This window comes from Anaerostipes sp. CAG:276 (assembly GCF_000432215.1).
In the GTDB taxonomy this organism is placed as follows: Bacteria; Bacillota; Clostridia; order Lachnospirales; family Lachnospiraceae; genus Anaerostipes; species Anaerostipes caccae.
In genome coordinates this window covers 98231-155690 of record NZ_FR889195.1, presented here as the reverse complement: position 1 = coordinate 155690, position 57460 = coordinate 98231, and the positions used below count along the sequence as shown (strand labels likewise).

The window sequence follows — 57460 nt, the reverse complement described above, 5'->3', positions numbered from 1 at the left end:
AAGAGTCTTAATCCTGACTTGAAAATTGAAGGTGCAGTGTTTACTATGTATGATGCCAGAACAAATTTATCGCTGCAAGTTGTAGAAAATGTAAAATCATATTTGAACCAAAATATTTATAAGACAATTATTCCGAGAAACGTGCGTTTGGCAGAGGCACCGAGCCATGGACTTCCGATTAATTTGTATGATCCTAAGTCAGTTGGTGCAGAGAGCTATCAAATGCTCGCAGAAGAAGTCATTGCAAACGGAGGAAAAGAGGAATGACGACGAAAAAGAAAACAGGATTAGGACGGGGACTGAACACATTGATACCAAGTGCTCCGGTTAAGGACACCGAATCAGAAAAGATTTTAAAAAAAGAAGAGCAAATAAAATCGGAGATTATGGTACCGATATTGAAAGTAGAACCAAATCCGAATCAGCCCAGAAGACAGTTCGATGATGATTCTCTTCAAGAGCTGGCGGATTCGGTCAAGCAGTATGGAATTCTTCAGCCGCTGATTGTAAAAAAACATGATAAATTTTATGAGATCATCGCGGGAGAGCGCAGATGGAGAGCAGCTAAATTAGCGGGCTTAAAAGAAGTGCCGGTGCTGATTAGAGATTATGCAGAAAATGAAATAGTAGAAATTGCATTGATCGAAAATATTCAAAGAGAAGATTTAAATCCCATTGAAGAAGCACTGGCTTACAAAAGGCTTATGGAGGAATTTTCACTGAAGCAGGACCAGGTGGCGGCAAAAGTTTCGAAGAGCCGTGCTGCCATCACGAATTCACTGAGACTTTTGAAACTGGATCAGAGGGTCCAAAATTTGTTGTCGGAAGAAATGATCACTACGGGGCATGCCCGCGCACTTCTGGCGATTGAAGATCCCGATCAGCAATATGAGACTGCGATGAAAGTTTTCGATGAGAAACTCAGTGTCAGAGAAATTGAGAAGCTTGTAAAACAGATGTCAAAGAAAAAGAAGGAAACTCCGAAAGAGGAGAATAAAGTTCAGGAATTTCTGTTTGCCAATATAGAAGAATCCTTGAAACAGGCACTCGGCAGCAAAGTGAATATAAAGAATCGAAATAACAAAGGAAAGATTGAGATAGAGTACTACTCAAAAGAAGAGCTGGATCGTTTAGTTGATATGCTGAGAACGTTATAGGAGGAATGAAATGACAACAGACATTACAATTTTTGGAATTGACTTATTTTATATTTTATGCGGCTTAGCCGGTGTATGTACCCTGGCACTGCTTTTAATTGTAGTATTGCTGGTGAAGACCAGCAGGTTAAAAAAGAAGTACCGCATGTTTATGAAGGGGGAAAATGGAAAGTCCCTTGAAAAGACTTTTGTAAAACATTTTGATGAATTGGAAAGAATTGAAGAAAATCATAAAATACTTGATGAAGAAATGGGAAGACTGAAAGATAAGCTTCAATTATCATATTCCAAAATGCAGGTTTTAAAATATAATGCATTTAAAGAAATGGGCGGAGAGACGAGTTTTGCGATTGCACTTTTGGATCACAGGAACAATGGAATTGTATTGAATGCCATGAGCAACCGTTATGGAAGTTATATGTATGCAAAAGAAATTAAAGATGGCCGTTCAGAGGTAGCACTTTCTAAAGAAGAGCAGATTGTGTTGGAAGATTGTATGAATAAATAAACATATCAGGAGGAAATCATGTTAGACATTAAATTTGTGAGAGAAAACCCGGAAGCAGTAAAACAGAACATTAAAAATAAGTTCCAGGACCGCAAACTGCCGCTGGTAGATGAAGTCTTAGAATTAGATGAAAAAAACAGAGAGATCAAACAGGAAGTTCAGTCTCTGAGAGCCAACAGGAATAAGATTTCCAAACAAATTGGCGGATTGATGGCACAGGGAAAAAAAGAAGAAGCCGAGCAGCTGAAACAGGAAGTGTCAAACCAGGCCGGCAGGATTGAGGAACTGACAGAGGAAGAAAAAAAAGTAGAAGAAAAAATCTTAAAAATCATGATGACCATTCCGAATATCATTGATCCGTCAGTGCCGATTGGAAAAGATGACAGTGAAAATGTAGAGATCGAGAAATTCGGTGAACCGATTGTCCCTGACTTTGAGATTCCTTATCACACGGAAATTATGGAAAACTTCAGCGGTATTGATCTGGACAGTGCAAGAAAAGTGGCAGGCCAGGGATTTTATTATTTGATGGGAGATATTGCGAGGCTTCATTCGGCAGTCATCTCTTATGCCCGCGATTTTATGATCAACAGAGGATTTACTTACTGTGTGCCGCCGTTTATGATCAGAAGTAATGTTGTGACCGGCGTCATGAGTTTTGACGAGATGGATGCCATGATGTATAAGATAGAAGGGGAAGATCTCTATTTGATCGGAACGAGTGAACACTCTATGATCGGTAAATTTATCGATACGATGATTCAGGAAGAAGAACTTCCGAAGACCCTGACAAGCTATTCCCCATGTTTCCGGAAGGAAAAAGGAGCTCATGGACTGGAGGAGAGGGGAGTTTACAGAATCCATCAATTTGAAAAACAGGAAATGATCGTTGTATGTAAACCGGAAGAAAGTATGGACTGGTATGAAAAACTGTGGAAAAATACCGTAGATCTGTTCCGTTCTCTGGATATTCCGGTCCGGACATTGGAGTGCTGTTCCGGAGACCTGGCTGATCTCAAAGTAAAATCAGTAGATGTAGAGGCATGGTCTCCGCGTCAGAAAAAATACTTTGAGGTAGGAAGCTGTTCTAATCTTGGAGATGCACAGGCACGGAGATTAAAGATCCGTGTGAATGGAGAAGACGGCAAGTACTACGCCCATACATTGAACAACACGGTCGTTGCACCGCCTCGAATGCTGATCGCATTTTTGGAAAATAATCTTCAGGCAGACGGGAGTGTGAAGATACCGGAGGCACTTCAGCCTTATATGGGCGGAATGAACGTCATTCAGTAAAGGATTTTATATGGAAAAAGCAAAGATTATTTTAGTGGAAGATAATCAGAAGATTCAGAAAGAACTCTGTGAGTTTCTGAGCAGATATGATTATGAGACAAAAGCACTCAATAACTTTGAAAATATAGTGGAGGATATCCTGAAGGAAAGGGCTGATCTGGTCCTTCTGGACATCAACCTTCCCGTGTACGACGGATATTATATATGCCGTGCGGTCAGAGAAAAATCGGATGTCCCGATCATCGTCGTCACAAGCAGAGACAGCGAGATGGATGAGCTGATGAGCATGAATCTGGGAGCCGATGATTTTATTTCTAAGCCGTATAACACACAGATTCTTGTGGCACGGATATCTTCTCTGCTCAAACGTACAAAACATGTGAAAGAAGACTGGCAGATGACTCATAAGGGACTTTTGATCAATCTGTCAAACAGTACGGCATGCCACGGAAAAGAGCAGATAGAACTGAGCAAAAATGAAGTGAAGATTCTGTCTGTGCTTGTGAAGCATAAAGAGAAGATCGTTTCCAGAGATAATCTGATGGAAGAACTGTGGCAGTCCAATGAATTTGTAGATGACAATACACTGACGGTAAATATCAACAGGCTCAGAAAAAAACTGGATTCCATTGGGCTTGCCGATTATATTGTCACAAAGAGAGGGCAGGGGTATCTTGTATGAGCTTCAGGGCATATTTAAGAGATAAGTCATTATTTTTTGGACTTCAGATATTTTATCTGGCTTTTCTCGTATGGATGCTGAATCTGTTCCACGCCACAACCTTTGCTATTATATATCTGCTGTGTCTGTACTTTATTCTTATGATTCTTGCACTGGGAAATGAATATTTTAAGAGAAAACGTTTTTATGAGACGGCGCTGGAAAGTATGGATTCCTTAGATAAAAAATTTATGCTCCCGGAGCTTCTTGACAGGCCTGATTTTACAGAGGGAAAAATATTTTATGACTGTCTGTCACAGACCAATAAGTCTATGAGCGATGAAGTGGCAGTGTATAAGATCTCTGCCCAGGATTACAGAGAGTATGTAGAAATGTGGATTCACGAGGTGAAGACGCCCATTGCCGCTTCCAGGCTCATGATAGAAAATAATCCGTCTGAGGTGACAAAAAATATCAGCGAAGAACTGGAAGAAGTGGAATACTATCTTGAGCAGGCGCTGTATTATTCCAGAAGCAACGGAGTAGAGAAGGACTATATTGTAAAACGTATGAATCTGAATTCCATGGTTCAGGAACTGATCCGCAGTAATTCCAAGATTTTGATCCAGTCGAAGGTAAAGGTAAGCCTTGAAAATCTGGATTATGATGTTTATACGGATGAAAAATGGATGTCATTTATTCTAAAGCAGGTATTGATCAATGCAGTAAAGTATCGCAAAGATCATCCTGAAATCCGGTTTACGGCAGCAGATGAAAAGGAACAGGTACAGCTTTATATAGAGGATAACGGCATCGGAATATCAGGAAAAGATCTTCCAAGAGTTATGGAAAAGGGTTATACGGGGACTACAGGAAGGAAGTATGCCAAATCCACGGGAATGGGATTGTATCTTTGCAGAAAGCTCTCAGATAAGCTTGGAATTGGATTTGCTGTCCGGTCAAAAGAAGGAGAAGGCACACAGATTAAAATCACATTTCCAAAAAATTCATTTGTGTATATGTAGATAAAAACCGCTGGACATAAGAATGTCAGCGGTTTTGTGTTATTTTGGATCATGTTCATCTGCATTTGGGCAGTCTTTGATATTTATTACCGGAGGACGGAAGGGATATAACTCCTCATAGGATTCCATCGCTGCCTCAGACTCTGGATTGGCAGGAATTAGTCCGGTACAGTCAGTCGTGGAACAGGTAGAACACATATCAAAAATGTTTTCATCGATTTCTTCATTGGTCAGTTCTTTTTTCTTTTTCATGATATCAACCTCCTTGTTGAGATACAATTAGTATGGTTGGTCCATGAAAAAAATATCATTCAAGAAGATTTTTCTAAAATTTTATTTGTCTAATAATATTAAGGCGATGATTTCCAGGTCTGTGTCACCGATATTTTCAATGCCGTGACCGCATCCGCTCATAGTATATGTAGTATCCCCTGCATTCACTTCATATTCGGTACCATTGTCATTGTACATGCCTTTTCCGGCTAAAATATGATAGGCTTCTCCTTCCTTTTCGTGGACATGATAGCCGAAGGAGCATCCCGGCGGGATGATGATTTTGCCGAACAGACGGCTGCTTTCTTTCATCTCTTCCTTTGTCAGAAAAGAAGTCTTCCGGATCGTTCCTTTGCCTCCCCGTGCATTTTCTACACTCTCAAACTTTACATCTTCATTTTTTAAATACATAGCTTTACCTCCATTTTTCTTGGTTATAGTATCAGTATAGAGGATAGCTTTTTAAATTACAATCCAAATAGAAAGTGACAAAAGTGTAAGTTTGCTGTAAGGCAGTTCGATGGATAGAGTAAACAGACAGTGATATAGTAAGGATAACATAAAGAAAGCAAAGGAGAATTGGGATATGAAAACAGTATTGCAAGTTCAAAATATGGAAAAATATTATGGAAACAAAGGAAATGTGACAAAGGCTGTGGACGGCATCAGCTTTGACGTGGAAAAGGGTGAATACATCGGTATTATGGGAGCGTCCGGAAGCGGAAAAACTACGCTGCTTAACTGTATTTCCACGATTGACCGTGTGACCTCGGGCCACATCTTTATAGACGGAATGGATGTGACAAAACTAAAAGGGAAACATCTTTCCAAGTTCCGGAGGGAACAGCTGGGATTTATCTTTCAGGATTTCAACCTGCTGGATACACTGACTGCCTATGAAAATATAGCGCTGGCTCTGACCATTATGAAAACTCCGGCAAAGGAAATTGATGACAGGGTAAAATCAATCGCGGAAAAATTAATGATAACAAAAGAACTGTCCAAGTATCCGTATCAGCTTTCCGGAGGACAGAAGCAGAGAGTGGCAAGCGCAAGGGCTATGGTAACCGACCCGTCCCTGATTCTGGCCGATGAGCCAACCGGAGCACTGGACAGCAAGTCTGCAAGAATGCTTTTAGACAGTATGGAAACTATGAACGCGGAACTGCATGCCACAATTCTTATGGTGACTCACGATGCGTTTACGGCAAGCTACTGTAAGCGGATTCTGTTTATCAAAGACGGTAAGATTTTTAATGAACTTGTGAGAGGCAGGGATTCCAGAAAAGAGTTTTTTGACCGCATCATTGAAGTGGTGACATTGCTTGGAGGTGACAGTACAAATGTATTCTAAATTAGCGTTTGGAAATGTAAAAAAGAGCATAAAAGATTTTACGGTATATTTTTTGACGCTGACATTCGGTGTCTGCCTGTTTTATGTATTTAACTCTATCGGCAGTCAGGAAGCGATGCTTAAAATTAATGAGTCACAGAAAAGTATCATTGAAATGCTTCAGATGGCAATCAGTTCGTTGTCTGTGTTTATTGCAGTAATTCTTGGGTTTCTTGTGATCTATGCCAACAGGTTTTTGATCAAAAGGCGGAAGAAAGAGCTTGGACTTTACCTGTGCCTGGGAATGGATAAACGGCAGGTTTCTAAAGTACTGATCATCGAAACCTTGTTTATTGGGGTGTTTGCACTGGCAGCAGGACTTCTGGCCGGAGTATTTTTATCTCAGGGGCTGTCTGCGGTAACTGCAAAAATGTTTATGGTAGAGATGAAGGAATTTACTTTTGTATTTTCCGGAGAAGCATTTATAAAGACGATCATTTACTTTGCGGTTATTTTCCTGATCGTTATGATCTTTAATACGTTCAGTATATCCAAGGTAAAGGTCATTGACCTTTTAACAGCAAATAAAAAGAATGAAGATTTAAAAGTTAAGAAACTGGGAGTTTCTGTTGTATTGTTTTTGATTTCTGTGGCCTGCATCGGATTTGCCTATCACTGTATCCGGGAAAACGGCATGATGCAGGTAGACGGTCAGTTCTGGATGAGTATTATTTTTGGTACGATTGGTACGTTTTTGTTTTTCCTGTCTCTCTCCGGATTCTTTTTAAGAATTTTGAAAACAAACAAGAAGTTTTATTACCGGAAGCTTAATATGTTTATTTTAAGGCAGATCAATTCAAAGATTACTACAACTTTCGTGTCTATGACACTGCTCTGTTTGATGCTCTTAGTGGCAATCGGTGTATTTTCTACTGGAGCCGGACTGGCGACGACAATGGGCGGAGATATGAAGAAGGCGACACCGTATGATGTATCCTATATTAAATACTTGCCGGAAGAGGAAAAGAACTATAAAGTACAAGCAGATATGAGAAAAGAATTTGAGTCAAAAGGAATCGATATGAACAAATTTGTCGATAAATCATGTATGATCTCTACGAGACTCTATGGAAAACTCAAGTTTAAAGTATTTTTAAATGGCCGTGATAGATTTGTGGATTATCCTAAGGGTGTTAAAGCATCAATGGGAAAATCATCGCCTGAGATTATAGGTTTATCAGACTACAATGAAGCCATGAGAAAACAGGGGAAACAGACGATCAGCCTAAAGTCGAATGAATATGCAGTAAATTGTAATTTTGACAATATGAAGAAGCTGTGGGAAGATGTATGTAAAGACAGGGTAGAGATTAAAATGGACGGCAGAACTCTGACTGCAAAGAGCTCTATGATCGACAGTACCTATTATTCTGCATCTTCTCTGCCGATGGACATGGGAACTTTGATCGTTCCTGACGATGTTGCAGAAAAAATTCCTGTGCATACAGTTGTATACAACTGTCAGTTAAAAGGTGATGCAGAAGAAAATACCCATAAACTAAGTAAACTGATGGAAAGTGTGTATCCCAACAAAACAATGGAGGAAAGAAATAAAGCGCCGTATCACACAGCGGTCTATAGGGTAGAAATGATCGAACAGAGCGCGGGACTGAGCACTGTGATTACCTACATTGCTATTTATATAGGAGCAGTCTTCCTGATTACATGTGCTGCCGTTCTGGCACTGCAGCAGCTCAGTGAAAATTCAGATAACGTGGAAAGATATAATTTGCTGAGAAAAATAGGAGCGGATGAGCGAATGATCAATCACGCTATGCTGGCACAGATTATTATTTATTTTATGGTTCCGCTGAGCCTCGCTCTGGTGCACTCCTATATCGGTGTGAAGGTTGCCAGTAACGTGATCGCAACATTGGGAAATGTAAATGCACTCAACGGCATACTGGCTTCGGGAGGCGCTATCCTCGTGATTTATGGGGGATATATGTTGGCAACATATCTTGGAAGCAAGGCTGTCATCAAGGATAAAAACAGATAATCAGATGATAAAACCATATAAAAAACAGCGGATTTTCGAATATCTGCTGTTTTTTATTTCTTAAAAGGATCTTGTCATGCAGGTTTTTAAGGAATTTTAATGATTGAAAATGCATGATATTGATTGACTTTGAATGAAATGGTGTTATAATAAAAGAAAAAGAGGTGATTTTATGCTGCCGGATGAACGGTTTCGGAGGATTTTAGAGATAATACGGAAAAAACAGTCGGTCACAGTGCAGGAACTGGTAAAACAGATCGGGATATCTGAGTCAACAGTCCGCAGAGACCTGGCGGCTCTGGACAAAAAAGGTCTGCTGCATAAGGTTCACGGAGGAGCCACTTCTATTGATGCGGGATTTGGTGCAGAAGAAACAGTCGCGAAGAAATCTCTGAAAAATGTGGATGAAAAACGCCGGATCGCACAATACTGTGCAGAGATCATCAGGCCGGACGATTTTATTTATCTGGATGCCGGAACGACCACAGAGATGATGATTGATTTTCTGACAGAGAAAAAAGCCTCTTATGTCACCAATGGAATCATGCATGCAAAAAAACTCATGGATTATGGTTTTAGGGTATATTTGATCGGAGGAGAACTGCGTGCAGTAACTGAGGCGGTAGTCGGGGAGGAAGCCCTGGAAAGTCTCAGAAAGTATAACTTTACAAAAGGATTTTTTGGGATCAACGGGATTTCGAAAAAAAGCGGTTTTACAACACCGGATGTAAACGAAGCACTGGTAAAGAAGACAGCTCTTAGTCAATGTCTGGATGCTTATATCTTAGCCGATGCATCTAAATTCGGCAGGATTTCAGCAGTCTGCGTGGCCGGGCTGGATCAGGCAGTCATAGTTACAGGGAAACTTAAGGAACCAAGCTTTTTAAAATATACAGCGATCAAGGAGGTATCAGAATGATTTACACAGTAACATTTAATCCGGCGATTGATTACGTCATCAAGGTGGATGACCTGACTCTTGGGAAGGTAAATCGGACCAAAAGGGAAGATATGTACTGCGGCGGCAAGGGGATTAATGTATCGAATGTACTTGCCAATTTGGGGATCGACAGTGTGGGATTTGGATTTATTGCAGGTTTTACGGGAGATGCCATTGAGACAGGGGCAAAACAGCTGGGATTTAAGCCGGACTTTATCCGTCTCAGAGAAGGCATGACAAGAATCAATGTCAAGATCAAATCAAATGAAGAGAGCGAAATCAACGGACAGGGACCGGATATCCATGAGGATGAACTGGAAATGATGTATCAGAAGCTGGATACATTAAAAGACGGAGATATATTGGTCCTGGCCGGAAGTATTCCGAACACTCTCCCTGAAGATGTATATGAAAAAATTATGGAAAGGCTTCAGGATCGTAAGATTCAGATCGTCGTGGATGCTACGAAAGATTTGTTATTAAACGTTCTGAAGTATCATCCGTTCCTTATCAAGCCGAACAATCATGAATTGGGAGAAATGTTTGGGGTTGAACTGAAAAATAATGAAGAAATCATTGAGTATGGAAAGAAGCTTCAGGAAAAAGGTGCAAGGAATGTTCTCATTTCCATGGCAGGAGATGGAGCAATCCTGATCACAGAGGAAGGGGATGTACACATTTCTCCTTGTCCAAAAGGTGAAGTTAAAAACTCTGTGGGAGCAGGCGATTCTATGGTCGCAGGTTTCCTGACCGGATATCTCAAAGCTGGAGACTATAAAGAAGCATTAAAAATGGGAATTGCCACGGGAAGCGCCAGTGCATTTTCTGAGGATCTTGCAACGAAAGATAAGATTATGGAATTGTATGAGCAGCTTTAGAATAATTTAAATGTCAAGGCAGGAAAAAAGAGAAGTTTTTATGGCTTCTCTTTTTTTTGCACTTATTTGTGAAAAGAAATGTAACGGTGACATTTCTTTTCACAAAAGATGAAAAACCTCAAACTGTTTTTTACAGAGTGCGGATGATATACTCAAACCATAGATGAGGTGATAAATATGAACAAGAGATCTCGGGAAATCTTATCTACTCTGATTCAGAAAAAAGAATATGGGCAGGCGGCACAAATGAAGGAGCTTGCAGAGCAGTTCGGAGTTTCCGTAAGGACCATCCGGAATGACTTGGAGCAGATTAATGAATTTCTCAGCAAAAATGAATTGTCCGGCGTGAGTCTCGGAAAACAAGGCGTCATTGAGACGGGAAAAGATATAAATATGGCAAGGCAGTATCTTTTCCGGGATAATTTTTATTCCTATAAGCTGGAGAAAAACGAGAGAAAGATATTTATGGCGACATTGCTGATCTGTGAAAATGATTACCGGACCCTTTCGGATCTGGCGGACTGCATGTATGTGAGCCGGTCCACAGTGATTCAGGATTTGGAAAGCCTTAAACAGTTTTTCAGGAAGCACAGACTTTATGTTGTCTCCCATTCCAATAAAGGATTGATGTTAGAAGGTGAGGAAAAAAACAAGAGATTATTGTTATTCTCCATGGTAAAAAGCAGTGAATCCGTATACCGGGAGGCACCGGTTTTTGAGAGACTGATCGGTTCTCTGAAAGAGGAGTGCCGGGTAGATATGGAAGATCTGAAGACTATGGAAAAGGTTATCAATCTGGCGGAACATTTTTCGGGAAGGTTTCTCACAGACACTTCCTTCACTGACCTTAAATATTTTCTTCTCTTAAGCCTGTACCGCATGCGGCTTAAAATTTATGCAGAGCAGGACGGCAAGAAAAACAGCAAATATGAAATGGCGGGGTATATATTAAAGCAGCTCAGTGACTTTGCTGGCATTGAGGTTGTGGAGGACGAAGTTAAATTTCTCGGAAGAATATTAAATGAGATGCGTTATATCAAAAAGACGACCAGCAACCAGGAAATTGTTAAGATGCAGGTGATCACAAGAACCTTTATTGAGCATGTTTCTATTGACATCGATTTGAATTTGCAGGGAGATTATATCTTCTATGAAAATCTCATTAATCATCTGGAATCTATGTTTTCATCAGCCATACGGGACAACACGGTGAGTTCAGTGGTGACAGAAGTCCTGGAGCGCTATCCGAAGATACAGAAAGCTGTACAAAACAATGTATTTGTCCTGGAAGATTACATAGGGCGGAAGCTTAATGAGGTAGAAATCTCATATATTGTGGTGCATATCTGTGCCGCAATTGAAAGAAACAGAAACTCCGCGGAGCGTTATTCGGTAATTCTGGTATGCAACGGAGGAATCGGAACATCCCAGCTTCTTCTGGCCAGGCTTAAAAAGTATTTCAATTTTCATGTAGCAGATATCATACCGGCTCATGATCTTAAGAATGTGGCTGTTGACGAGGCTGATGTGATTCTCTCTACAGTAGCTCTGGACACCGATTTAGAGTATATCCAGGTGGACCCTCTGCTGAATGACGGAGACTGCATCAATGTAGGGAAAAAACTTTCGAGGCTGAAAGGAAACCGGAGCACCGGTAAAAAACAGACGAAGAAAGAAAAGCCTGAGGCGGTTCATATGAAGCGGATCAAGGAAATCCTTACTTCAGATACGGACCCGGAAAAAATGATATTTAAAATAGAAGAGGTCGTCAATGAGTTCTTTCACAAAGAGGTGAGCCTGCCTCTGGCTGAAATGCTTCCAAAGCAGGCCATAAGGCTGAATGTGAGCTGTAAAACCTGGCAGGAAGCCGTCAGACAATCGGCTCAGTATCTGCTTGAAAATGATTGTATCGAGGAAAGATATATAAGTTCCATGATAAAGAATGTGGAGCAGAACGGCCCTTATATTCTCGTGGCACCGGGGTTCGCACTGCCCCATGAAGCTTTAAATGCCGGTGCAAAAAAGGTGGGTATGAGCCTGATCAGACTGGATGAGCCGGTAGTATTCGGTAAACCGGAGTTTGATCCTGTGGAGTGGGTCTGCTGTTTAAGCGCAATTAACAAAGAAACACATTTAAAGGCTATGTTCCATCTCGTGAATCTGTTTCACAATGAGAAGTTTCGAGATAAAATACGGCCGGCCCAAAGCAGAGATGAAGTCTATAACGCAATCAAACGATATGAATATGAAATGAGGTAATGCAGCATGATTTGGGAAGATTTAAAAGAGGAACTGGTGCTTACGGATCTCGATGCCGAAAGCTCCGGGGAAGTCTTTGAACGTCTGGGAAAGACACTGATAGAGGAAGGTTACTGCAGGGATTCCTATATTGACGCCTTAAAGACAAGGGAAAAGGATTTTCCTACAGGGGTCAACATGGGAGGAGTAGGAATCGCCATTCCGCATACAGATAAAAGCCATGTGTACAAAGGCGCGGTAGCCATCGGAATCTTAAAAAAACCTGTGAAGTTTTATCAGATGGGGACAACAGATGAAGTGGTCATGGCAAGACTGGTATTTATGCTCGCCGTGGACGATCCGGAAGAACATCTGGTATTTTTACAAAGGATTCTGCAGGTGCTGCAGGATTCAAACACACTGAAACAATTGACGGAGTGTACGAAAAAACAGGACGTCATCCGCATTATAAAAGAAAAAGAACAGTCACTTTCCTGAACAGGAAAAATGAAAGGAGATTTATTATGTCAGCAGTCAATATTTTATCCGTTTGCGGGTCTGGAACCGTAACATCATCTATGGTAGCGGCAAAATTGAAGGAAAAATTAGGAGAACGGGGATATTCTGTCTCCACTACGGAAGCCAGACCGACAGAGGCATTAAATCTTGCCCAGTCAGGGAGATTTGATGTTCTTGCACATACCAGCCCGCTCCCGGACGGGGATTACGGCATTCCGATGGTTAATGCTTTTGCGTGCATTACAGGTATGGGAGAAGATGAATTTTTTAATCAGATTGTGGAAGCACTGAGGTCTGTCGGAAAATAAAGAGAGAGTAAAACGGAGGAAATACATATGGAAGCAATTCTTGCAACACTGAAAGCAATCATCGACAACTTCGGATCGGCAATCATCGTACCATTTATTATTTTCATTATAGCATTGATTTTTAAAGTCAAAGTACAGAAAGCATTTTTATCCGCGCTTTATGCAGGAGTATCCCTGATGGGATTTACTCTGATTCTCGGAGCGTTTACACCGATCATCACACCGATGGTCAAGAATATGTCCCAGGTCATGGCAGGCGTCACAGGGGTAAATTTAAATACGTTTGACGTGGGATGGCAGGCGACCTCCGTCGTTGCCTTTGCTACCAGCGCGGGAATGATCTATCTGGGTCTGGGGATTCTTTTACAGACGATCCTGTTTCTTGTAAAGTGGACGAATATTTTTCAGCCGTCGGATCTCTGGAATAACTATTCCTATATTGTCTGGGGCGCCATGGTTATTTTCAAGACCCACAATTTTATTTTGGGAATCGCATGTATGATTCTTTTGAATCTGTACAGTCTGCTCATATCAGAGCTGGTTGCAAAGAGGTGGTCTAAATACTATAACTATCCCAACTGTACCATTATTGCCATGCACAATGTAGAACCCGCGATTTTTGCAATTTTGTTTGATCCGATCTTAAATAAGCTTGGATTCAACAAATTAAAACTGAATCCAAAATCGATAGAAAAGAAAATCGGATTTCTCGGGGAGCCCATGACTCTTGGATTTTTCCTCGGAATGTTTATCGGGATACTGGGAAGCATCAATAAACTTGGAACCATCGCCGGATGGGGTGATATTTTAGAAGCTGCGATAGCTACCAGTGCGGTCATGGCGATCTTTCCTAAAATAGCAAGTATGTTTGCCCAGGCGTTTGCGCCGATCACGGAGGCCGCAAGAAAATTCATGGGCAAAGCAGGTGACAGGGAATGGTATATTGCCGTCAACGATGCGGTCGGCTATGGAGAACCTGCTACTCTTACAAGCGGACTTCTGCTGATCCCTATTATGATCGTGGTTTCTACGATCCTCCCGGGCAATCAGGTGCTGCCGGTAGTAGATCTTCTGGCTATCCCATATATGGTACAGGGCCTGGTAGCGGTCTATAAAGGAAATATGTCAAAGATTCTTGTAGCCGGAACAATCTGGTTCAGCTTAGGGCTTCTCATGTGTACTTATACAGCTCCGCTGTTTACGCAGGTGGCAATCTCCGCGGGGTTTGCGATCCCGGCGGGAGCAGCCATGATTACGAGCTTTAATATTCTCGGAAAACCAATGCTTGGGTTCGTATTCCTTGCATTCCTTTCCGGAAATCCTGTCTTCATCGCGATTGCAGTGATTGTCTACGCAGTCATGTTTGCAGTCTTTAAACTGAAAAACAAGGAGATCGTAGCTTACTTAGACCGTCAGGCGGAAAAAAATGAATCAGCGGAAGAAGCAGGGGTGTAAAGTATGAAGGTAGATGTGAATAAATTTTTAAAGCCGTGCAGCTGCGGCAGAAAACATGAAATCATTGTGGACGATATAATTATAGAAAGCGGGGCAGTCAGCAGACTTCCCGAGATCCTTGCAAGGGACGCATATAAGAATTTTCAAAATATTGTAATGATCTGTGATGAAAATACTTATGAGGCAGCGGGAAAGACGGTGGAACGCCTTGTGCCGGGTCTGAAAAAGGCAGTCCTTGATCCGGAAAACCTCCATGCCAATGAACATGGCGTGGAGGCGGCACAAAAGTATCTTGACCAGATGGGCGAGCTGGATCTGATGATCGCTGTTGGGTCCGGGACCATCCATGACATCTCAAGGTATCACGCCTACGAGAAAAAAATTCCTTTCTTCTCCGTACCGACGGCGGCCAGTGTGGACGGTTTTGTATCCACAGTAGCAGCTATGACATGGCACGGATTTAAAAAGAGCTTTACTGCCGTATCGCCGATCGTTGTCATTGCGGACACGGATATTTTCAGTAGGGCACCGATGCGGCTGACGGCTTCCGGTGCTGCAGATTTGCTCGGGAAATATACGGCTCTTGCAGACTGGAAGATCACACATATCCTGACGGGAGAATATATTTGTGAAGAAATCTGTGAGATGGAGTATCAGGCACTGGATGCGCTGAAGGCCAGTCTTCCGGGACTGGCAGCCGGCGATGCGAAGGCTTATGAAGAGCTGATGTATGGACTCCTGCTTTCCGGTCTTGCCATGCAGATGACCGGCAACTCAAGACCCGCATCCGGGGCGGAGCATCATATGTCCCATTTGTGGGAAATGGAAGTGCTGAATGATTACATTGACTTTTACCACGGGGAAAAGGTTGGCGTAGGGCTGATCCTGGCTTCAAAAATCTACCACAAAGCGGCAGAGAAAATGCGCGGTGAAGCATTTACAGTGAAAGAATCTATGCCTGTAGAAGAAGAACTGATCAGAGTGAATTTTACTAAGCTTGGAATGTATGAGTCTATCATAGAAGAAAACACACCGAACCTGCTGGAAGAAGTTGACTCACAGAAGCTTTTGGAAAGGAAAGATGAGATCGCGGCGGTGATCGATGAGATCCCTTCAGCCGGAGAGCTTACCGATATGCTCAAAGAAGTGAATGGGGTCAGAACCCTTGAGGATCTTGGCTTTGATGAAAGCTTTCAGGAAAAAACTGCAAGATTATCTCCTTATGTGAGAGCAAGAATTACCTTCATGAGACTGCTCAAGTTTTATAGTTTTTATGAAGAAGTGATCAACGGTTAGGGGGAAGGAAGATATGCTGGAAGAATTAAAAGAGCAGGTGTATGAGGCAAATATGGAGCTCCCGGCAAAAGGGCTCGTCACATATACTTGGGGAAATGTAAGCGGAATCGACCGCAGAAAGGGAATGTTTGTTATCAAGCCGAGCGGAATCGCCTACGAGGAACTCAGACCTTCCGATATGGTGGTTATGGATCTTGACGGAAATAAGGTGGAAGGGGATTATCATCCTTCCTCCGATACCCCGACCCATCTGGAACTATATAAGGCATTCGGACAGATCGGCGGTATTGTACACACACATTCTGCCTGGGCAACTTCCTGGGCCCAGGCGGGAAGGCCGGTTCCATGTTATGGGACCACTCACGCAGATTATTTTTACGGGGAGATCCCGTGTGCCAGAAGTCTGAGACCGGAAGAGATTGAAACGGAATATGAGAAAAATACAGGGCTTGTCATTGTCGAGACATTTCAGGGAATGAATCCAGCCTATGTTCCGGGAGTTCTCTGCACAAACCACGGACCGTTTGCCTGGGGAAAGGATGCAGAGGAGGCAGTACACAATGCTGTCGTGATGGAAGAGGTGGCAAAAATGGCTGCCAGGACAGAACAGCTGAAGACAGAAGTGGGTGAGGCGCCCAAGACCATTCAGGATAAGCATTTTTTCCGGAAACACGGCCCCAATGCCTACTACGGAAACGCCGGAAAGTGAGGGGCTATGTTAGAAAATATCAAAGCTTTTGTCCTGGATATGGACGGAACGATTTATCTTGGAAATGAACTGTTTCCGTTTACGAAGGACTTTCTTTCCAGAGTGGAGGAGACGGGCAGAAAATTTTACTTCTTCACAAATAACTCTTCCAAGAGCCAGCAAGCCTATATTGAAAAGCTTTCCAATATGGGCATTTCTATCACCAAAGAGCAGATGATGATCTCCAGCCATGTGATGATACGGTTTCTTTTGGAGAAGCATCCTGGAAAAAGTGTTTATGTCGTGGGAACACCTTCTCTGCTAAACGAATTCAGAAGCTTTGGGATACCTCTTGTGGAAAAAGATCCAGATATTGTTGTTCTGGGATTTGACACGACTCTGACCTATGAAAAGCTGTCCAGGGCCTGCCATTCTATCCGGAACAGCTGCATCTATTACGGAATCAATCCCGATTTAAACTGTCCCATGGAGAGAGGTACGTTTATCCCGGACTGCGGTTCCATGGCAAGGCTTGTGGAGGCTTCCACCGGACGGTACCCGGAGTTTTTCGGAAAACCTTCAGAGCATACATTAAATTATATGATTCAGGAGACGGGATACCGCCCGGATGAGATCGCCATTGTAGGCGACCGGCTGTATACAGACATTGCCGTGGCCGATCAAAGCGAAGTGACCTCCATTCTTGTGTTAAGCGGTGAGAGTACCCTGAAAGATGTGGAGAATGGTGATGTAAAACCAGATGTCATTGTGAAAGATTTAAGTGAGATAACGAGAGAACTGTAAAAAGAAAAACACATTGGATGTTATGTACGGAGATCCAATGTGTTTTTCTATTAAACCCAAAGATGTTTGTGAAAAAGTTCCTGGAGGATTTTGATTTTGAACGTCTGGAAAAGACTTTTCCATATCTGCATGAAGACGAACATAAACTGCCGCTTCCATTGATCGTAACGAACACCCTGTCTGAAAGGTTAATGTCTACTGGACTTTTAGAGGATACAATGAAGAACAAAGTAAAGCTTACTGTTGCGATTTCCTGTATCACTGAGCCGTTTATACAGATGAGAGAGGAAGCGGATTTAATCTGTGAGATCGCAGGTGAGGTGATCTCAAATATGTTTTAGTACCGGTCTGTATGGCTGGATAGAAAGATGATGGACTTGTCCACTTTGTTTTCATATGCTATCCTTTTTGGTAAAGAAAGGTCAGACAGAGGTGTGGAGGATAATGAAAAAAAAACAGTATATCCGTCAACAGATCAAACAAAAAACAGAGAAGTTATCCACAAGATATCTTCGGGATTCGGAAGAAGAGATTCAGAAACAGATCCTTATGCTGCCGGAATTTAAGAGGGCGGAGACTGTTTTCTGTTACATATCCGTGGGAAAGGAAGTATCCACAGAATTGATTTTAACAGAATGCTTCCGACAGGGAAAACGGGTGGGAGTGCCCTTGTGCACAGCTCCCGGAATCATGGAAGTAAGGCAGATCACCTGTATGGACCAGTTAGAACACGGCATCTACGGACTCATGGAGCCAAAAAGAAATACTCCCATTGTGGAGAAACGAGAGATTGACCTGGGGATTATTCCTTGTATCAGCGCAGACTTCTGTGGAAAACGTCTCGGACATGGAGCCGGGTATTATGACCGGTATCTAAGCGATACAGAATTTTTGAAGGTGGTTTTATGCAGAAAAGAGCTTCTGTGGGAGGAGATTCCTACAGACAGCTATGATGTGCCAATGGACCTTGTGGTCACGGAGAAGGGGTGAAACTTTGATTCGATTTGATATTAACCAGAATTTAAAAGAAGTTTTTGAGGACGGACAGCTGCCAGCCATGGTATACATATCCAGACAGGAGAGCACCCCGGAGAAAATAAGTCGTCCGCTGCACAGCCATGAATCTATCTGTGAACTTTTGCTTGTATATAAGGGGACCGGAACCTATCAGGTGGGCACCAGTATTTATCCCATAGAAGAAGGCTGTGTGGCTTATTATAACCAGGGAGACCTTCATGAGATCGCAACGGCTGAGAAGACCAACATCGGCCATTATTGTATCGGTATTACAAACCTTCGCTTAAAGGGACTTAAGAAAAACCAGATGGTGCCAGAGGGCGGGCCCTATATCTGCCATACAGGATCCCTGTTTTCGTTTTTAAAGACGATGTGTGACCAGATTTACATGATGGAAGAGCTGAATCCGGTAGGCCAGCTGGCATCGCAGCTTTTCTGCGCCTCCATGGTGGTCATTGCCAGCCAGCTGGATACATTTCCGCAGGCTATGGCCGCGGAGACGAAGGAGGAAGAGTTTATCTCAAGGATCCTGGATTATTTGAATGAACACTTTACAGAGGAATTAAATCTGGATAAGATCGCTGAGGACATGCACTGCTCTGCCACTTATGTCTCCCACGGCCTGAAAAAAGCCACGGGTATGACTCCCATCAATTATATTATCCGCAGGCGGATCGGCCTTGCCCAGACAATGCTGATCTCTACCGATTTCACGGCGACCCAGATTGCCACTATGGTGGGATACGATAATACCAATTACTTCAGTACACTGTTTACAAAGACCGTTGGTATGACGCCGATCCGGTACCGGAACATGTATCTGGAAAAGCTGAGGGGCAGGAGGGATCAGTCATGAGAGTGAAAAGAGCAGGAATACATACAAGAGGGCATAATTTTAGAATACTTCTGATAGATTCTAATTTTAAAAAGGTAGTAGGACAGATAGCAATCAAATAATTCTAAACTTAGAGTTACATGGTTTTTTCTTGAGATAATATTGTAATGCTTCCCCTATAAACTTTGAAACTCCTTTACAGTACTGCTGATCCATAGCCTCGATCAGCTTTGGATTGTAGGGATATCCGTCAATCAGCTTATCATAGTAGTTCTCGCCCAGATCCATTGTAGGCTGGTCTTCTTCATCCAGCAGATTCAACATCTGGCCGATGATATTCTGTATCTCGTCAGATTTGACATCCCTTGAAACGTTACTTGTCAGCTGCTCTATCAAGTCTTTATTCTTTTCTACACACCCTTTTTCTTTGATCTTCTGCATCTTCTCCATATTCTCCATATTCTCAGAGAAATGGCTTAGGCTCTCTTTCATGGCATCCGTGTATTTTTCAACACTGCCGTAATATTCCACCGCCGTTTGAGCGATGCTGGACTCATGATCCCTTGCCACTTTTATAAATTCATCAAAGGCTGCGGTGCTTCCCCAGTATTTCATAATCTCCTCTGTATTCTCTTTTTTAAACTTCTCCAGTGCCTGGATATATTCACTTAAATCAAATTCTTTAAAACTCATATAGGTTTCTCCTTGTTCCAGCCTGCCGATCAGGTCTAGCAGTCTGTTCAGCCTGTCCCGTTTTGCCTTTAGCAGTGTTTTTTGCCTGCTCAAAGCCTCCTTTTTATTAAAATTGGGATTTTCCATGATCCTTTTAATATCCTTCAGAGGAAATTCCAACTCCTTAAAAAGTAATATCTGCTGTAGAGTGTTTATGGATTCTTCATCGTATAGTCTATAACCGGCGCCGGTGACCTTTGCAGGTTTTAATAATCCGATTTCGTCATAATACTGTAAGGTCCGCACGCTGACGCCTGAAAGTACTGCAACTTCTTTTATGGTTCTCAAGACATCATCTCCAATCTGCTGTGTATCTTTGATTCTATCTTACATTATCACGTTATGTGAGGGTCAATGGTTTTTGATTTCTTAGGAAAGACCTTGTCACGCTAATGCGTGAAAGCTTTTCCTAAGAAATCAAAAACGCTCCGCGGGGATGCACACAAATGCGTAAGGAAATTATTTGACTTTGTCAAATTGCATTTGGCGCTCAAAGTTGCCAAGCCCCTCATGAATGAGGGGATGGGGAGCTGAGGTGGGCTTGCCCACTTTGTTCTATCTTTTTAAAGTTATTACATGAGTAATTTATGAGTATCTTATATGTGTCTTATACAAGATAGTGGAGTCCTTGTTCTCATTTCTAATATATTTCTTTGAAATTGCCCTGTTTTTAATCTCACAGCGAACAAAATAGTAAAGGCGGAGGACCTTTGTTTTCTCTAAAATAATAATTACAGAAAGCGATGATGAACAAACAAAACAGGAGGTTTTAACATGAGTATGAATATCTGCGGAGCTCCTTGTTGCTGGGGCGTGGATGATGTAAAGAACCCTTATCTGCCGCCGTGGCAGAGGGTGCTAAAGGAGGCGGGTCAGGCGGGCTACCGGGCCATTGAGCTTGGACCTTATGGATATCTCCCGATTGATGTGGAGACAGTTTCTGAGGAGTTAAAAAAGAATGGATTAGCCATTGTGGCAGGGACGATCTTCGACGATCTGCTAAGTGAAGAAAACTATGAAAACGTATTGAGACAGACAGAAGAGATCTGTTCTCTGGTCACAAAGCTTCCGCCGCTTCCGGTACATGAGGGCCAGCATTTTGCTACGCCATATATGACTATCATGGACTGGGGTCATGATGAGAGAGATTATGCGGCCGGACATCCTGACAAAGCGCCGAGGCTTTCAGAAGTAAAATGGGCAGCGATGATGGGCCACATCAGGGGAATCTGTGAAAAGGCGAAAGAATACGGTGTGCGGGCGGTCATTCATCCTCATGCCGGAGGTTATATTGAGTTCGCAGATGAGATCGAAGCGGTGGTAAGGGACATTCCTTATGAGCTGGCAGGTCTCTGCCTGGATACAGGGCATCTTTATTACTCCGGTATGGATCCGGCAGAATGGCTGAAAAAATATGCGGACCGCCTGGATTATGTCCACTTTAAAGATGTGGATGAAAAGGTATACCGGGAAGTTCTGGGAGAACATATCCGCTTTTTTGAGGGCTGTGGTAAAGGAGCCATGTGTCCCATAGGAAAAGGTGCACTGGACTACCCTGAGATCAAGCAGACCTTGGAGGATATCCAGTACAGCGGATATATCACCGTAGAACAGGAACGTGATCCAAGAAATTCAGACACAAGCCTCCGGGACGTGAAGGCCAGTGTTATATATTTAAAAAGTGTAGGATATGAAATCTAATTCAGAAAAGGAGCAAAACTATGTATTACGGAGAAAAGAAAATTGAAAAACCGATCCGCTGGGCTATGGTAGGGGGAGGAAAGGGAAGCCAGATTGGCTATATCCACCGGTCCGCCGCAATGAGAGATTTTAATTTTGACCTGGTTGCAGGTGCTTTTGACATTGACCCGGAGAGGGGCAGAGAGTTTGGTAAGCAGCTTCATGTGGATGAGGACAGATGTTATCCAGATTATAAGACTATGTTTGCAAAGGAAGCTAAGCGCCAGGACGGGATCCAGGGGGTCTCCATTGCAACTCCCAACGGAACACACTTTGAGATTACAAAGGCAGCCTTGCTTGCCGGGCTTCATGTTGTATGTGAAAAACCTCTCTGTTTTACAACCGAAGAGGCGGAGGAATTAGAGGCACTGGCCGCAAAACAAAATAAAATTGTAGGTGTTACTTACGGTTATGCGGGACATCAGGTCATCGAGGAGGCACGACAGCTGATCGCCGAAGGAATGCTGGGAAAGATTCGTATTGTCAATATGCAGTTCTCACATGGATTCCACAACGTGGCAGTCGAAAAAAATACAGCCTCCACAAAATGGCGGGTGGATCCAAAGGTTGCAGGACCGTCCTATGTGCTGGGTGATGTGGGAACCCATCCGCTGTACTTATCTGAAGTCATGCTTCCGGATATGAAGATCAAACGGCTGATGTGCAGCAGACAGTCCTTCGTCGAGTCCAGAAAACCTCTGGAGGACAACGCCATGACCATCATGGAATATGACAATGGTGCCGTGGGATACGTTTGGTCATGTTGTGTAAACTGCGGTTCCATGCATGGGCAGAAGATTCGTGTCATCGGTGAAAAGGCATCTATCGAGTGGTGGGATGAGCATCCGAACCAGCTGACCTATGAAGTGCAGAATGAACCTGTACGTGTTCTGGAAAGAGGCATGGGATATCTGGCACCTTCTGCCCTGGAGGAAGACCGTATTGGGGCAGGGCATCCGGAAGGTTTGTTTGAGGCATGGAGTAACTTATACAGCCGCTTTGCGCAGGCCATGGATGCATGTGACAGAGGAGAGAACGTGGAGTTCTGGTATCCCAATGTACACGCAGGGGCAGAGGGCGTGCGCTGGGTAGAAAACTGTGTACAATCCGCAGATCAGGGCGCACAGTGGGTAGATTATAAGTAAGGAGCTGATGAGATGAAAATAGCATTTGACGTGGATGTGCTGGCAAAGCAGATGGATATCAATCGGATGGTGCATCAGGTGGCAGACTGGGGTTATAAATACATCGAACAGTCTCCGCATCCAAGGATCAATCCATTCTATAAACACCCGCTGTTCTCCAGGGAATGTGAGGCAGAATACAGGAAAGCACTCCGGGAAACCGGAGTGGAGATCTCCTCCTTTATCGTGGTGTACCGCTGGTCCGGACCTACAGAGGAGCAGAGACAGATGGCAGTAGCCAACTGGAAACGGATGATCGAGATCGCCGTGGATATGGGCGTGCCGGTAATCAACACGGAGCTGTCTGGGGATCCCAACCAGCAGGAGATCTGCAACGGCATGTGGTTCCGTTCTATGGAAGAACTTCTGCCAATCATTGAGCGGGAGGGACTCCGGTTGGAGATCCAGTCCCATCCGTATGACTTCTGCGAGCTGAACAACGAGACCTGTGACCTGGTAAAATCCTTCCGTTCCCCGAACCTTGGGTATGTGTATTCTTCCCCACACGGATTCTTTTATGACGAGGGCAAAGGGGATGTACGCTCCATGTTACAGTACGCAGGGGAAGAACTGACCCACGTACTGTTTGCGGATACATTTAACCAGACCATGGACTGCCGCTATATCGCCAATCCGCCGTGGTTAAACGGAAGAGGAAAAGCGGATGTGACCATCCACCAGCATTTAGCCATGGGAGAGGGAGACGTGGACTTTGACGGGATCTTTGAGACGTTAAGAGACATGAACTTCGCAAACAGCCAGTTAAGGGAAGATGCGCCGAAAGCCGGAGGAGACAACATCGCATGTGTATCCATGTTCGGATTCCCGGAAAAGATGGAGAAGCAGGCGCCGGAGGCAAGAGAACGCATTGAACGGGAACTGCTGAAAGGGTAGAGTGAGAATGGAAAAGAAGCAAGGATCGATATTAGAAAAATTATCATGGAAAACAAGATTCTCTTATGGATGCGGAGATACGGCTTGCAATGTGGTTTTTGGGATGATCAGCACGGTGCTGACGCTGTTTTACACAGATTACGTGGGAGTCTCTGCCGCAACAGTCGGAATGGTCATGCTGCTCTCCAGAGTATTTGACGGATTCTCTGACGTGATCATGGGATTTATTGTGGAACGAACCAACTCCAAATGGGGGAAATCAAGGCCGTGGATCCTGTGGATGGCCGCACCGTATGCCGTCTCAGCCGTGCTGTTATTCACAGTGCCCCACACGACGAATTTTCTACAGTTTCTGTATATGTTTGTGACGTATAATTTCTGTACAACCATCTGCTATACGGCCATCAATCTGCCCTACGGAAGCCTCTCCACTATGATGTCCAGAAGTTCTGAGGAGCGGAGCATGCTCAGTATCGTGAGAATGGGGATGTCACCGTTCGGGCGTATCCTGGCGGTTACCTGCACCATGCCGTTTGTAAAGCTGTTCGGGGATACACAGTCCTCCTGGGTGATCGTCATGGGCATATGGGCTGTGATCGCCATGGTCCTTCTGGTCATCTGTTTTGCCAACTGCCAGGAGACCGTAAAGATCGAAGCCCGTGAGAAGCAGGAAAAAATACCTGCGCTCAAAGCATTAAAGCTTTTAGTGACCAACCAGTATTTCTGGGCTGTATTGGTCCTCTGGATGATGCAGAATGTGATTTACGGTGTGACGGGAACCATCCTGCCGTATTACTGCAAGTACATATTCCACAACGACACATGGATGTACAGTACACTGTATCTGACGGAGACGCTGACCATCGTAGCATCCACGTGTATCGTATGCCCTATCCTGCTGAAACACTTCGGGAAGAGGAATATGGCGCTTGCAGGAGCGGTGTTAGCGCTGGCCGGACAGCTTGTGTTCTTTGCAAATCCCTACAGTTTTCAATGGATGCTTTTGTGCTGTATCATCAGGGGTATCGGATTATCGCCGTTAAATGCCATTGTCTTTGGCATGCTGGGGGATGTGGTGGAATTCGGACAGTGGAAGCATCATATCCGCCAGGAGAGCCTGATATTTGCCGGCGGGTCGGTGGGAACAAAGATCGGTTCCGGCCTGGCCTCAGCCATCATGACGGGACTTCTCTCACTGGCAGGCTATCTGAGCTCTGCGGCAGGAGCAGTCACCCAGCCCCAGTCGGCCATTGATATGATTATGAACATTTATAAAACGGGACCGATTATTGTATGGGTCGTAGTCATCATAACACTGGTCCTGTACAAACTGGACAAAAAATATGAAACGATCATGGAGGAACTGACAGAACGGGAACTTCAGGGTCAGCTATAAATGAACAGCAGGGAGGGAACCTCATCCAAAGGCGCCTTCCCTAAATTTTTTATTATAACAGGACAGCAGGCCTTTTTGATGTCATAGGGAATTCCTACGGAACCTACTATGACATCAAAAACGCTCCGCCAGGATGCACACAAAATGCGTAAGGAAATCATTTGACTACGTCAAATCGCATTTGGTGCTCAAAGTTGTCAATCCCCTCAAAGAGTGAGGGGTTGGGGAGATGAGGTGGGCTTGCCTACTTTGTTCTTTATTACGGTTCCGGTATTCACGGGGCGAGCACTGGTAAGTCCTCTTAAACATCCGAGAGAAGTTGCTGGGGCTGTCAAAACCACATCTTATGGAGATTTCCGAGATGCTCTGGCTGGTCTTGGTGAGCAGAAGGGCTCCTTTAGACAGACGGTAGCGGATCAGATACTGCATGGGCGGGATCCCCAGTGTCCGGCGGAAGCACCGTAAACATTCCCTCTCTCCGATATTGGCGGATTTTGCGATGTCATACAGCTTTAACGGTTCCGCAAACCGCTCCTCAATCATATGAATCATTGTTTTGATGCGGCAGGAATCCTGGTCCTGCCTTGCCGTGGTTTCTGAGATCACAGATTCATGGCTTCGATACAGAAGAAAACAAAGGCGGGAGAGATGTTCCCTGACTGTGAATTCATGGCCCCATAAACCTTCAGAAAAGGCCTGAAAAGCCTTTAAGAAGCACTGCGTGGGTTCCGGCACGGTGTCGCCTACAGGAGAAAATTGAAGGCAGTCTATGGCACAGGAGCTGATGAGCGGCTGGATATATTTTATATAGAAAACAGAGCTTTCAGAGCCGCATATAAAATCCGGATGGAATACAAGAGACTGAAGCCGGCAGGTGCCGGAGGTTTCCGCCTCATGGAGGATATTGGAGTTGATCATCAGGCTGTCTCCTGCATTCATGCGCAGGGATCTGCCGGGAACCCTTATCTCTAAAGTCCCGGAGTACAGATAAATGACTTCCAATTCTTCATGCCAGTGCCATGGGATCCTGCTGACGCTGTCAACAGAATAGACAGAGTCATAGCCGGCACACGGGAATTCGATGGTTCCGTGGGGCCGCACTTCCCGTCTGTCCTGGTCAGTATAGATTGTACAATCCTGAAGAGGCATAGAGAGTCCTCCTTTTTGTCGCTTTTCTTATATTATAGGTCCAAATTAGTATTGTTTCAATCGGCAAAAGACGGTATTTATATATTAAGGTGACTGGTGTACAGATATTCGGGAGGTATGGGTTTTTATGATAGATTTACATATGCATTCTTATTACAGCGATGACGGGGAGTTTCAGCCGGAAGAATTAGTGCAAAAATGCAAAGAGGAGGGCATCCGGTATATGGCCATTGCGGACCATAACTGTGTCCGGGCCGTGGAAAAAGGAAGAAAGGCAGCCCAGAAAGAGGGGATTCATTTTATCTCAGGGGTAGAGATTGACTGTACCTTTCAAGGGGTTAACCTGCATGTTCTTGGTTATGGAATCGATGAAAGGGACGCGGCTTTTCAAAAGATCGAGGACAATATATCAGAGCAGAGCAGTGAAGCATCGGTTAAGATGCTTGAGGAGACGAGAAAATTAGGATTTGATGTGTCTGAGAAAGACATGGAAGCCTTGACGGAAACTATGTTTTGGAAAAACCGTTGGACAGGGGAGATGTTTGCAGAAGTTCTATTAAATAAACCAGAATATAAGGAACATGAGCTGCTCCTGCCTTACCGTCCGGGAGGAGACAGAAGCAGCAATCCCTACGTGAATTTTTACTGGGATTATTACTCCCAGGGAAAACCCTGTCATGTGGGCATAAAGTTCCCTTCTATGGAAGAGGTGATCACTGAGATCCATGAAAGCGGGGGAAAGGCAGTGCTGGCGCATCCGGGAGTGAACTTAAAGGACCATATGGAACTCTGGAAAGAGATCGCCGTTTCCGGCATTGATGGGGTGGAAGCCTTCAGCAGCTATCACTCACCGGAGGATGCTATGTTTTTCAGCCATGAGGCCGGAAAGTATGAACTGTTCGTGACCTGCGGAAGTGATTACCACGGGAAGACTAAGCCGTCTATTTGTATCGGACAGCACGGCTCCAGCCATCCGGAAGATGAAATCCTGCCCCAGCTTGAGAGCATCGTGAAGTAAACAGTTCAACAGGTAAAATAATTACGAATAAAAATAGTCAAGCCCTTCATCTCATTTTAAAGGGCCTGACTATTTTCTTGCATGGAATACTTGGTTGATCCGTCTATTTTCTTGCGAGCTCGTTGGCCAGCTTAACGATGGTCCTGATGGGATCGGAAAGTTCGCTCTGATTCATGGCATTCACATAGCTTGCCCGGTTGTTATAAACCTCGTGCACTGCGTTCAGCAGGGACTTAGAGGTGACATCCTCCTCGTTCAGTACATAGCTGTAGCCTTGCCGCTGGAATGACTGGGCGTTTAAGATCTGGTCTCCCCGGCTGGCGTTTAATCCCAGCGGAATCAGGATATTTGGCTTCCTGAGGGCCAGGAGCTCACAGATGGCGTTGGCCCCTGCCCTGGAGATGATAACGTCTGCACAGGCAAAGAGATGCTTCAGTTCCTTTTTCACATACTCAAATTGGCGGTAACCGCTTTTGCCTGCAAGCATAGATTCCAGGTGATTCTTCCCGCAGATATGGATGATCTGAAAATCCTCCAACAGCTCATCAATATTTTCCCTGACCGCATTGTTTATCGCTACGGAACCAAGGCTTCCGCCGATGATCAGCAGAACAGGTTTTGAAGATATAAAGTCGCAAAGCTTAAGGCCTTTTTCCTTAGAACCGGTAAACAATTCTTCTCTGATCGGTGAACCAGTAAGTATAGCTTTCCCTTCTGGGAGATGTTTTACGGTTTCCGGAAAATTGCAGCAAACCTTATTGGCACTTGGAATGCTTAATTTATTTGCAAGACCCGGTGTCATGTCAGATTCATGGATGATGACAGGGATCCGCAGATGCTTAGCCGCCATGACCACAGGTACGGTGACAAATCCGCCTTTGGAAAACACCACATTGGGATTCAACTGTTTTAATGTTTTTTTAGCGTCAAAATAACCCTTCATGACCCGAAAGGGATCCGTAAAGTTCTTCACATCAAAATATCTTCTGAGTTTACCGGAGGAAATACCGTAGTAGGGAAGACCAATGTCTTCGATCAGCTTCTTTTCCATCCCCTCTTTGGAGCCTATATAGCTGATTTGATATCCCTCTTTCTCCAGTGCAGGTACCAATGCCATATTCGGAGTGACATGTCCGGCAGTACCCCCTCCGGTCAATACGATTCGTTTCATAATACCTCCATCAATTAAACAGATGTCAATGAGTCTCTTTATATTCCTTTAAAGCTTTCGAAAGCTGGTCAGGACATGAGGTACCGCGGAAACCGCATTGGATGCCTGAAAGCCGTTCGATCACCTCGTCTACTGACATTCCTTTTACAAGGGCTGCCACGCCTGTGGTATTTCCCTGGCAGCCTCCCCGGAACTGTATGTCTTTTATTATATCGTCTTCTATTTCAAATTCAATAGCGCTGCTGCAGACGCCTTTTGTCTTGTAAACCATCGTAGTTACCTCCTGATGTTTTTATTGAATACCATATGGGTAATCCGTATTATATCATAAAAATCGGAGAATACATAGATGGGGAAGCTGTGTTATAATTTTTATCAGACGGAAATAATGACAGTAAAAAGGAGAATGATTTATGAGAATAGGAATTATCGGGGCAATGCAGGAAGAGGTGGAATCCCTGATCTCTTCTATGGAGAATGTAAAAAAGAAGACAAAAGCCTCCATGGATTTTTATGAGGGAAGGCTCTGGGGAAATGATACGGTTGTCGTTATGAGCGGCATTGGAAAAGTAAACATGGCTGTTTGCGCGCAGATACTGATCGACAGCTTTGGTGTGGAAAAACTGATCAATACCGGGGTCGCAGGCGGCCTGTATAAGGATATTGAGATTGGGGATATTGTGATCTCCAGCGATGCCGTACAGCACGATATGGATGCCGTGGGCTTTGGTTATCAGCTGGGGGAAATCCCGCGTATGGAGTGTTCTGTGTTCCAGGCGGATGCCGCACTGATAAAAGAGGCGGAGGAAGCCTGCAAAAAGGCCAATCCGGATATCCAATGCTTTACCGGGCGGGTTTTAAGCGGCGACCAGTTTATCTCCAGCGACCAAAAGAAACACTGGCTGATCGAGAATTTTGGCGGGTATTGTGCGGAGATGGAAGGGGCGGCCATGGCCCAGACAGCATACTTAAATGACGTACCCTTTGTGATTTTAAGAGCCATCTCCGACAAGTGCGACGACACAGCAACAGTAAATTACAGCGAATTTGAGGAAGCTGCAATAAAGCATATAATTAGACTGATTCACGGTATTTTAGACAAAGAAGCGTCAAACTTTGTAAGGCAATAATCCGTGTATTCCCCTCTTTGTGATTTTATAATATAAGAATCATAAAGGAAGAAGGAGAAATATCATGGATGTATTAAAAAACGCATTTTTTTTACCGGGACTGATTGCAGTTATGGCCGCAGGTGTCCTGTCAAAACTTATTGTCTGGAGGAATTACCGCAGGCTTTTAAGAGATTCTTATGAGATGGACGGAAATAAGAAACAGTGGATGGGAGTGCTGAAAAAAAAGTTCGAAAGTTACTATCAGCTGGAGGCCAACCTGAACAACATTCCCTGTGTTGTGGACAAGTATATGAAAAATCACAAAATAGCAGGAGTGTCTTCCGAGATCATGGAACAGATCACCGGATTGTGTGCCGTTTTGAGTTTTTTCCTGGGTTGTCTTGGAACAGTACGGGGATGCATAGAAGGAGCCGATTTAAGTGTTGTGGCAGAGAGTCTGTTTTTAAGCCTGTCGGCCGGACTGTTTCTTGTGTTTGTGGACAGGCTGGTCACCTTTGACGGAAAAAAACAGCTGGTCAGAGCCAATCTGATCCATTTTCTTGAAAATATTCTTCCAAACCGCTATCTCAAATCTGTGAAAAAACAGGAAAAAGAAGAACAGGCAAAGCAGAAGGAGAAGCAGAAAGAAAAGGAGCAGGTAAAGGAAGAAAAGAAAGAAGCAAAAAAAATAGAAAGACACTGGCAGGAAGCGGCCGCATCCAGAGAATTTGAACTGACCGATGAAGAAATGCAGGCGGTGAAAGATTTTATAAATGGATTATAAATCTAATGTATACATAATAGAATAATAAAAAAGCAGGAAATCAAACTATGAGGAAAGTTTTATTATTATTCTGTATCATTTGCATGCTTGGTCTTGCCGGCTGCCAAAAGGAAGAGGCGCAGGTGGAGACTACGAAGGTGATCAGCCAGGGAAGCAATACAAAAGAAGGATGGTGGCTGAAACGAAATAAAGAACATCAGCAGCCGGAATTTTCACAGAATGTGGATCTGTCCAAATATGACGCATACTCTGTGGATACGAAGGCGAAAAATAAGAAAGTGATGTATCTGACCTTTGACTGCGGATATGAGAATGGTTTTACGCCCAAAATTTTGGATGTATTAAAGAAAGAGAAAGTTCCGGCGGCATTTTTTGTGACGAAGCCTTTTATCCGGGAAGATCCGGAGTTAGTAAAGAGAATGAAGAAAGAGGGGCATGTGGTGGGAAATCATACGGTCCATCACAAGAGCATGCCAACGGTTTCAGACAGGGACAATAAGCAGGAACTCATCGACTGTGCGGAATACTGCAAAAAAACAACCGGTTATGATATGGATATGTTTATGCGCCCGCCTATGGGGGAATACAGCGAACATACATTAGCGCTGACAAAGAAGCTCGGATATAAGACAATTTTCTGGAGTATGGCATATGTGGATTTTAATGTGAACAGCCAGCCGGGCAAGGACTATGTAGTTCAGCATTTTGAAGAAAATTACCATAATGGAGCCATTCCGCTGATGCACAATGTATCCCAGTCTAACGCCGAAGCGCTGGAGACCGTTATCAGGAATATGAAGGCAAAAGGATTTGAATTCCGGTCGCTGAAAAAGCTCCCGGACTATTGAACAGAAGGGCGTTATTTGTTAAAATATAGATAACGCATTTAACCAAGAGAGACAACAGTAAAGGAGAAAGACATGGGAAAAATTAAGTTTGATTACAGCAACGCAAAAGATTTTATCAGAGACCATGAGATCGACATGATCGAGAAGCAGGTTGCGGATGCGAAAGAGTATTTGCTGTCAAGAAAAGGCCCGGGAAATGACTTCTTAGGATGGATCGACCTTCCTGTGGATTATGATAAAGAAGAGTTTGCGAGAATCAAAAAAGCTGCAGAAAAGATTAAGAGTGATTCCGATGTATTGGTTGTCATTGGTATTGGAGGATCCTACCTAGGTTCCAGAGCCGTGATCGAAGGGCTGTCCAACAACTTTAACAATAAGCTGGACAAAGAAGTGAGAAAAGCTCCGGAAGTATACTTTGCCGGACATAATATTAGCGGTACATATGTTAAACAGCTGATCGATGTGATCGGAGACAGAGATTTCTCTGTCAATGTCATCTCTAAATCAGGTACGACGACAGAACCCGGCATTGCATTCCGTATCTTCAAAAAGCTTCTTAAAGACAAATACGGAAAAGAAGAAGCAAACAAGCGCATCTACGCCACTACAGACAAGGCAAGGGGAGCATTGAAGACACTTGCCACAGACGAGGGATACGAGACTTTCGTTGTGCCGGATGATGTAGGGGGACGCTTTACAGTCCTGACAGCCGTAGGACTCCTTCCGATCGCAGCTGCGGGAATTGACATTGATGAGTTTGTAAAGGGATTCCAAGACGGAAGAGAGATGTTCTTAAACGCACCGTTTAATGAAAATCCGGCGATGCTCTATGCTGCCATCCGAAACATTCTCATGCGCAGAGGAAAGGGCATGGAGATCCTCGCAAACTACGAGCCGAACCTTCACTTTATCTCTGAGTGGTGGAAACAGTTATACGGAGAAAGCGAAGGAAAAGACGGAAAAGGCATCTTCCCTGCATCTGTTGACTTCTCCACAGACCTGCATTCTTTAGGCCAGTTCATCCAGGACGGATCTTCCAATCACTTTGAGACCGTGCTGAACGTGGAAGAACCGGAATTAGACATTGTGCTCGAAGCAGAAGAAAACGATCTGGACGGATTAAATTATCTGGCAGGCAAGACCATGAACTTCGTAAACCAAAACGCTATGAAGGGAACCATCTTAGCTCATGTGGACGGAGGCGTTCCGAACTTAAGATTTGATATTCCTAAGATGGATGCATACCATCTTGCGCAGCTGTTCTACACATTTGAGTCTGCGTGCGGTATGAGCGGTTACTTAAACTGCGTAAATCCATTTGATCAGCCTGGAGTGGAAGCATATAAGAAAAATATGTTTGCCCTGCTTGGAAAACCTGGATTTGAAGACAGAAGAGAAGACTTATTAAAGAGATTATAGGAGAACAAATGAAAAAGATTGCACAGTTCCATAAAGTAAGTTTTGGACAGTTTTTAGAAAGCTGGCAGGATACCTTTGAGGGTACCTCCGAGGATGAAGTGAGACAGATTTTTGACAGTATTGAGCTTCCAAAGAGGGCCACCAGAGGTTCCGCCGGATACGACTTTTACAGTCCGGTTGATTTTGAACTCAAACCGGGTGAGACGATCAAGATACCGACAGGCATTCGTGTGTATATGGAAGAAAGCTGGGTACTGAATCTGTTTCCGCGCAGCGGCCTTGGGTTTAAGTTCCGCCTTCAGATGAACAATACGGTGGGGATCATCGACAGTGATTACTTTTATTCAGACAACGAGGGACATATTTTTGTCAAGCTCACCAATGATTCCAATGAAGGAAAAATTGTGAGAGTAGAAGCAGGAACAGGGATCGTACAGGGTATTTTTATGGAATATGGTGTGACCATAGACGATGATGCAAAAGAAGTCCGCAACGGCGGATTCGGCAGCACAACCAAATAACAGAAAAAAGACCTTGCCTTTAAAGGGCAGGGTCTTTTTTTGACAGAAAGTATATGCCTGAATATGTAAATATCACGTTTTTGAGAGTTAGTGGCCAATGATATGATATTCAGGAGAAAAGTTATATAACTTCCATAATACCTTCTAGTATAGAAACATCTGTAATGAAAAAAAGGTGAATAACTTCAGGAATCTTCCTGATGTTCCATCTGTTCCAGTTCTGCAGGGGTATGACCGGAAGCTATGAACAGGCGGGTGTCCGCATAAAGATCCATCATCCTCCCCGCAAAGTTGTCTGCCTGTTCCTGATCTGCGAAGGCTACATCGCCTTTTTGAAGCATCTCAAAGATCTGTTCCGGATCAGCTCCAACCTTCATAATATAAGAGATCCGATTTGTGAGATCCACAGCTTCTGTCACTTTAAATCCCAGCACATCAACCAGATAAGAAGTAAATTTCAGAGATGCCTGACCGTTATCAAAGGTTCCCTGAAAAATTTCTTCACGGGATGGATGATAATAGGCATAGTCCTTCCGGATCGAAGAAATATCCTCAAGGAGGCTGGGATCTTCAAGAAGCATAGAGTCTACAAACATTTTATTATGATATCCGAAACTGAAGGCATGAGGGCTTGGCAGAAAATAAAGGTTGATCAGGTCCCTGGGCGTGATCTGTACCTGCTCATACTCGTTGTACAGTTCTGCAATATGCTCAAGCGGCGCGGCTCCGAAAATACGGACACAGTAATAACAGTACTGAATCTGTTTCCATGTCAGCTCCCTGCGTTTCCTGAAATTCTCAGTATTCATGGCGGAGTAGGATGCAGATACATCCGGCGGAATATAAATTTCGTCATCCTCATCAACGGCACAGTAGCCTCCATCCAGAAAGGCATCAAAGATATCTTCGTCATCAATGGGGAAGTATCCATCCAGCGCAGCTTCAAATGCCCGGATCTCAAGATCCGTAAGGGTCAGAAAAAAGCTGCCCATAGCGTCAGGTTTTATGATATATTTAGAAAGATATGAGGCCAGATCAGGCTTTTCCATCTGTGAACAGTGGTCCAGCTGATGGATATGGGCAATCTCCAGAAGATCGTCTTTTGTATACTGAAGATAAACATCCCTGAGGGAATCGGAAGAAAAAGAGGGCGGGACGTCTTCTGTTTTTTTTCTGAGGATTTCTGAAGGCTCCATTGTTCCGTCCTCCAAGAAGCAGAGGTTTTCCTTCATAGAGAGATTGAGATCTTCCAAACGGGTATCTGCACGGAAATCACCTTTATATTTTATGATTTCCGGAAAACGGTTTTGGTAAGCGGGGATTAATTTTTCTGTCTCTATCCGAAACTCTGTCTTTCCCTTTAAAATATATGTGTAATCAATAAATTGTTTATCCTTCATGTAAGAATCGATCAGCAGAGAATTATCAAAGATTCTTTGATGGTGCACAGGGATTTCAAAACGAAACAGACACCGCCCGGATTTTTGGAATGCGGCCTGTATAATTTCGTGGAGACCGGAAAATGATATACAGTCAGGAATGAATATACGTCTCCACATCGGTGGCCTGCTGTTTTTTATGATGACTTTTATCTGATATCCGCCCATAATCAACCTCCTGTCTGTAATGCTTGTGCCGAAGTTTTATTACATTCATTTTATCACATAAACAGGGCAGAAAAAAGACGGAGCAGGAATCCTCCTGATCCGTCTTTTCTGTCATAGATTCATGATTATGAAAACTGTCCTACCCAGGTCTCGATCTTGGCACCGATAGCTTCTGCATCCTCCATGGAGGAACCTTTCACCCCATAGTAGAACTTGATCTTAGGCTCGGTTCCGGAAGGACGCACGCAAAGCCATGCGTTGTTTTCTAATTCGTAATAGAGTACATTAGAAGCTGGAAGTCCGGTTGGCACTGTCTCACCGGTGGTAAGATCCGTGATCGTGTCGTTCTGGTAATCGCGGGATTTTAATACCTTGAGCCCTCCGATTTCTTTCGGCGGGTTCTCTCTCAGAGACTTGAGCATGTTCTGGATCTTTTCAGCTCCGTCCAGTCCTGCGAATTCAAGGGCTTTCACTTTATCCAGATAATAGCCGTACTTCTCATACATGTCGGTCATTGCATCCCACAAGGTCTTGCCCTGAGTCATATAATATGCAGCAGCTTCACAGAGTGCCACGGTTGCGGATACCGCATCCTTATCCCTTGCATAAGTTCCGATCAGGCAGCCGTAGCTTTCTTCCAGACCGAACAGGTAAGTTCCTTTGCCTGTATTTTCAAAATTCAGCATCTGCTGTCCGATGAATTTGAATCCTGTGAGCACTTCGATCAGGTTTACGCCGTAGCCCTCAGCCACTGCGTCTACCAGATTGGTTGTGACAATCGATTTTACAACGGCTCCGTCATCCGGAAGTGATCCGTTCATGGCTTTCTTCTGGCTTAGGACATATTCACACAGAAGAGAACCGGACATGTTGCCGGTCAGAGCGATATAGTCTCCGGTCTTTGAATCTTTCACATAGACTCCGAGACGGTCGGCATCAGGATCTGTTGCCAATACAAGGTCGGCATCCTTTTCTCTGGCAAGCTTCAGGCCAAGTTCAAATGCCTCTTTGGATTCCGGATTTGGATAGCTTACGGTTGGAAAAGCCCCGTCGGGAAGTTCCTGCTCCGGCACTACATAGACATTCTGGAATCCTAAATCTTTTAATACGCGGCGGACAGGGAGATTTCCTGTTCCGTGCAGAGGAGTATAAACAATTTTTAATTTGGATGCCATCTGGTTAATCGCATCCTGATTATGTACTTGCTTTTCTACTTCGGCGATGTATGCATCGTCGACTTCTGAGCCGATTACCTCATATAATCCGGCACTGACTGCATCCTCCCTGGACATGGTCTTAACCTTGGAAATATCTGTGACGGCGTTGACCTTGGCGGTTACCCCTTTGTCGTGAGGCGGCGTAAACTGCGCACCGTCCTCCCAGTATACTTTATAGCCGTTATATTCCGGAGGATTGTGGCTGGCAGTAATGTTAATTCCAGCAATGCAGTTATAGTAGCGGACTGCAAAGGACAATTCCGGGGTCGGACGGAGTGATTCAAAAATATATGCTTTGATGCCGTTTGCTGCCAGGCACAGCGCTGCTTCGTCAGCAAATTCCGGAGACATATGCCGGGAATCAAAAGCAATGGCAACGCGCTTTTTGTCCGTGCCCTGTTCCAGAATGTAGTCTGCGAGTCCCTGAGTCGCCTTGCGGACTACATAGATATTCATACGGTTGATGCCGGCACCGATGATCCCGCGAAGGCCTGCTGTTCCAAAAGCCAGGTCAGAGTAAAACCGCTCTTTGATCTCATTGTCATCATCCTGAATGTTCTTAAGTTCCTCTTTTGTAGCTTCATCAAAATATGGATTGTTAAGCCATTCCTGATATGTTTCCTGATAGTTCATAGTAGTGCTCCTCCTTTACGTTTTTCCTTATGTTTTATTATAACTTATCTGGGCCTAAAAAACATTATAAAAGTTGTGATATTGTAAAAGAAATTTCTCTCTTTTTTCTTTTAAATCAACAATATCCTGAAGCTTATTGAGATATCTTGGAGATACCCAGTGTTTTTTATGATTCATGTACTGATTTGAGATTTTCCAAAGCTTTTCCGGGTATAAAAAAAGCACATACAAAAAAGAATAATCATTCATTGTGAGGCGCTGAACCTTACTGTAGCCTTTCAGCATAGTCTCACAGATACTGAACTGATACTCATTTTTTTCCAGAGCCTTTCGGATAAAATAATACAGATCGGTCAGAGGATAGCCATAATAAAAATGTTCAAAGTGAAGTGTAGCAGTCCCATGGGGTCCCATCAATACATTGTGATGGTTGTAGGAACCGTGGCACCATCCTTCCCTTAACCCTGTAAGTTCTTCCATTTTTGCGCTGGAATCCTCAAGCTGTTTCCAAAATGGCTGAATTTCCTGCAAAAAAAGATACTCGAAGTCTCCTTTGTTTTTTCTGCTCCCGATATATTTCCAAATACTTTTGAGCTCCCGTCTCCGCTGATGATAGCTTTTTGTCAGGGAGAAATGAGGCGTTCCGTAGTCCGCACGGTAGGGAATTCTGCCTGACGCGCGGTGGAAAGAGGCAAGATTCCTGCAGGCGGAAGACAGATCGGAAGGAGAGTGGATATTGCATTCTGTACCATTGAAAGTCCTTCTCATAACAAAAGGCTCATAGTATTTATCATAAGAAATAAATTCATGTTCTTTGTTTTCGATATATTGGTCAATTTTTGTAAATCCCTGGTCAATCAATTCTTCTTTCCACTGATGCTCGACAGCCAGACGTTCTTCGGACAGTTTCGTAGCAGACAGGGCAAATAACCCCTGATCAGTGCCGCAGATGATCTCGCCGCGGCCTCTTTTTAAATAATCAACATGCAGATCATATTGATCTAAAAGTATTTTGTATTTGTCGTTCACAATATGCCCTCCTCAAAGTTCTACCTCTAATTGTATGTGTCCGGGGTGCCGGATATGATATCGTCTTGTAATTCGGAAAAAAATGAAGTATACTGGTACTAATCTAAATGTTACAAATGTTACAGAAGTACAATTGGAGGAACGAAATCATGAGAAAGAAATATTTACTTATAACATGTATGCTGATGATCGGGGCTGTCGGCCTGATGGCATGCGGAAAGAAGAGTCCGAGTTCCGAGGTTTCCACAGAAGCCACAACGGCTGAATCAGAGGAGACGACGGCCAGCGAGGAAGTTTCTACGGTGGCTACCGAGGAGACGGAAGCGACAACGGAAGCGGGCAAAACTACCACAGAAGCGACGATCGCAGACAAAAAGGATGAGAAGAAGAAACCGGTAAGTGCAACTGGAGTGTACAATGGTTTCGGCGACAGTAATTCAGTGGAAGTAAAGATGTCCAACGGGGAATACAAGACGTTCATCATTGAGGATGAAAAGGTTATGGATGCCTTAAATGACATGGAACCGGGCACAAAGATCTCCTTTACTTACGGAGCATTGGAAGGCCAGGCAAACATGCAGATTTTATCCGTGAAGAAAAAATAAGCGTAAAAAGCACATAGGAATTTATGGTTCCTGTGTGCTTTTTCTTACAATGAGGGGAAGGGCATAGGTATGAAAAAATCAGGAAAAATATTTCGGAGACTGACCGTTCTTTTATTTACAGGATTGCTCAGTATTACATTTTCAGCTCCGAGGGAGGCTTCGGCAGCATCTGCAAAGTATGCAGCTTATTCAGAAAACAATATTTATAAAGTGGGAAAACACCGCTATAAGGCATCAGTCAAAAATCAGGGAAGCCGTCCGAAAGCCATGCTGTATCGGAAGAAAAAAGGAAAATGGAAGAAACTGCTGACGCATCAGAATACTTATGGCATAACGGTAAAGGCCGAATATGGAAAATGGCTGTATTATTCTGTTTACCCCTATGATTCCGATCAGCATCTGTATCGTTTTAATCTGAAGACGAAGAAAAAGTATCTTGTGCGACGGAACGTGCGTCACATGCTGATTTCAGGAAACAGGCTTTATACAAATGGATTTGCCACCGATGCGAGAAGTGTTCCGATCTATGTGAGCAGGACAAACGGCAAAAAGGCAAAGTGCATCACGAAAAAAGCCAACCAGGCGAGGATGAAAATCTATGGAAAACGGCTTTATTATCTGGAATGTACTTACAACCGGCAGTACACAAAGAGTACGGACCGCCTTGTGAGCAGGAAGCTTAACGGAAAAGGCAGAAAGGTTCATTCAAAAAAGATCAAAAGCCCGTCTTCGGTGCTGTCTTTCAGCAGCCGGTCACTTGTCTATGCAAAACCGGTCTCCGGGACAATGAGATATTACAGAATCAATCTTAAAACAAAGAAGCAAAAAAGAATCTATCCCTCAGCACGCAGGGTAGATCAGTGGATACGGAACTTTTATTAAAAAAACCGCGGCAGGACTTTAAAGTCTGCCGCGGCTTTTTGCTGCCGTCTCTGTTTTCTTAATAGTCTTCTGAATGAATCTGGAAGAATTTTTTCGGATGTGCACAGACCGGACATACTTCAGGCGCCTCGGTTCCGTAATGTACATGTCCGCAGTTTGTACAGATCCATGCCTGTTCAGTATCTCTCTTGTAAACAATCCCTTTGTCGATATTTTCTGTCAGCTGCTGATAGCGTTCGTCATGGCGTTTTTCGATGTCTGCAACCATCTCAAACAGTGCTGCGATTTCATCGAAACCTTCCTCTTTTGCTTCTTTGGCAAACGTTGGATACATATCTGTCCATTCAAAATTTTCTCCCGCAGCAGCATCTTTTAAGTTCACTTCTGTTGAAGGCATTCCGTCATGTAATAGTTTAAACCAGATTTTTGCATGTTCTTTTTCATTTAATGCGGTTTCAGCAAAGATGTTGCCGAACTGCACATAGCCGTCTTTTTTTGCCTGGCTTGCATAAAAATCGTATTTTGTACGTGCCTGTGACTCCCCTGCATATGCAGCCATCAAGTTCTGTTCTGTCTTCGTTCCTTTTAAATTTGGCATTCCACATAACCTCCTGATTCTATAATAGTAATTATTATTGTTTTATTATCTCAGATATAAGTACATAAGTCAATACATACTCTGTTATTATTATGGTACAATAAGGATAAAATATTCAATTAATGGACGCATTGTATGCTTAAAGGAGGCGGCCCTATGAGAATGTATGATCTGATCTTGAAGAAGAGAGATGGGTATTCCCTTTCAAAAGAAGAAATCAGGTGGATGATAGACCACTATTTACATGGAAATATTCCGGATTATCAGATGTCGGCAATGATGATGGCAGTGTATTTCAGGGGAATGGACACACAGGAAACCTTTGAACTCACGATGGCCATGGCAGAGAGCGGCGACCGGCTGGATCTGTCCGGAGTTCCGGGTATAAAAGCAGATAAGCACAGCACCGGAGGAGTGGGGGATAAGACCTCTCTTGCGCTGGGACCGCTGGCGGCATCCTGTGGTGTTCCTGTGGCAAAAATGTCGGGAAGAGGACTGGGGCATACAGGAGGCACCATTGATAAACTGGAAAGCATTCCGGGATTTCAGACTGCGCTTACAGAAGAGAGGTTTATGGAACAGGTAGCATCCGTGGGCATAGCGATCATGGGACAGACAAAAGACCTGGCACCGGCAGATAAGCTTTTATATGCACTTCGTGACGTGACGGCTACCGTAGATCAGATCTCGCTGATCGCCAGCAGCATTATGAGCAAAAAGCTTGCAGCCGGAGCAGATGCTATACTTCTGGATGTGAAGTGCGGCAGCGGTGCTTTTATGAAAAACTTTGAGGATGCAAGGAAGCTTTCGGAGGCTATGATCCGGATCGGGAAAACTGCCGGAAAAAATATGGCAGCGGTCATATCGGATATGGATCAGCCTCTGGGGAGAGCAGTCGGCAACGCGCTGGAAGTAAAAGAGGCCATTGATACACTCAAGGGAGAAGGCCCCGAAGATTTTACGGAGCTTGTGCTGACACTTGGCTCCCGGATGCTCTGTATGGCAGAGAGAGCAGAAACGCCGCAGGAGGCACAAAAAATATTAAAACAGAAGATCACGGACGGGAGCGCGCTGCATAAATTCACAGAATTTGTCATGGCACAGGGTGGAGATCCGTCCTGGATCGAACATCCGGAAAATTTCTGCAGGGCAGATTATATAGAAGAAATCCCTTCTGTAAAAACTGGATTTGTCACTGCCTTTAATACCCAGGAGATCGGGGTCTGTTCTCTCCTGCTGGGCGGAGGAAGAGAGACGAAAGAAAGCGCGGTCGACCCGTTTGTGGGACTGGTACTCCGGAAGAAAAAAGGAGAGTCAGTAAGAAAAGGAGAAGGGCTGGCAGTCATATACGCCAATGATAAAGAAAAGCTGGCAAAAGCAAAAGAGCATTTTTTGAAAAACGTAACAATTGAGTCTGAGAGGAAGATGCCGGAGCCGCTGATCAAAGAGATACTTTCTTAAAAGAATTCATGAGAAGCTTTCTTTTTTCATATGTTAATAAAAAAACGGAGCGCTCTATGAAAAGATATATCTATATCATGTTATTCATGATGACTTTAGGCTGCTTTTGTGCCGGATGTTTAAGACAGGAGAAGCATGGCGCAAAAGAGAATGTAGACTATGCAGTCTGCAAAAAAGAAAATCTGCCGAAAGAATTAGCGGCAAGAATTAATGAACAGAAGGATAAAGTTTTTCATTTTACGTATTCTATGAAAGAGACAATGTACTATGTGATCGGATATGGGAAACAGACCGGAAGCGGATATAAGATCCGGGTGAAAAAAATGACTATGGATGAAGGCCATGTCTATATTGACACGAATCTGATCGGAGTTCCGAAGCGGCAGCAGGAAAAAGGATATTCGTATCCATATATCGTGATCAAGAGCCAGAATTATGAAAAAGACGTAGTATTTTTGTGATATGTCACAAAAACTTTAGAATTGTTTTATTGATTTTCAAGCAGTGAAACCATATAATGGAGTCTATAAATGCTTGAGAAGATCGAAGGAGGAAAAGCGTTCGTGGATAATAGACAGAAGAAACCGGATAAAAATAACAAGAATTCGATTCAGATGATTATATCGATTTTGATTACATCCATTTTAGTGGCTGTCTTGTTTAACTTTGTAGTAGGCAAATGGAAAAACGGTACAGAGACCGAGATTTCCTACGGCAAGTTTGTCAAGATGATCGAGAAAAAAGAAATTAAAAAGGTTGTGTTTGAAAGTGATGTGATCACGGTCATCCCGAAAGAATCAGAGAACCCGCTGTATAAGACTACATACAAAGTAGTCCAGCTTCCCGTACCTGATTATCAGCTGGTCAACCGGCTGGAGAAGGCAGGGATCGAAAATTACCAGGCAAAGGCAAAGGACGGATCTGAGGTCCTGATGAGTGTTCTTGTGAGCATTCTGCCTGCCATCATTATCTTTGGACTGCTGATGTTTATGATGCGCGGAAAGAGCGGCATGATGGGCGTAGGAAAATCTAACGCCAAGGTCTATGTGGAGAAAAAGACAGGTGTCACTTTTGCCGACGTTGCGGGACAGCAGGAGGCCAAGGAGTCGCTGACCGAGATGGTGGATTTCCTGCATCACCCTGACAAGTATTTAAAAATCGGTGCGAAACTGCCCAAGGGAGCACTGCTTGTGGGGCCTCCGGGTACCGGTAAAACCCTGCTTGCCAAAGCAGTGGCGGGAGAAGCAAATGTTCCGTTTTTCTCCCTGTCCGGTTCTGATTTCGTAGAGATGTTCGTCGGTGTCGGTGCGTCCAGAGTCCGTGACCTGTTCAAGCAGGCACAGTCTATGGCTCCGTGTATTATATTTATAGACGAGATCGATGCCATCGGAAAAAGTCGTGACACCGGCATCCAGGGCGGAGGAAACGATGAGCGGGAACAGACATTAAACCAGCTTTTATCAGAGATGGACGGATTTGATACTTCCAAAGGACTTGTCATTCTGGCTGCTACCAACCGCCCGGAAGTGCTGGATAAAGCGCTTCTGCGCCCGGGACGCTTTGACCGGCGCGTCATCGTAGAGCGTCCGGATCTGAAAGGAAGAATCGAGACATTAAAAGTCCATTCCAAAGATGTCAAGATGGATGAGAGCGTAGACTTTGAAGAGATCGCCCTGGCTACATCAGGGGCAGTGGGGTCGGATCTGGCCAATATGATCAACGAAGCGGCGCTGGCCGCCGTCAAGGCAGGAAGGGAGTATGTGTCTCAGTCAGACCTCTTTGAGGCTGTAGAAGTAGTCATCGCCGGAAAGGAAAAGAAAGACCGTATCCTCGGCAAAGAAGAAAAACAGATTGTTGCATACCACGAGGTGGGACATGCGCTTGTCATGGCGCTTCAGAAGGAGTCTGAGCCGGTGCAGAAGATTACCATCGTTCCAAGGACCATGGGAGCGCTCGGATATACGATGCAGAGACCGGAGGAAGAGAAGTACCTGAATAAAAAAGACGAGATGCTGGCAGACCTGGTATCTTTCTTTGGAGGCCGTGCGGCCGAAGAGATCAAGTTCCATACGGTGACAACCGGCGCGTCCAACGATATTGAACGGGCCACGGCCATCGCAAGAGCCATGGTGACACAGTACGGTATGTCAGAAGAGTTCGGCCTGATCGGTCTGGAATCCATTACCAACCGTTACCTGGACGGACGTCCTGTTATGAACTGTGCGGAATCCACCGCCGCAAAGGTAGACCAGGTGGTTATGGAAATCTTAAAAGATGCATATAAAAAGGCACTTGACCTGATCAGGGCCAATATGGACATCCTGGATGAGGCGGCACAGTTCCTGATCGAGAAAGAGACGATCACGGGAAAAGAGTTTATGGAAATTTTTAATGCCAAGAAAGAATCTTCTGAACAGGAAGAGGAAGATTTCAGCGAAGATGCTAAAAGCTCAGCGGCAGATGATGAGATGGTACAGGAACAGCCGTCAGAAGATATGGAAAATAATCCACAGGATATGTAACATTCTGGTTATCCCATGTATAGATTTGACAGGATTCGGTTATAATGATACAATAAAGTTTACAGTATACAGAAGGTGTCACGAGTTCTGTATAGATAGAATGGGGTGAAAGAATGACACAGATGGATATTCAATGCATTCGTAAGTCAATTCAGGAGCGCATTGGCAGCAAAATCAAGATCAGCTCAAATAAAGGTAGACACAAGTTTGTAACTTCACAGGGAGTCATTACGGAGACATATCCGAACATTTTTCTGGTAGAGATTGAAGACGACAGCAGTACCAAAAGTAAAACGGTCAGTTTCAGTTATCAGGATGTGATCACGAAAGATGTCAGGATGATGCTGCTGGAAGGCTGACACTGTACCGGATACAATTTTAATCTTGAAGGAATAGATTCCTTCCTGTCTGAATATATTTGTATATACAAGACAGGGAGGAATTTTTTATGGATTTTAACAAAAAGAATTTTTATGGAATCGTCGCAAAAGAACGAAAGCAGGTACAAATAACAATCGACCAGGACTGTAATGTGCCTGATACGAAGCCGGATGTGGAGAAGATGATTCAGACTAAAGGGCTGGTGATCATGCAGGAGACAGAGATGATGGTGGACCGTATCCGGATCAAAGGAGAATTCCATTTTTCAGGTCTGTACGGGACAATTGATGCCAGGACCTATTTAGAGTCTCTGGATTTTGTTCTCCCTTTTGAGGAGTATATACATATGGACGGCGCTGTGCCGACAGATTATGTGAAAGTTTCTTATGTCATTGATGACATCAACACAGTGCTGATCAATTCCAGGAAACTGAGTATAAGGATTCTTCTGACTCTGACCCTCCATGTCAACGAGGAGATTAAAGAGGAAGGCATTATCGATGTTCTGGGCGACGGAATATCTTCCCTGAAAAAGGAAGTCCAGGTGACAGACCTGATCGTCAATAAAAAGGATATTGCCAGAATGAAAGAGGAACTGGTGCTGCCGGCCAATAAATCCAACATCTATGAGATACTCTGGAGCCAGGTGGAGCTTGAGAATGTACAGGGAAAATTAAAAGACCACAGCATCGACATACAGGGTGATATGCATGTGTTTATCTTATATCTCGGAGAGGATGAACAGCTTCCGGTCCAGTATGCAAGATGGGAGATCCCGCTGCATACAGAGCTGGAGTGTTATGAATGTGCACCGGGAATGATCGGCAAGATCCACATTTCCCTTGGAAACCATCAGCTGGAGATTCGTCCGGACGTGGACGGAGAAGAGAGAGTGGTATCGGTTGACGCAACTCTAGAGTGTGATATTAAAGTCTACGAAGATCAGGTGCTGTCTTATGTGGGAGACTGCTATACAATGAAAAAAACACTGGTGCCGGAATACAAAGACTTTGCATTTGAATCTCTGATTGGAAAAAATCAGGCTACGATGAAGATGGCGAAGCGTTTTTCCATCGAGCAGGAGCCGGGAAAACTTTTGCAGGTGCTTTCTGTGAAAGGAAGCTGCAATATAGACGATGTGGAAGTCAAAGAGCAGGGGCTCCAGGTGGAGGGTGTCCTGATGGCAGATGTTCTGTTTTTGTCCAGTGAGGACCAGAACCCGGTGATGAGCAGTTCCTACATGGAACCGTTCTCTTACTTTATTGAGGCTAAGGGTCTGATGAAAGAGGACGATTATCAGCTGGATGTTATGCTGGATCATATCAGCGCCACACCGACGGAAGGGGATGAGATCGAGATTAAAGCAAATGTGATATTTGACTTCATCTCTTTCCACAAAAAAGCAGAAAAGATCATGACAAATGTTGCTGAGCAGCCTTTGGATTATGAAGAACTGCAGAAGATCCCGGGAATCGTCGGATATATCGTGAAGGACGGAGATACTCTGTGGTCCATAGCAAAACGTTATTTTACTACCGTTGACGATATCCGCGATCAAAATGAGGGTATTGAGGAAGTAAAGCCGGGTGATAAACTGTTAATTGTCAAAGAAATTGGATGGAATTGATAAATAGGATTGCATTTTTATAGGAACAATACTATAATGTTCTGTATACAATACTAAGTTTCAGCGGTAGGAGACAGTGAGGAGTACAGATGAAAAAGGTAGTTCTGAAAGCTTATGGAAAAGTAAATTTAGGGCTGGATGTAGTAAGGCGGAGAGATGACGGGTATCATGAAGTAAGGATGATCATGCAGACGGTGGGTCTTTTTGACCGGCTGGAGCTTAAAAAGACTTCCGGTGATTCCGTTACACTTTCCGCCAATCTTAGATTTCTTCCGGTCAATGAACAGAATCTTGTCTGTCAGGCCATTGCAGCCGTAAAGAAAAAGTATTCAATCAAAAGCGGCGTGGAAGCGTATCTGGAAAAGCGTATCCCTATCGCCGCAGGCATGGCGGGCGGAAGCTCTGACTGTGCCGCAGCACTGAGAGGAATGAACCGGCTGTTTGAACTTGGACTTAAGAAAGAGGAACTGTGTGAGATCGGAGCCGGGCTGGGAGCGGATGTGCCTTATTGTGTCATAGGAGGAACCGCACTGGCAGAAGGGATTGGAGAAAAGCTTACAAAGCTGCCTCCTGTGCCGGACTGCCATATACTGATCGCCAAGCCTGGGGTCAGTGTGTCCACGAAAACTGTGTATGAGAATCTGGACGTGCCGGGCCTTTTATCACACCCGGATATTACAGGAATGATATCTGCCATTGAAAATCAGGATTTGAAGGGGATCACGGGGAGGATGGAAAATGTTCTGGAGACAGTCACCATACCAAGATACCCTGTGATCCATGAGATCAAAGAGTTCCTGCTGAAACAGGGCGCCGAGAGTGCACTCATGAGCGGGAGCGGACCGACGGTATTTGGAATATTTGCTTCAGAGGAAAAGGCGCAGAGAGCCCTTTCCAATCTAAGATCTTTTGAAGATGTGAAGCAGGCCTATGTGGTAGCGCCGGTCAATAGAGAATCATAATTGGAGGGAACGAAAGATGAGCAGTGATAAATTAAAAGTGAACGTCAATGAATATCTGCCGCTGAGGGATGTGGTGTTTAATACACTCAGACAGGCAATCATTACCGGAGAGTTTGTACCCGGAGAGCGTTTGATGGAGATTGCCCTGGCAAACCGTCTCGGAGTCAGCCGTACCCCGGTCAGGGAAGCCATAAGGAAGCTGGAGCTTGAGGGTCTGGTCGTCATGATTCCGAGAAAGGGCGCGGAAGTAGCCCGCATCACGGAAAAAGATTTAAGAGATGTCCTGGAAGTGAGAAGCTCTCTCGAAGAACTGGCGGCAGGACTTGCCACGGAGCGCCTGGATGATGGTTCCAGAGAGAAGATTCAGGAAGCCCTGGACAATTTCCGTGAGGCGATCCAGACGGATGATAATCCTAAGATCGCAGACTGTGATGTGGAATTTCATGATGCCGTCTTTGAGGCGACTCAAAATAAGCGGCTGATCCAGATCATCAATAATCTGAGAGAACAGATTTACCGCTACCGTCTGGAATATGTCAAGGATACGGCATATCATGCGGTTCTTCTCAAAGAACACGAGGAACTGGTGGAAGCCATGTTCGCAGGCAACAAAGAGAGAGCGAAAGAGATCATGAAACGTCATATCGACAATCAGGAAGAGACGGTAATCAAAAAGATCCAGGAAGAAGAAAAATAGGTCCGTGGACTTTCAGACAGAACTCTGTGCGTGCGCATAGAGTTCTTTTTTTTGCTCATACTACTTTCAAAGGTGGTGTGAAAAAATGGATCGATTTCATGATAAAAATCACAAAATGAAAGGTAAAATATCAAAGGATCTGGAGCAGAATATTGCATATCTCGAAGCGGTATTTTCAGACTGCAATGATATTGTAAAAAAGAAGTTTTACGTTGGGAAGAAAAAAAACACAGGAATGTATGTGATCTACACGGACGGTCTTGCCAAAGCTGACATGATCCAGGAAAATGTATTGGAACCTCTCCTCACAGACCCTCTTCACCCTCTGAAAGAGTCTGTGACCTCCTGGGTCATTGAGAGTGCAGACCGGAAGATGGTCACGACCATGGATGAAGTTGTCACGGCCGTTTTATCAGGAGATACGGTACTGTTTTTTGACGGGCTTGATCAGGGAATTTTTATATCCAGCAAGTTTTTCCCTACCAGAGGAGTGCAGGAAGCTGACAGGGAAGTAGCCATGATCGGTCCGAAGGACAGTTTTAATGAAAGCCTCAGGACCAACACGGCTCTGATCCGAAGGCGGGTCAGGGATACGAGAATGAAGGTTGTCCAGCTCAGGATCGGAACAAGGAGCAAAACAGATGTAGCGCTTATGTATATTGAAGATCTGGCCAAAGATGAGGTAGTAAAAGAAATAAAAAAACAGTTGGATGAACTGAATATTGACGGAATTTTTGACAGCGGAATGCTGGAACAGCTCATGGAGCAGGACAGCAAATCTCCGTTTCCCCAGTATCAGCTGACTCAGAGACCGGACAAAGCGGCAAGCGGACTCATGGAGGGAAGAATTGTGCTCGTGGTGGATAATTCTCCGGAGGTCATTGTGCTGCCGGTGACACTGAACATTTTCTTTCAGGCCAGTGATGATTACTATAACCGGTGGGAAGTTGCCACATTTGCCAGAATCCTTCGATACATTTCTTCTTTTATTGCCATTGGGCTGCCGGGATTTTATATTGCCATTGCAAATTATCATCCCGAGATTCTTCCCACACCATTTATGCTGTCCATTGTGTCAGCCAGGGAGGGAGTGCCTTTCCCTGTGGTTGTGGAAGTACTGCTTTTGGAACTTGCGTTTGAACTTTTAAGGGAAGCGGGTATCCGCCTGCCTGGACAGCTGGGCGGCACCATAGGAATTGTAGGAGGTCTGATCGTAGGACAGGCGGCGGTTGACGCTAATATTGTCAGCACAATCGTGGTAATTGTTGTAGCCTTTACAGCCATCGCGTCGTTTTCTATACCAAATGAGAGCTTTTCAGGGGTGTTCCGGCTATTGAGATTTTCTATTATGCTTGTCTGTGCGATATGGGGGCTTTATGGATTCTTTCTCGGATTCCTTGCGATTGCGATCCATTTAATGAAGCTTCAGAGCTATGGGATCCCGTATCTGTTTCCGACCGTATCAGCCACGGTGGAAGAGACGGACCCCTGGGAGGACTATATGGTGCGGATGCCTATCAGGCGTATGATCTTCAGGCCATGGTTTACGAAGGACGGGGCGAAAAAACGTCAGGGAAGGAGGAAACATCATGTGGACGGCGAATCTTGAAATTTCTAAAAAGCAGGGAAGCAGGATCTTTCTTCTGGAAACCTTCTGCGGAGTGGGCATGTTCCTTCCCCAGGCAGCTGCCCTGAAATCTGGTGAAACAGGGCTTTATACGGTACTCCTTGGAGCCATTGCCGCAGTCTGCTATCCATGGCTTGTACAAAAAGCAGAAGGCAGTCTGACTATGGAAGAAGTATTAAAAAAACACCGGGTGATTTCCTTTCTCTATTATGTGAGATTTTTTATAAACGCTGCATTTTTTTATGCATACATGCTGCTCTTGGCCAGAGTGTTCCTGCTTCCGTATATGAATATTTACTGGATCGGGCTGCCGGTTATTTTTCTGGCTTTCCGGATGAACGGAGAGGGGCTGGACGACAGGGCAAGAGTCATGGAAGGGCTGTTCTGGTTTATTCTGATCCCATTTATTTTTATCCTTCTTCTCAGCATGACGGAGTTTTCTGTGAAACCCTTTCTGATCCGGCAGTTTGAACCGAAGAACCTGGCGGTGGGCGGATTGTATGTGCTCGCACTGTTTCATCCTATGGAACTGGTGTGGTTTTATCAGGGGCATATGAAGGAAAAGGGAATGAATAAAAAGACACTGCTCGGAATCATAATTTTATCGGCGGGAGTGTTTGCCGCCACGGCGGGAAGCCTGGGGCTTCAGATGATCAGGAGGGACCCGTTTCCGGTGATCTCCATGGCACAGAATGTAGCAATGCCAGGGGGGATCATGGCAAGGCTGGACATTTTTCTGATCGCATTCTGGATTGTTGGAGTTTTTTGTGTGCTGAGCGGATACCTGTTCTATGGAAACTGGAGTTTTGAAAACACATTTGCGGGAAAAAAGAAATGGGGCAGATGGATTTCCTACGGCGGACTGTTTTTAATCACCGGATTTCTGATCCCCATGGTCCGTCTTTGGGAAAATTATATTTCTGTGTTCCTTTTTGCTAATCTATTGCTGGGAATTTTAATTCCGGCAGTTTTGTTTTGGCTGGAACGGAGAGGAGGCACTCATGAAAAAGATCATCATTAGCCTTTTGATGGCCGCAGTCACTGCAGCGGCACTTACGGGCTGCAAAGAAGCCGGGGACATCGAGGACAGCAGTTATGTTTTGGCAATGGGCATTGAAAAGACAGAGAACGGGTATCTGATCGATTATTCCTGTGCAGATTTTTCCAAGGCTCAGGACAATCAGGGAACGAAAGTGCCGTCCAAGTCTGTGGTTTACTCAGGCAGGTCTTTTAATGAGACAAATCAAAGTTTTGAGCAAACTCAGCCGAAAAAATTAAACTTCGGGCATTTAAAGGTGATCGTATTTACCAACGGACAGATTGATGATACTATGATAGAGGAGCTTTTAGATCATTCAGAAATCGCAAAATCCGTGCTGATTCTTAAAAGTAAAAAACAGTTAAAAGAGCTTTTTTCGATCGAGAAAGATCTGCCTGTCTCATTTGGTGAATACATGGTCAAAGGCATTGAAAGTTCCCCAAAAGTGAAAAAGCCCAAGGATCTGAGCCTTGGCAGGATTTACGGCAGAAAGTGACAGAAATCAGTCTTGACTTGGATCGGATGAGATGGTAAGATGGATACATTCACACAAGATATAGTAGAATAATAGATCATATTAAACAATATATAGTAATTTGATTAAGAAAATAGCGAAGAGTCCCCTGCCTGCGGTGTCTCCTGCTTTCAGCGGGATATGCCGCAGGCAGGACGATGCTCTGGGAACAGTCAGGGAGGAGAGAGTATGATACGGGTAGTAAAGAAAGATGGAACAAAAGAAGATTTTAATATTCAGAAGGTGGTGACGGCAGTAAATAAATCCGCCTACCGTGCCCTTGTGAAATTTACGGAAGATGAGCTTGATGAGATCTGCCGGTTTGTCAATGGGAGAGTGGACGAGCTTAATAAGTCAGAAGTACATATTACGGAGATGCACAATGTAGTGGAAGGGGCTCTGGAGAGGGTAAATCCCGGCGTGGCCAAAAGCTACCGGGACTACCGGAACTATAAACAGGATTTTGTGGAAATGCTGGATGATGTGTATAAGAAAAGCCAGTCCATCATGTACATAGGAGACAAAGAGAACAGCAATACAGACAGTGCCCTTGTGTCTACAAAGCGGAGCCTGATCTTTAATGAGCTGAACAAGTCTCTGTATCAGAAGTTCTTTTTAACGACCGAAGAGATCCAGGCCTGCCGGGACGGTTATATTTATATCCATGATATGTCGGCCAGAAGAGATACGATGAACTGCTGTCTGTTCGATGTGGAGGCCGTGTTAAAAGGCGGATTTGAGATGGGGAATCTCTGGTACAATGAACCAAAGACGCTGGATGTAGCCTTTGACGTCATAGGAGATATCGTACTGAGCGCTGCGAGCCAGCAGTACGGCGGGTTTACGGTGCCAAATATTGAACTGATTCTGGAACCTTATGCGGAGAAGTCTTATGAAAAAGGCATTGAAAAGTATGAAGCCCTCGGCCTTTCCAGAGAGCGGGCGGAAGCTGAGTCATTGAAAGATGTCCAGAAAGAGTTCTGTCAGGGATTCCAGGGGCTTGAATATAAGTTTAACAGTGTTTCTTCCAGCCGCGGAGACTATCCTTTTATCACAGTGACCGCGGGAACCGGCACAGGCCGGTTTGCAAAGATGGCAGCGATCACGATGCTGGATGTCAGGAGGAGAGGACAGGGAAAAGAAGGACATAAGAAACCGGTGCTGTTTCCAAAGATCGTATTTCTTTATGATGAAAATCTTCATGGACCGGGCGGAGAACTGGAGGATGTGTTTGAAGCTGGAATCCGCTGTTCCAGCAAGACGATGTATCCTGACTGGCTGAGCCTCACAGGGGATGGATATGTCCCTGACATGTATAAAAGATATGGAAAGATCGTAAGCCCGATGGGCTGCCGTGCCTTTTTATCCCCCTGGTATGAAAAGGGAGGGGCAGAGCCTCTGGACGAGCAGGACGAGCCGGTCTTTGTGGGCCGCTTTAACATCGGGGCGGTAAGTCTGCATCTGCCGATGATCTATGCAAAGGCAAAACAGGAAAGCCGTGACTTCTATGAAGTGCTGGACTATTACCTGAATCTGATCAGAGAGCTTCACAGAAGGACCTACGATTATTTGGGTGAGATGAAAGCATCCACAAATCCTTTGGCATACTGTGAGGGAGGTTTTCTGGGAGGGCATTTGGGCCTTCACGACAAGATCAAGCCTTTGCTTGCGTCTGCCACAGCTTCTTTCGGCATCACGGCGCTCAATGAACTTCAGCAGCTGCACAACAAAAAGTCCATTGCCCAGGACGGCGCATTTGCATTGGAGGTCCTTGAATATATTAACAGCCAGGTAACGAAGTTTAAGAAAGAAGACGGACATTTGTATGCGATTTATGGAACACCGGCAGAAAACCTCTGCGGACTTCAGGTGAAACAGTTCAGAAAGAAGTACGGTGTGATCGAGAATGTCTCTGACCGGGAATATGTGAGCAATTCTTTCCACTGCCATGTTTCTGAAGACCTGACACCGATCGAGAAACAGAACTTAGAAGGACGTTTCTGGGAAAAATGCAACGGCGGAAAGATCCAGTATGTGAAGTATCCGATCAGCTACAATAAAGACGCTATACGGACACTGGTAAGGCGTGCCATGGACCTTGGCTACTATGAAGGGGTGAATTTATCCCTGTCATACTGTGACGACTGCGGGCATGAGGAGCTGGAGATGGACGTGTGTCCGGTCTGCGGAAGCAGCAATCTGACGAAGATCGACCGAATGAACGGCTATCTGTCTTATTCCAGAGTCAAGGGAGACACGAGACTCAATGACGCAAAGATGGCGGAGATTGCCGACCGCAAGTCGATGTAGAAAGGATTGATATTATGGTTTATATTGGTGCAGTACTTTGTATTGTTGGTTTGGGAATTTTAATTCAGCCTGTAGTAAAACAATTTTTGAAGATACGCCGGTATTCTGCGAAAGTGCATGCAGTTTGCACCGGACAGAAACCATATATCAATTATCTGAACTTAAAAATGAAAAATCCTGTTTTTACTTATACATATAAAGGCGTTGAGTACAGTTCGGTTCTCAGGCTGTATAAATACAGGGAAAAAGAAGAATATGCAGAAGGCCGGGAGACCGAAGTACTCCTGGACCCTTCAGATCCAAAGGAGATTTTTATACCGCAGCCATTTGTGTCTTTACTTGGGACAGAGCGTCTTCTGCCGTTTCTTGTCTTTGCAGCGGCGGGACTGTGGATGATATTAGCGTAGAGGTGGGAAGTATGAGGTATCACAACATTACAAAGGACGATATGCTGAATGGGGACGGATTAAGAGTTGTCTTATGGCTGTCAGGATGTACCCATCAGTGCAGAAACTGCCACAATCCGGTTACCTGGGATATCCATGGCGGACTGGAGTTTGACAGGGAAGCAAAAGAAGAACTGTTTAAGGAGCTCGGCAAAAATTATATCAGTGGTCTGACGTTAAGCGGAGGAGACCCTCTGCACCCTGAGAACCGGGAGCCGGTGGGACAGCTGGTAAAAGAGGTCAGAGAAAAGTTTCCGGAAAAGACCATATGGATGTATACCGGTTTTCTGTGGGATGAAGTCTGTACTCTGGATGCCGTAAAAAATACCGATGTTCTGGTAGACGGTCGTTTTGAGGAGGATTTAAAGGACACCGCTCTCAAATGGAGAGGCAGTTCCAACCAGCAGGTGATCGATGTGAAAAGGTCGCTGGATCAGATGAAAAAAGTACTGTACATAAGATAAAACAAGGCTTGACGGCCTGCCTCTTCCGTGATACAATGTGTAAGCTAGACTTTAGCGTTGGAAGAGGTCTTTTTTTTATGCCTTATTTTAAAAACAATGGAGGTGGAAGTTGTGCGCACAAAAATCACATTAGAATGTACAGAATGTAAGCAGCGTAATTACGATATGATGAAGGATAAGAAAACACATCCGGAACGTATGGAAACAAAAAAATACTGCAAGTTCTGTAAAAGACACACATTACACAAAGAAACTAAGTAATGCACGTTTATTTAAGGAAGTGAGAACATGAAGAATACCAGCAAATCAAGCAAAACCAGCTGGTTCAAAGAATTGAAATCAGAATTCGGAAGAATCATCTGGCCTTCTAAAGAACGCATTGCCAAAGAAACGGGCGTTGTGGTCGTGTGTGCTATTATCATTGGTATTATTATTGCTGTTCTGGATTTGGGACTTCAATATGGAATCAAGATGTTAGTAGGGTAAAGGTAAGGAGAGCATATGACAGAAACAAATTGGTATGTAGTTCATACCTATTCCGGATATGAGAATAAAGTAAAAGCAAATATCGAAAAGACGATCGAGAACCGCAAGCTTCAAGATCAGATTTTAGAAGTCCGGGTACCGCTTCAGGATGTAACGGAACTGAAGAATGGTGTAAAAAAACAGGTTTCCAAGAAGATGTTCCCAGGATACGTGCTGATCCACATGGTGATGAACGACGACACATGGTATGTTGTCAGAAACACCAGAGGTGTGACAGGATTCGTAGGCCCTGGTTCCAAACCGGTCCCATTGACACCGGCTGAGATGAAGCCATTGGGAATCAGCGTGGGCGGTACAAATGAAGAAACGCCTAAGAAGGAAAAAATTGATATTGATGTTGAAGTAGGTGATATCATTGTTGTTACTTCCGGTGCTTGGGAAGGTACGACAAGTGCAGTTACCGTAGTAAATGAGCACAAACAGACAGTGACCATCGAGGTGGAGATGTTTGGACGTGCCACATCAGTAGAAATTGATTTCTTAGATATCAAAAAAGCAGAGTAAATGACAAAACCTCTGCACGTAACAAGGTGGGAGGGATATCTCCCGTAATTACCACAATCATCAGGAGGTTAACGATTATGGCAAAGAAAGTAGAAGGATATATTAAACTTCAGATTCCGGCAGGAAAGGCAACACCAGCACCGCCGGTAGGACCTGCACTTGGTCAGCACGGTGTAAATATCGTACAGTTTACAAAGGAATTTAATGCAAAGACTGCAGATCAGGGAGACCTGCTCATTCCTGTTGTAATCACAGTATACCAGGACAGAAGTTTCAGCTTTGTGACAAAGACTCCTCCGGCAGCAGTTTTATTAAAGAAAGCCTGCAAGATCCAGTCAGGATCCGGAGAGCCGAACAGAAAGAAAGTCGCAACAGTATCCAAAGCAGATTTACAGCAGATTGCTGAGACAAAGATGAAAGACTTAAACGCTGCATCAATCGAAGCTGCAATGAGCATGATTGCAGGAACAGCAAGAAGCATGGGAATCGAAGTGGAGGAATAGAGCACTTAGCGAGTGGGAGTGGAACGAGCACGAGGTTAGTGCGAATTCCGTTCGAAGGAACTTAATGAGCGGGAGCCGACAGGCGAACTGCGAATTTAGTGAATCGAACTTCCTTAGCTCGATTTGAATTTAGTGTGAAAGCCGTTACCGAGACTCAGTGAAGGCGAGTCGAAGACGAAGCCTGAACGCTTAGTCGAGTGTAACTTCCTTAAATTTAGAAAGTGGGAGGGTTGCTCCCGATATGACCACAGGAGGTATTTTTAGAATGAAAAAAGGTAAAAGATATGCAGAGGCTGCCAAATTAGTTGACAGAACGAAACTGTACGATGTACAGGAAGCAGTATCTGTAGTAAAAAAAGCAGCGAATGCTAAATTTGATGAGACGATCGAAGCACATCTCCGTCTCGGAGTAGACGGCCGTCAGGCAGATCAGCAGATCCGTGGAGCAGTTGTACTGCCTCATGGAACCGGTAAAAAAGTTCGTGTTCTTGTATTTGCGAAAGATGCAAAAGCAGAAGAAGCAAAGGCAGCAGGAGCAGAGTATGTCGGAGCAGAAGAACTGATCCCTAAGATTCAGAAAGAAAACTGGTTTGACTTTGACGTAGTAGTTGCAACACCGGACATGATGGGTATCGTGGGACGTTTAGGACGTGACTTAGGACCAAAAGGCTTAATGCCGAACCCGAAAGCCGGTACTGTGACAATGGACGTTACAAAAGCGATCGAAGACATCAAAGCAGGTAAGATCGAATACAGACTGGACAAGAACAACATCATCCACGTGCCAGTCGGAAAAGCTTCTTTTACAGAAGAACAGTTAGCGGACAACTTCCAGACGTTAATAGATGCTATTATCAAAGCAAAACCGTCAGCAGCAAAAGGTCAGTACTTTAAGAATGTGACAATCACTTCTACAATGGGACCTGGAGTTAAAATTGACACAGGCAAGTTTGCTTAAATAAAATAGTTAAAGTTATGACAAACCCCTCTATCTTTTTAGAGGGGTTTTTGAATGCAGTAAATTGTGTGCCATGCGTGCAAAAAGAGAGGAAAATATGAAGGATTTAACGGTAGGGAAACCATTTGAAGTCATCGGAAAATTTGCGCTCCCTATGATTCTCAGTATGATATTTCAGCAGGTGTACAGTGTTGTGGACAGCATTGTGGCCGGCCGGTTCATTGGAGTCAGTGCACTGGGAGCAGTAGGTGCGTCCCAGCCTATTACAGTTATTTTTATTGCCATAGCCGTTGGGACCGGCATGGGAATTAATGTTGTGATATCGGGCTTTTTCGGAGCAAAAAAATATAAGAGAGTAAAAAGCTGTATTTCCACGGCGGTGATCACGATCGTAATTATGAGTGCTGTCCTGACTTTCTTAGGGCTGCTGGGCTGCCGGTGGATGATGGGAGCCATGTCCACTCCGGGGGATATATTTGAGGATTCTGCGCTGTATCTCAGGATTTATATTATGGGAATTATTTTCCTGATGCTTTATAACGGTGCGAACGCTATTTTCACAGCGCTGGGAGATTCTATAACTCCGCTGATATTTTTGATCTTTTCATCGGTCCTGAACATCATTCTGGATGTACTGTTTGTCACTGCCTTTTCCATGGGTGTCGCAGGGGTTGCCTGGGCTACCTTTATAGCCCAGGGCATTGCCTCTGTTCTGGCGGTGGTCACGGTATTTAAAAAGAATTCCAAAATACAGGCCGGAAATTATCGGAGATTCAGTCCTCTTCTTCTGAAAAAAATGACATGGATCGCGGTTCCGAGTATTATGCAGCAGTCTTTTGTATCGGTGGGACAGCTCTTTGTACAGGGACGCATCAACAGCTTTGGGTCTGTGGTCGTGGCAGGATATTCGGGAGGATTTAAAATACAGATTTTTATCCTTTCGGTGCTTGGAACTGTCGGCAATGCAGTTTCAAGCTTTACGGCCCAGAATGCGGGCGCGGGAAAATGGGAGAGAACAAAGGAAGGCACCAATGCCGGGATTAAAATGATTGTGGCTATGGCCGCCGGCT

At 44.3% G+C, this 57460-nt stretch carries 61 protein-coding genes (1 of these 61 only partly in view); 51 read left to right on the top strand and 10 right to left on the bottom strand.

Annotated features, from left to right (window positions below; all coding sequences use genetic code 11):
• The 6 genes in view from QVP35_RS10440 to QVP35_RS10415 are tightly spaced (at most 18 nt apart) and all read left to right on the top strand, a layout consistent with a single transcriptional unit that may run on beyond the window.
• Nucleotides 1-267, top strand: the final stretch of a protein-coding gene (locus tag QVP35_RS10440; RefSeq protein WP_006568125.1) for a ParA family protein. Its footprint begins 507 nt before the window's first position; only the last 267 of its 774 coding nucleotides appear in the window; its start codon lies off the left edge, out of view; it ends in the stop codon at nt 265-267.
• On the top strand, nt 264-1157 hold the full coding sequence (locus tag QVP35_RS10435; protein WP_009290233.1) for a ParB/RepB/Spo0J family partition protein: 894 nt from the start codon (nt 264-266) through the stop codon (nt 1155-1157). Before QVP35_RS10440 ends, QVP35_RS10435 begins: the two co-directional genes overlap by 4 nt.
• A 10-nt stretch (nt 1158-1167) precedes the next feature.
• On the top strand, nt 1168-1665 hold the full coding sequence (locus QVP35_RS10430) for a DUF4446 family protein (protein ID WP_009290232.1): 498 nt from the start codon (nt 1168-1170) through the stop codon (nt 1663-1665).
• Nucleotides 1666-1683: 18 nt separating this feature from the next.
• Nucleotides 1684-2961, top strand: coding sequence for a serine--tRNA ligase (gene serS / locus QVP35_RS10425; protein ID WP_022261130.1), 1278 nt, complete (start codon nt 1684-1686; stop codon nt 2959-2961).
• Between the two features lie 10 nt (nt 2962-2971).
• Nucleotides 2972-3643 carry a response regulator transcription factor gene (locus tag QVP35_RS10420; RefSeq protein ID WP_009290229.1) on the top strand — a complete coding sequence of 224 codons (672 nt, stop codon included), beginning with the start codon at nt 2972-2974 and terminating at the stop codon, nt 3641-3643.
• Entirely contained in the window at nt 3640-4647 is a 1008-nt protein-coding gene (locus tag QVP35_RS10415) for a sensor histidine kinase (RefSeq protein ID WP_009290228.1), read from the top strand. Before QVP35_RS10420 ends, QVP35_RS10415 begins: the two co-directional genes overlap by 4 nt.
• A 39-nt stretch (nt 4648-4686) precedes the next feature.
• Here the strand turns inward: QVP35_RS10415 and QVP35_RS10410 are convergent, their stop codons facing one another.
• Both QVP35_RS10410 and QVP35_RS10405 read right to left on the bottom strand, forming a co-directional pair.
• The gene (locus QVP35_RS10410; RefSeq protein WP_022261129.1) at nt 4687-4899 is read right to left on the bottom strand and encodes a hypothetical protein; all 213 of its coding nucleotides are present in this window, start codon (nt 4897-4899) and stop codon (nt 4687-4689) included.
• Nucleotides 4900-4980: 81 nt separating this feature from the next.
• Nucleotides 4981-5331, bottom strand: a complete 351-nt coding sequence (locus QVP35_RS10405; RefSeq protein ID WP_006568132.1) for a cupin domain-containing protein — start codon at nt 5329-5331, stop codon at nt 4981-4983.
• A gap of 175 nt (nt 5332-5506) precedes the next feature.
• On the opposite strand from QVP35_RS10405, the gene QVP35_RS10400 reads away from it, so the two are divergent.
• The 14 genes from QVP35_RS10400 (at nt 5507) to QVP35_RS10335 (ending at nt 19311) form a co-directional block, all read left to right on the top strand.
• Entirely contained in the window at nt 5507-6274 is a 768-nt protein-coding gene (locus QVP35_RS10400; RefSeq protein ID WP_009290226.1) for an ABC transporter ATP-binding protein, read from the top strand.
• Nucleotides 6264-8312: an ABC transporter permease gene (locus tag QVP35_RS10395; protein ID WP_009290225.1), complete on the top strand. Its 2049-nt coding sequence runs from the start codon at nt 6264-6266 to the stop codon at nt 8310-8312. The genes QVP35_RS10400 and QVP35_RS10395 overlap by 11 nt, the downstream gene beginning before the upstream one ends.
• Before the next feature lie 172 nt (nt 8313-8484).
• Nucleotides 8485-9231: a DeoR/GlpR family DNA-binding transcription regulator gene (locus QVP35_RS10390; RefSeq protein WP_009290224.1), complete on the top strand. Its 747-nt coding sequence runs from the start codon at nt 8485-8487 to the stop codon at nt 9229-9231.
• On the top strand, nt 9228-10130 hold the full coding sequence (pfkB, locus tag QVP35_RS10385) for a 1-phosphofructokinase (RefSeq protein ID WP_006568138.1): 903 nt from the start codon (nt 9228-9230) through the stop codon (nt 10128-10130). The genes QVP35_RS10390 and pfkB overlap by 4 nt, the downstream gene beginning before the upstream one ends.
• 177 nt (nt 10131-10307) lie before the next feature.
• Nucleotides 10308-12389, top strand: coding sequence for a BglG family transcription antiterminator (locus QVP35_RS10380; RefSeq protein ID WP_022261128.1), 2082 nt, complete (start codon nt 10308-10310; stop codon nt 12387-12389).
• 6 nt (nt 12390-12395) lie between these two features.
• The gene (locus QVP35_RS10375; RefSeq protein ID WP_009290222.1) at nt 12396-12866 is read left to right on the top strand and encodes a PTS sugar transporter subunit IIA; all 471 of its coding nucleotides are present in this window, start codon (nt 12396-12398) and stop codon (nt 12864-12866) included.
• 26 nt (nt 12867-12892) lie between these two features.
• The gene (locus QVP35_RS10370) at nt 12893-13195 is read left to right on the top strand and encodes a PTS sugar transporter subunit IIB (RefSeq protein WP_009290221.1); all 303 of its coding nucleotides are present in this window, start codon (nt 12893-12895) and stop codon (nt 13193-13195) included.
• A 27-nt stretch (nt 13196-13222) separates the two neighbouring features.
• Entirely contained in the window at nt 13223-14650 is a 1428-nt protein-coding gene (locus QVP35_RS10365; RefSeq protein WP_006568142.1) for a PTS galactitol transporter subunit IIC, read from the top strand.
• Nucleotides 14651-14653: 3 nt separating this feature from the next.
• Complete coding sequence (locus QVP35_RS10360; protein ID WP_009290220.1) at nt 14654-15946, top strand: sn-glycerol-1-phosphate dehydrogenase; 1293 nt, start codon at nt 14654-14656, stop codon at nt 15944-15946.
• A 13-nt stretch (nt 15947-15959) separates the two neighbouring features.
• Nucleotides 15960-16655 (top strand): L-ribulose-5-phosphate 4-epimerase, encoded by a 696-nt coding sequence (locus tag QVP35_RS10355; protein ID WP_009290219.1) that lies wholly within the window; start codon nt 15960-15962, stop codon nt 16653-16655.
• A 6-nt stretch (nt 16656-16661) separates the two neighbouring features.
• A complete protein-coding gene (locus QVP35_RS10350) occupies nt 16662-17438 on the top strand; it encodes an HAD-IIA family hydrolase (protein WP_009290218.1) in 777 nt (258 codons plus the stop codon).
• 17 nt (nt 17439-17455) lie between these two features.
• The gene (locus QVP35_RS10345; protein ID WP_022261127.1) at nt 17456-17779 is read left to right on the top strand and encodes a hypothetical protein; all 324 of its coding nucleotides are present in this window, start codon (nt 17456-17458) and stop codon (nt 17777-17779) included.
• A 103-nt stretch (nt 17780-17882) separates the two neighbouring features.
• Complete coding sequence (locus QVP35_RS10340) at nt 17883-18428, top strand: 5-formyltetrahydrofolate cyclo-ligase (protein ID WP_022261126.1); 546 nt, start codon at nt 17883-17885, stop codon at nt 18426-18428.
• A gap of 4 nt (nt 18429-18432) precedes the next feature.
• On the top strand, nt 18433-19311 hold the full coding sequence (locus QVP35_RS10335; protein WP_009290215.1) for a helix-turn-helix domain-containing protein: 879 nt from the start codon (nt 18433-18435) through the stop codon (nt 19309-19311).
• Nucleotides 19312-19404: 93 nt separating this feature from the next.
• On the opposite strand, the gene QVP35_RS10330 is transcribed toward QVP35_RS10335, so the two are convergent.
• The gene (locus tag QVP35_RS10330) at nt 19405-20310 is read right to left on the bottom strand and encodes a MerR family transcriptional regulator (RefSeq protein ID WP_009290214.1); all 906 of its coding nucleotides are present in this window, start codon (nt 20308-20310) and stop codon (nt 19405-19407) included.
• 486 nt (nt 20311-20796) lie between these two features.
• On the opposite strand from QVP35_RS10330, the gene QVP35_RS10325 reads away from it, so the two are divergent.
• Genes QVP35_RS10325 through QVP35_RS10310 form a run of 4 tightly spaced genes read left to right on the top strand, consistent with a single transcriptional unit; the run spans nt 20797 to nt 25236 of the window.
• Nucleotides 20797-21723 (top strand): sugar phosphate isomerase/epimerase family protein, encoded by a 927-nt coding sequence (locus tag QVP35_RS10325; RefSeq protein WP_009290213.1) that lies wholly within the window; start codon nt 20797-20799, stop codon nt 21721-21723.
• A gap of 20 nt (nt 21724-21743) precedes the next feature.
• Nucleotides 21744-22907: a Gfo/Idh/MocA family protein gene (locus QVP35_RS10320; protein WP_022261124.1), complete on the top strand. Its 1164-nt coding sequence runs from the start codon at nt 21744-21746 to the stop codon at nt 22905-22907.
• Between the two features lie 12 nt (nt 22908-22919).
• Entirely contained in the window at nt 22920-23840 is a 921-nt protein-coding gene (locus QVP35_RS10315) for a sugar phosphate isomerase/epimerase family protein (protein WP_009290210.1), read from the top strand.
• A gap of 7 nt (nt 23841-23847) precedes the next feature.
• Nucleotides 23848-25236 (top strand): MFS transporter, encoded by a 1389-nt coding sequence (locus QVP35_RS10310; RefSeq protein WP_009290209.1) that lies wholly within the window; start codon nt 23848-23850, stop codon nt 25234-25236.
• Nucleotides 25237-25401: 165 nt separating this feature from the next.
• Here QVP35_RS10310 and QVP35_RS10305 read toward each other — a convergent pair whose 3' ends face one another.
• The gene (locus tag QVP35_RS10305) at nt 25402-26385 is read right to left on the bottom strand and encodes an AraC family transcriptional regulator (protein WP_022261123.1); all 984 of its coding nucleotides are present in this window, start codon (nt 26383-26385) and stop codon (nt 25402-25404) included.
• A 127-nt stretch (nt 26386-26512) separates the two neighbouring features.
• On the opposite strand from QVP35_RS10305, the gene QVP35_RS10300 reads away from it, so the two are divergent.
• On the top strand, nt 26513-27403 hold the full coding sequence (locus tag QVP35_RS10300; protein ID WP_009290207.1) for a PHP domain-containing protein: 891 nt from the start codon (nt 26513-26515) through the stop codon (nt 27401-27403).
• A 103-nt stretch (nt 27404-27506) separates the two neighbouring features.
• Here the strand turns inward: QVP35_RS10300 and QVP35_RS10295 are convergent, their stop codons facing one another.
• Together QVP35_RS10295 and QVP35_RS10290 are read right to left on the bottom strand one after the other, a co-directional pair.
• Nucleotides 27507-28574 (bottom strand): undecaprenyldiphospho-muramoylpentapeptide beta-N-acetylglucosaminyltransferase, encoded by a 1068-nt coding sequence (locus QVP35_RS10295; protein ID WP_022261122.1) that lies wholly within the window; start codon nt 28572-28574, stop codon nt 27507-27509.
• Nucleotides 28575-28599: 25 nt separating this feature from the next.
• Nucleotides 28600-28845 (bottom strand): TIGR03905 family TSCPD domain-containing protein, encoded by a 246-nt coding sequence (locus QVP35_RS10290; protein ID WP_009290204.1) that lies wholly within the window; start codon nt 28843-28845, stop codon nt 28600-28602.
• A 142-nt stretch (nt 28846-28987) separates the two neighbouring features.
• Here QVP35_RS10290 and QVP35_RS10285 point away from each other — a divergent pair, with 142 nt between their 5' ends.
• From QVP35_RS10285 to QVP35_RS10265, 5 genes are all read left to right on the top strand, one after another.
• Complete coding sequence (locus QVP35_RS10285; protein WP_009290203.1) at nt 28988-29704, top strand: 5'-methylthioadenosine/adenosylhomocysteine nucleosidase; 717 nt, start codon at nt 28988-28990, stop codon at nt 29702-29704.
• A gap of 64 nt (nt 29705-29768) precedes the next feature.
• A complete protein-coding gene (locus QVP35_RS10280; protein ID WP_022261121.1) occupies nt 29769-30470 on the top strand; it encodes a hypothetical protein in 702 nt (233 codons plus the stop codon).
• A gap of 47 nt (nt 30471-30517) precedes the next feature.
• Complete coding sequence (locus QVP35_RS10275; RefSeq protein ID WP_009290201.1) at nt 30518-31318, top strand: delta-lactam-biosynthetic de-N-acetylase; 801 nt, start codon at nt 30518-30520, stop codon at nt 31316-31318.
• Between the two features lie 72 nt (nt 31319-31390).
• On the top strand, nt 31391-32737 hold the full coding sequence (locus tag QVP35_RS10270) for a glucose-6-phosphate isomerase (protein ID WP_006568159.1): 1347 nt from the start codon (nt 31391-31393) through the stop codon (nt 32735-32737).
• Nucleotides 32738-32745: 8 nt separating this feature from the next.
• Complete coding sequence (locus tag QVP35_RS10265; RefSeq protein WP_006568160.1) at nt 32746-33258, top strand: deoxyuridine 5'-triphosphate nucleotidohydrolase; 513 nt, start codon at nt 32746-32748, stop codon at nt 33256-33258.
• Nucleotides 33259-33443: 185 nt separating this feature from the next.
• On the opposite strand, the gene QVP35_RS10260 is transcribed toward QVP35_RS10265, so the two are convergent.
• The 3 genes from QVP35_RS10260 to QVP35_RS10250 all read right to left on the bottom strand — a co-directional run bounded on the left by QVP35_RS10260 (nt 33444) and on the right by QVP35_RS10250 (nt 37744).
• Nucleotides 33444-34865 (bottom strand): IS1096 element passenger TnpR family protein, encoded by a 1422-nt coding sequence (locus QVP35_RS10260; RefSeq protein WP_009290200.1) that lies wholly within the window; start codon nt 34863-34865, stop codon nt 33444-33446.
• 125 nt (nt 34866-34990) lie between these two features.
• Nucleotides 34991-36715, bottom strand: coding sequence for a phospho-sugar mutase (locus QVP35_RS10255; RefSeq protein WP_009290199.1), 1725 nt, complete (start codon nt 36713-36715; stop codon nt 34991-34993).
• Between the two features lie 54 nt (nt 36716-36769).
• Nucleotides 36770-37744 carry a phosphotransferase gene (locus QVP35_RS10250; RefSeq protein WP_006568164.1) on the bottom strand — a complete coding sequence of 325 codons (975 nt, stop codon included), beginning with the start codon at nt 37742-37744 and terminating at the stop codon, nt 36770-36772.
• 149 nt (nt 37745-37893) lie between these two features.
• On the opposite strand from QVP35_RS10250, the gene QVP35_RS10245 reads away from it, so the two are divergent.
• Nucleotides 37894-38349, top strand: a complete 456-nt coding sequence (locus tag QVP35_RS10245) for a hypothetical protein (RefSeq protein WP_022261120.1) — start codon at nt 37894-37896, stop codon at nt 38347-38349.
• A gap of 69 nt (nt 38350-38418) precedes the next feature.
• On the top strand, nt 38419-39231 hold the full coding sequence (locus QVP35_RS10240; RefSeq protein WP_009290196.1) for a hypothetical protein: 813 nt from the start codon (nt 38419-38421) through the stop codon (nt 39229-39231).
• Nucleotides 39232-39289: 58 nt separating this feature from the next.
• Here QVP35_RS10240 and rbr read toward each other — a convergent pair whose 3' ends face one another.
• A complete protein-coding gene (rbr, locus tag QVP35_RS10235; RefSeq protein ID WP_006568167.1) occupies nt 39290-39829 on the bottom strand; it encodes a rubrerythrin in 540 nt (179 codons plus the stop codon).
• A 156-nt stretch (nt 39830-39985) separates the two neighbouring features.
• On the opposite strand from rbr, the gene QVP35_RS10230 reads away from it, so the two are divergent.
• The 19 genes from QVP35_RS10230 to QVP35_RS10140 form a co-directional block, all read left to right on the top strand.
• Nucleotides 39986-41290 carry a pyrimidine-nucleoside phosphorylase gene (locus QVP35_RS10230; RefSeq protein ID WP_009290195.1) on the top strand — a complete coding sequence of 435 codons (1305 nt, stop codon included), beginning with the start codon at nt 39986-39988 and terminating at the stop codon, nt 41288-41290.
• Between the two features lie 56 nt (nt 41291-41346).
• Nucleotides 41347-41751, top strand: a complete 405-nt coding sequence (locus QVP35_RS10225; RefSeq protein WP_009290194.1) for a protease complex subunit PrcB family protein — start codon at nt 41347-41349, stop codon at nt 41749-41751.
• Nucleotides 41752-41820: 69 nt separating this feature from the next.
• On the top strand, nt 41821-43812 hold the full coding sequence (ftsH, locus tag QVP35_RS10220; protein WP_009290193.1) for an ATP-dependent zinc metalloprotease FtsH: 1992 nt from the start codon (nt 41821-41823) through the stop codon (nt 43810-43812).
• A gap of 113 nt (nt 43813-43925) precedes the next feature.
• Complete coding sequence (locus QVP35_RS10215; RefSeq protein ID WP_006568171.1) at nt 43926-44171, top strand: Veg family protein; 246 nt, start codon at nt 43926-43928, stop codon at nt 44169-44171.
• An 89-nt stretch (nt 44172-44260) separates the two neighbouring features.
• Entirely contained in the window at nt 44261-45820 is a 1560-nt protein-coding gene (locus QVP35_RS10210) for a DUF3794 and LysM peptidoglycan-binding domain-containing protein (protein WP_009290192.1), read from the top strand.
• Nucleotides 45821-45909: 89 nt separating this feature from the next.
• Nucleotides 45910-46782: a 4-(cytidine 5'-diphospho)-2-C-methyl-D-erythritol kinase gene (gene ispE, locus QVP35_RS10205; protein WP_009290191.1), complete on the top strand. Its 873-nt coding sequence runs from the start codon at nt 45910-45912 to the stop codon at nt 46780-46782.
• A 16-nt stretch (nt 46783-46798) separates the two neighbouring features.
• Nucleotides 46799-47479, top strand: a complete 681-nt coding sequence (locus QVP35_RS10200; protein WP_006568174.1) for a GntR family transcriptional regulator — start codon at nt 46799-46801, stop codon at nt 47477-47479.
• A gap of 85 nt (nt 47480-47564) precedes the next feature.
• On the top strand, nt 47565-49088 hold the full coding sequence (locus tag QVP35_RS10195) for a spore germination protein (protein WP_022261119.1): 1524 nt from the start codon (nt 47565-47567) through the stop codon (nt 49086-49088).
• A complete protein-coding gene (locus tag QVP35_RS10190; protein WP_009290189.1) occupies nt 49069-50127 on the top strand; it encodes a GerAB/ArcD/ProY family transporter in 1059 nt (352 codons plus the stop codon). The genes QVP35_RS10195 and QVP35_RS10190 overlap by 20 nt, the downstream gene beginning before the upstream one ends.
• Nucleotides 50108-50641, top strand: a complete 534-nt coding sequence (locus tag QVP35_RS10185) for a Ger(x)C family spore germination protein (RefSeq protein WP_009290188.1) — start codon at nt 50108-50110, stop codon at nt 50639-50641. The genes QVP35_RS10190 and QVP35_RS10185 overlap by 20 nt, the downstream gene beginning before the upstream one ends.
• A 207-nt stretch (nt 50642-50848) precedes the next feature.
• A complete protein-coding gene (nrdD, locus tag QVP35_RS10180; protein ID WP_009290187.1) occupies nt 50849-52969 on the top strand; it encodes an anaerobic ribonucleoside-triphosphate reductase in 2121 nt (706 codons plus the stop codon).
• A gap of 14 nt (nt 52970-52983) precedes the next feature.
• On the top strand, nt 52984-53376 hold the full coding sequence (locus tag QVP35_RS10175) for a hypothetical protein (protein ID WP_009290186.1): 393 nt from the start codon (nt 52984-52986) through the stop codon (nt 53374-53376).
• A gap of 11 nt (nt 53377-53387) precedes the next feature.
• Nucleotides 53388-53879 carry an anaerobic ribonucleoside-triphosphate reductase activating protein gene (nrdG, locus tag QVP35_RS10170; RefSeq protein WP_006568180.1) on the top strand — a complete coding sequence of 164 codons (492 nt, stop codon included), beginning with the start codon at nt 53388-53390 and terminating at the stop codon, nt 53877-53879.
• Between the two features lie 96 nt (nt 53880-53975).
• Nucleotides 53976-54140 carry a 50S ribosomal protein L33 gene (gene rpmG / locus QVP35_RS10165; protein WP_207727542.1) on the top strand — a complete coding sequence of 55 codons (165 nt, stop codon included), beginning with the start codon at nt 53976-53978 and terminating at the stop codon, nt 54138-54140.
• A 27-nt stretch (nt 54141-54167) separates the two neighbouring features.
• Complete coding sequence (secE, locus tag QVP35_RS10160; protein ID WP_006568182.1) at nt 54168-54365, top strand: preprotein translocase subunit SecE; 198 nt, start codon at nt 54168-54170, stop codon at nt 54363-54365.
• A gap of 15 nt (nt 54366-54380) precedes the next feature.
• The gene (gene nusG / locus QVP35_RS10155; protein WP_006568183.1) at nt 54381-54929 is read left to right on the top strand and encodes a transcription termination/antitermination protein NusG; all 549 of its coding nucleotides are present in this window, start codon (nt 54381-54383) and stop codon (nt 54927-54929) included.
• 77 nt (nt 54930-55006) lie between these two features.
• Nucleotides 55007-55432 carry a 50S ribosomal protein L11 gene (rplK, locus tag QVP35_RS10150; RefSeq protein WP_006568184.1) on the top strand — a complete coding sequence of 142 codons (426 nt, stop codon included), beginning with the start codon at nt 55007-55009 and terminating at the stop codon, nt 55430-55432.
• 265 nt (nt 55433-55697) lie between these two features.
• A complete protein-coding gene (rplA, locus tag QVP35_RS10145; RefSeq protein ID WP_009290185.1) occupies nt 55698-56390 on the top strand; it encodes a 50S ribosomal protein L1 in 693 nt (230 codons plus the stop codon).
• A 97-nt stretch (nt 56391-56487) separates the two neighbouring features.
• On the top strand, nt 56488-57460 hold a 973-nt coding region (locus QVP35_RS10140), incomplete at its 3' end, for an MATE family efflux transporter (RefSeq protein WP_330361324.1).

Coding starts and splice junctions, on each gene's coding strand:
- pfkB (WP_006568138.1), top strand. CDS start 9,228: ATGATTTACACAGTAACATTTAATCCGGCGATTGATTACGTCATCAAG.
- QVP35_RS10215 (WP_006568171.1), top strand. CDS start 43,926: ATGACACAGATGGATATTCAATGCATTCGTAAGTCAATTCAGGAGCGC.
- QVP35_RS10310 (WP_009290209.1), top strand. CDS start 23,848: ATGGAAAAGAAGCAAGGATCGATATTAGAAAAATTATCATGGAAAACA.
- QVP35_RS10295 (WP_022261122.1), bottom strand. CDS start 28,574: ATGAAACGAATCGTATTGACCGGAGGGGGTACTGCCGGACATGTCACT.
- QVP35_RS10185 (WP_009290188.1), top strand. CDS start 50,108: ATGAAAAAGATCATCATTAGCCTTTTGATGGCCGCAGTCACTGCAGCG.
- QVP35_RS10420 (WP_009290229.1), top strand. CDS start 2,972: ATGGAAAAAGCAAAGATTATTTTAGTGGAAGATAATCAGAAGATTCAG.
- QVP35_RS10355 (WP_009290219.1), top strand. CDS start 15,960: ATGCTGGAAGAATTAAAAGAGCAGGTGTATGAGGCAAATATGGAGCTC.
- QVP35_RS10350 (WP_009290218.1), top strand. CDS start 16,662: ATGTTAGAAAATATCAAAGCTTTTGTCCTGGATATGGACGGAACGATT.
- QVP35_RS10270 (WP_006568159.1), top strand. CDS start 31,391: ATGGGAAAAATTAAGTTTGATTACAGCAACGCAAAAGATTTTATCAGA.
- QVP35_RS10200 (WP_006568174.1), top strand. CDS start 46,799: ATGAGCAGTGATAAATTAAAAGTGAACGTCAATGAATATCTGCCGCTG.
- rpmG (WP_207727542.1), top strand. CDS start 53,976: ATGGAGGTGGAAGTTGTGCGCACAAAAATCACATTAGAATGTACAGAA.
- QVP35_RS10430 (WP_009290232.1), top strand. CDS start 1,168: ATGACAACAGACATTACAATTTTTGGAATTGACTTATTTTATATTTTA.
- secE (WP_006568182.1), top strand. CDS start 54,168: ATGAAGAATACCAGCAAATCAAGCAAAACCAGCTGGTTCAAAGAATTG.
- nusG (WP_006568183.1), top strand. CDS start 54,381: ATGACAGAAACAAATTGGTATGTAGTTCATACCTATTCCGGATATGAG.
- QVP35_RS10375 (WP_009290222.1), top strand. CDS start 12,396: ATGATTTGGGAAGATTTAAAAGAGGAACTGGTGCTTACGGATCTCGAT.
- nrdD (WP_009290187.1), top strand. CDS start 50,849: ATGATACGGGTAGTAAAGAAAGATGGAACAAAAGAAGATTTTAATATT.
- ispE (WP_009290191.1), top strand. CDS start 45,910: ATGAAAAAGGTAGTTCTGAAAGCTTATGGAAAAGTAAATTTAGGGCTG.
- QVP35_RS10175 (WP_009290186.1), top strand. CDS start 52,984: ATGGTTTATATTGGTGCAGTACTTTGTATTGTTGGTTTGGGAATTTTA.
- QVP35_RS10370 (WP_009290221.1), top strand. CDS start 12,893: ATGTCAGCAGTCAATATTTTATCCGTTTGCGGGTCTGGAACCGTAACA.
- QVP35_RS10290 (WP_009290204.1), bottom strand. CDS start 28,845: ATGGTTTACAAGACAAAAGGCGTCTGCAGCAGCGCTATTGAATTTGAA.
- QVP35_RS10365 (WP_006568142.1), top strand. CDS start 13,223: ATGGAAGCAATTCTTGCAACACTGAAAGCAATCATCGACAACTTCGGA.
- QVP35_RS10285 (WP_009290203.1), top strand. CDS start 28,988: ATGAGAATAGGAATTATCGGGGCAATGCAGGAAGAGGTGGAATCCCTG.
- QVP35_RS10245 (WP_022261120.1), top strand. CDS start 37,894: ATGAGAAAGAAATATTTACTTATAACATGTATGCTGATGATCGGGGCT.
- QVP35_RS10225 (WP_009290194.1), top strand. CDS start 41,347: ATGAAAAGATATATCTATATCATGTTATTCATGATGACTTTAGGCTGC.
- QVP35_RS10390 (WP_009290224.1), top strand. CDS start 8,485: ATGCTGCCGGATGAACGGTTTCGGAGGATTTTAGAGATAATACGGAAA.
- QVP35_RS10305 (WP_022261123.1), bottom strand. CDS start 26,385: ATGCCTCTTCAGGATTGTACAATCTATACTGACCAGGACAGACGGGAA.
- QVP35_RS10280 (WP_022261121.1), top strand. CDS start 29,769: ATGGATGTATTAAAAAACGCATTTTTTTTACCGGGACTGATTGCAGTT.
- QVP35_RS10325 (WP_009290213.1), top strand. CDS start 20,797: ATGAGTATGAATATCTGCGGAGCTCCTTGTTGCTGGGGCGTGGATGAT.
- ftsH (WP_009290193.1), top strand. CDS start 41,821: ATGCTTGAGAAGATCGAAGGAGGAAAAGCGTTCGTGGATAATAGACAG.
- QVP35_RS10435 (WP_009290233.1), top strand. CDS start 264: ATGACGACGAAAAAGAAAACAGGATTAGGACGGGGACTGAACACATTG.
- QVP35_RS10265 (WP_006568160.1), top strand. CDS start 32,746: ATGAAAAAGATTGCACAGTTCCATAAAGTAAGTTTTGGACAGTTTTTA.
- QVP35_RS10415 (WP_009290228.1), top strand. CDS start 3,640: ATGAGCTTCAGGGCATATTTAAGAGATAAGTCATTATTTTTTGGACTT.
- QVP35_RS10210 (WP_009290192.1), top strand. CDS start 44,261: ATGGATTTTAACAAAAAGAATTTTTATGGAATCGTCGCAAAAGAACGA.
- QVP35_RS10315 (WP_009290210.1), top strand. CDS start 22,920: ATGAAAATAGCATTTGACGTGGATGTGCTGGCAAAGCAGATGGATATC.
- QVP35_RS10320 (WP_022261124.1), top strand. CDS start 21,744: ATGTATTACGGAGAAAAGAAAATTGAAAAACCGATCCGCTGGGCTATG.
- QVP35_RS10345 (WP_022261127.1), top strand. CDS start 17,456: ATGTTATGTACGGAGATCCAATGTGTTTTTCTATTAAACCCAAAGATG.
- nrdG (WP_006568180.1), top strand. CDS start 53,388: ATGAGGTATCACAACATTACAAAGGACGATATGCTGAATGGGGACGGA.
- QVP35_RS10240 (WP_009290196.1), top strand. CDS start 38,419: ATGAAAAAATCAGGAAAAATATTTCGGAGACTGACCGTTCTTTTATTT.
- QVP35_RS10255 (WP_009290199.1), bottom strand. CDS start 36,715: ATGAACTATCAGGAAACATATCAGGAATGGCTTAACAATCCATATTTT.
- rbr (WP_006568167.1), bottom strand. CDS start 39,829: ATGCCAAATTTAAAAGGAACGAAGACAGAACAGAACTTGATGGCTGCA.
- QVP35_RS10395 (WP_009290225.1), top strand. CDS start 6,264: ATGTATTCTAAATTAGCGTTTGGAAATGTAAAAAAGAGCATAAAAGAT.
- QVP35_RS10230 (WP_009290195.1), top strand. CDS start 39,986: ATGAGAATGTATGATCTGATCTTGAAGAAGAGAGATGGGTATTCCCTT.
- QVP35_RS10400 (WP_009290226.1), top strand. CDS start 5,507: ATGAAAACAGTATTGCAAGTTCAAAATATGGAAAAATATTATGGAAAC.
- QVP35_RS10410 (WP_022261129.1), bottom strand. CDS start 4,899: ATGAAAAAGAAAAAAGAACTGACCAATGAAGAAATCGATGAAAACATT.
- QVP35_RS10405 (WP_006568132.1), bottom strand. CDS start 5,331: ATGTATTTAAAAAATGAAGATGTAAAGTTTGAGAGTGTAGAAAATGCA.
- QVP35_RS10340 (WP_022261126.1), top strand. CDS start 17,883: ATGAAAAAAAAACAGTATATCCGTCAACAGATCAAACAAAAAACAGAG.
- QVP35_RS10195 (WP_022261119.1), top strand. CDS start 47,565: ATGGATCGATTTCATGATAAAAATCACAAAATGAAAGGTAAAATATCA.
- rplK (WP_006568184.1), top strand. CDS start 55,007: ATGGCAAAGAAAGTAGAAGGATATATTAAACTTCAGATTCCGGCAGGA.
- QVP35_RS10380 (WP_022261128.1), top strand. CDS start 10,308: ATGAACAAGAGATCTCGGGAAATCTTATCTACTCTGATTCAGAAAAAA.
- QVP35_RS10190 (WP_009290189.1), top strand. CDS start 49,069: ATGTGGACGGCGAATCTTGAAATTTCTAAAAAGCAGGGAAGCAGGATC.
- rplA (WP_009290185.1), top strand. CDS start 55,698: ATGAAAAAAGGTAAAAGATATGCAGAGGCTGCCAAATTAGTTGACAGA.
- QVP35_RS10260 (WP_009290200.1), bottom strand. CDS start 34,865: ATGGGCGGATATCAGATAAAAGTCATCATAAAAAACAGCAGGCCACCG.
- serS (WP_022261130.1), top strand. CDS start 1,684: ATGTTAGACATTAAATTTGTGAGAGAAAACCCGGAAGCAGTAAAACAG.
- QVP35_RS10300 (WP_009290207.1), top strand. CDS start 26,513: ATGATAGATTTACATATGCATTCTTATTACAGCGATGACGGGGAGTTT.
- QVP35_RS10360 (WP_009290220.1), top strand. CDS start 14,654: ATGAAGGTAGATGTGAATAAATTTTTAAAGCCGTGCAGCTGCGGCAGA.
- QVP35_RS10275 (WP_009290201.1), top strand. CDS start 30,518: ATGAGGAAAGTTTTATTATTATTCTGTATCATTTGCATGCTTGGTCTT.